This window comes from Drouetiella sp., from assembly GCF_059504425.1.
The window spans coordinates 1-57,671 of sequence record NZ_JCACIN010000088.1 but is presented as its reverse complement, the minus strand read 5'-3'; the positions used below and the strand labels follow the sequence as shown (position 1 = coordinate 57,671).

Sequence of the window (57,671 nt, the reverse complement as noted above, 5' to 3'; positions counted from 1 at the left end):
GTTAACAGTTGAGTTAAAAACAGTTATCGACCTAATTTGTGTTTGCCGATCCTATCCTGTCAGCCAACTCTAAAATGCCCAGATTGAGCAATGCCGTTCAATGCTGTTCAATGCCGTTCAATAATGCTTAACCCCGCTTAGCAAATAGTCCAGTGCTGCGTAGCAAGTCTAAGAACGCGAAGACTGCTGGTGGATGCAGTACGTTTGCTATAACGGCAGCTCCGATCACTCGCTCTAACCTGACGGGAAGCGATCGCACCACCACACCGTTAGGAATGGGTAAAGCAGCTAATCTGGGTAAAATAGCTGCTCCCAAACCCTGAGCCACCATGCTGACGATCGTCGAATCTTCCTTAATTTCATAGGCAACTTTCAGCGATTGCTGCGTCTGCGCCCAGTGATTACGCACTGCTGAAGTGCATTCTGCGTAGTTGTACAAAATAAACGAGTATGCCGACAGCATTTTCCAGGTCAGCGCTTCCGGCGGCTGGTGCGGCTGAGGTAGCAGCACCACAAATTCATCACGGGCAATTTCCCAGGTTTCAAATTCCTCCGACGATCGCGGCAGCGGCACTAGCCCAATATCCACCCTGCCTTCTCGCAACGCCTGCTCAATGCCGATCGGATCATCTTCGGTCAGCGTTACCTCGATACTGGGAAACCGCTGGGAAAATTTGGCAATCATTGGCGGTAGCAAATGCGTCGCCGCACTGCGGAAAGATGCAATGCGCACCCGCCCGCCTTCTAATCCTTTAACCAAATTGATCTCGTATTCGATATTTTCACGAGATTGCAAAATGTCACGAGCATGATGTAGCACCCGCTCACCGACCAATGTAGGATGTGCCCCAAAGCGTCCCCGCGTCAGCAAAGATACGCCAAGCTCATCTTCTAGAGCCGCGATCGCCCGACTCACTGCCGCCTGAGACGTATCTAGCTTCAAAGCCGCCATCGAAAAGCTGCCCTGCTCAACGACCATCAGTAGAATCCGTAAATGGCTAATATTCATTGACACATCGATGCACTTTCTGAATAGATGCCCAACGCCGCTGGTTTTGATCTTGTAAAAATGCTGAGGTTAACTAGAGTTAACAGCAGTTAAATTATCTACACATTTGTGAGTTGAGTTTGCGACTTGCATTTGAACAAGTCTTTAGACTTCTCTCGCAATAGGAGCGATCGCCATGTTTGAACTTATTCCTTACCAAAAATTCCGAGACACGCCCAGCGTCCGTTTTTTTGACATCACCATCTCTGATTCCAACGCCCGCGATTTGGTTTTTCATGAAGGTCCCGCCGTCAGCCCCAACAATAGCCCAGAAGGCTACTGGCAGTTCTATCTTCACCCCAATCAGCAAGACAATCTGCTGGCGCTGTCGGGCGGACGGACATTCTACCTGGTCAACTTTTCCTGGGATTGTCCGTTTCATATCGTTCGGCTAGAAGCCAATGGCGACATTCTGAGACTGCCTCCCGGTACCTTTCACCGATCGGTGTCTGATCCAGAAGGCTCACTGGTGCTAAACCAGGCGGTTCGCACGGCAACAGCCACCGTGGAAAGCGAGTTTCGAGTCTACAACAGTGGCGACATTCCTCGGTTACTGCAAGCCACTTCCAAAGCTGCACAGCCGCCAAAGCTGCATCAGTTTAATTTCAGCAATGCGAGGGCGGCTTAAGTTTACTTGAAGTCCTGCCTTGCGTAAGGTATTTTCTGAAAACTTGGCACAGCGGAGTTTTCAGAAAATACCCTATGGCGACACCTTGTTCTCTTCAGCTCTTGATTCGGCATTGCTTAACCTGGGTATGAAATTAGCAACGCTCTTGATTCTTTTTAGCTCTTTGCTCTCTTCAACTCATAGATATTCCAGAAGGTGCCCTTGAGCAGAGAGGGCTTCACGCCCTGAATATCATTTCGGACTGCCACCATGGATAGAGAGTTGACCAAGTTAATGAAGGGCAGGTTTTCCTGAGCCAAAATTTGGGTTTGGGCATAGATTTCCTTGCGCTTGGTTTCATCTAAGGTCTGTGCCCCCTCTGCGTAAAGCTGAGCCATCCTAGCTTCCCAATCGGCAATGACTCTCCCTTCAATCGGCTCTTTGTCAGGCGAGGGAGATTGGTTGAACATATGCAGCCTGCCGTCTAACTGCCAGACATTTGTGCCGCCATTGGGATCAAAATCGGGATCAGAGAAACCCAGGCGGATACATTCCCAATCTAGCGATTGGCTGGTCTTATCCAAAAGGACGTTAAACGTCACAAGTTGCAGGTCGAGCTGAATACCAATTCGCTCCAGATCTCGCTGAAGCTGTGCCTCTAATTGGTTGTTGCCGCTGCCACCCGCCACAGAGAGTAGCGTAAACCGAACGCGATTGCCATCAGCGTCGAAGAGTTGTCCCTGATTGTCGTATTTGAATCCTGCATCCAAAAGCAGCTTTTTCGATTTCTCAGGGTCAAAATCGTAAACCCTGATTCGACCGCTTTCAGCAGGCAGATGGTAAGGGTTGGGAACCGAAATGCTTGAATTAAGCGGCTCTCCCAAGCCCCGATAGAGATTATTGATCATGGTGCGGCGATCGATCGCGTAGGCAACCGCCTGTCGAAACGCCAGGGTGTTAAACCAGCGAGACTTAACGGGATCAACTAGCGGCTTACCGTTGCGCTTGCCCTGATTTTGGTTAAACGTAATAAACGAGGCTCCTCCTGAAGCGCCAGAGTTAATGATGGTAAACTTCCCGCGCTTTTCCTCTTTCTTCAGCAGCGAAAAAGTTGCTGCGCCCACGCCTGCCACGTCTAAGTCGCCCGATCGAAACTGCATCAGGCTTGCCTCTCCTGAATCGACGATCGACCAAATCAGCCGCTCAATATAGGGAAGCGGGTTGCCCTGAGCATCCTTACGCCAATAGTAAGGATTCCGCTGAAAAATCACACGCTCATTGGGCGTGTAGCTTGACATTACGTAAGGCCCGCTACCCACAATTTTACTTGGGTCGGTGTTGGTGCCCCAGGTTGAGAGAAACTTAAGCTGCCCATCGCTATCCGTCTCACGGACGGTCTTTTCTAGAATATGCTTGGGCAGAATGGCAACACCGCTGTCTGTGCCCCCTGCGATCGCCCTCACCAATGGCGCAAACGGCTCTGGCGAGATGAACTCAATACGGCGATCGTCAATTTTGCGTACCTGCGGCAGCAGCCCCTTCTGTCCGATGCGCAGTGCGTCCCGATTGGAAGTCGGGACTTTCTCATTAAAAACTAAATCGTTAAACGTGAATACCACATCGTCTGCTGTCAGCGGTGCCCCATCCGACCACTTCAGCCCTTCATGCAATGTAAAGGTAATACGGAGTTTATCGGGAGAAACCTCCCAAGACTCTGCTAAACCGGGTGAGAGTTCGCCCGTAATGCCATCTTCCGTCAGAAGCCCTGAGTAAATGCGGTTGAATACGTTAGGCACCTCCTGACTCAGCAGGTAGTTAAACGTTTTGGGATCGACCCCAGCAACAACGAGCTGCGATCCTCTCGCTGAATTTACCCTAATCTGATCGGCACTACAGCCACCCAGGAAAACTGCTACCCCTAGACCGATCGCCAGCAGGGCTGCAAGCCCACGATTCCGCCCCAATTGCTGACCTAACCTCTGACCCTGTCTCCAAAATGTCCAACCGCTAGAAACCATGGAAGCTTGTCTTCACAGAACTTTCTTGGATCATAGTCTTGAATTGCCATCTTGAACCAATTGCCATCCTGAACTCTAGCCTAGAGAATCGTCGTTGGGTTTGGGGATGAACTTTTGTACGAGAGAGGCGCGGAGTGTCCCTCTTGTACAAAATTCATCCCTGATTAAACCTCAACCGATCGCTTTCCCTGACTCTACCTGATAGCCCATGGCTTTCCAAGCGGGTAGACCACCCTGCAGCTCTGAGACATTGCGGAATCCGACCTGACGCAGCTTCTCCGCTGCCGCCACTGTGTCTTCATCCGCATCGCTATAAACATAGAGATCGCGATTTAGCTCAAAGTTGACCAAAGCATGACCAACCAATCCTTCCACGGGCAAGCTTACGGCGCCCATAATGCGGCAAAAATTAAATTCTTGGCGATCGCGTATGTCCACAATCGTCAGCGCTGGCTCACCCCAATCTAGGCGAGTTTTCAAATCATAGACGCGGGATTGAGGCTTGAGCGGCTCTGGAGTGGGAATAATGCCAAAGAGAAGATTCATGCGAGTGCAGGGTGTGAGGATGAGCCTTTCCTGCAATGTAACAACTCCTTTCATGTTGTGCAAATTTTTATTGAGGAAACCTTGACGAAAGGAACCTAAACAGCATCTATTCCTTGAGCGATCGCTCAATCCGATCGCTCAATCCGATCGGATTGAGCGATCGGATCAAGGCTGGCAAGTTCTGATCATCCAAGCTCTTTGCCAAACCGCTAGAAGAGGCTAGAAGAGATCTTGAAAAAAAGTTAAGTATTTCGCAAATTCTGACCGATATCCGTAAACTCTTACAAAAGATAGTGAGCATAAATACTCAACTTGTTCAAGGCTTTTTAGGGTTGAGGGTATGGTCAAGGGTGCAGTGGGCTTTGTGAGGACGATCGCCCTCACAAAGCCTCATACTTCAAAATTTGCGCTTTCAGATTTGCGTTTCAAGGTTCGTATTGTAGGTATGCAAAGAATGACTGTTCAGGCCCTTTTGACCGAATATCAAAACGGCAGACGAGATTTTAGAGAGGTTGATCTGAGTCAAGTGGATTTATTTGAATGCAATTTGCAAGATATCGACCTACGAGGCAGTGACCTCAGCAAGGCTTATTTACCCTATGCCAATCTCAGTCGAGCAAATCTTCAAAATGCTCAACTTCAGGATGCAGAACTCAGCCATGCTCGGCTGCAAATGACTAACTTTGTCAATGCCAAACTTCAGAGAACCCGTCTTTTGCGAGCCGATTTAGCATACGCACAGTTAGAAGAGGCTGACCTTTCCACAGCCAATTTACGTAGCGCTAACCTCCGTAGCGCTAGCCTAAAGCGCTCAAATTTGGTGGGCGCAGACTTGTCTAATACTAATTTGGCAGAGGCTCAGTTCGATGGGGCTGATTTGGGTCAGTGTAATTTGTTTCGCGCCCAGTCAGCCAATCTCGATCGTGCCTTGGTCGATGAGTCCACAATTTATCCAGATGGACATCGGGAGCGCTAAAGAATGAAAACCCGTAAATTACTCACAGTAGGCTTCTCTCAACGAATGGGGGTTGTGGTACCGATACAACTTACTGATACCCATTTAAACTAGTTGTGAGGCAGATATTTTTTGAGAGCCGCGCGAAGTGCGGCTCTCAAAAAATATCTGCCCTGTTTAGAATTTAAATGCTACGGCTGTCGCCAGTTCGCTTAGGACATTTATGGTGAGGCGCGACGCCCCACCATAAATGTCCCTGTCCTAACCGCCTTGGCGGTTGCTACCTGAGGAAATTGAGATGGCTCTGAAACGCCTGATAATTGAGATGGGCATGGGGATCGATCAACATGGTCAGGATCCGACGGTTGCAGCAGCTAGAGCCGTGAGAAACGCGATCGCCCACAATGCCCTACCAGGAGTTTGGGAAGTTGCGGGTCTAGACAACCCAGATCAGATGATTGTTGAAGTGCAAATTGCGGTTCCTTACGCAGAACAAGTCCGTGAAGCCGAAGTTCTGGCGGTTCTACCCTTTGGTCAGAAGATGCTCACGGTCATAGCAGGCGGCATGATTGTGCAAGGACGGGCGATCGCTAGCCTCAACGACAAAAATGATGAGATGCTAGTGGCGATCGCCTCGGTTACTGTACTGGTTGATATTTAGTGGTCGATATTTAGTTTTAGCCAAAATTTGATTACGGCTTGGGCATCACGGAAACGCCCAGAAAGTGAGAGAGCCAAACTTCCAAGTCTCGCAGTAGGTAGCGCTGTTGCAGCTGCTCTGGATTGACCATCGGCTCTACCAAAATCGTAAACATACCTAAACGATTGCCTGCCAGCACATCTGTAAACAGGCGATCGCCCACCATGGCGACCTGTTCGACGGGCAGGTTCATTGCCGTCACCGCTTGCCGCAGCTTACGACGTGAGGGCTTACGCGCACCCAAGATGTAGGGTAGACTCAGCGACTTGGCAATACGGCTGATGCGGGTTTGGCTAAGGTTGTTGCTCACCAACCATAGATCGATCGTGGGGCTAAGTCGCTCAACCCATAGACGCAGTTCGTCTGAGGTTTCAGCCATGCTCATGGGAACCAGGGTTTCATCCACGTCTAGCACAAGCCCTTTCAAATTATGCCGTTGCAAAATTTCAGGCGTAAGATCCAGCACGGAATTTCCTAAAATTAAGTCAGGTTGAAGGAGTTTGCCCCAGGACATGGCGAAGAGTGTTTAGATAGATCGTGATCATTACAGTCGAACAAACATGGGCGATCGCTTGCTCTATATTTATTGTCCCCTGAAATCTGCTGAATCAACCAGAATTCAGAAGGATCAAGGGTGGCAATTCTGAATTCTGGCTCCTGAATTCGAGATTTTAGGTTGGCTTCTGCTTTCAAAGGCTCCGACTTCAGTTTACAGAGGTTGGAGAAGCTGGAGTTGGGGAAACCAGAGTAGGTGAAGCTGGAGACTGAGGTGTAGCAGACCTTTGCTCCGCTTCTACCCCGTCGCGAATGATGTCTTGAGCGGATTCATGCTCTGCCAAAGTTCTGCTAAAGACGTGGGTGCCATCATAGCGTGCTACGAAGTAAAGATACTCAGTATCGGCTGGATTAACAGAAACCTCTAGGCTGGCACGTCCGGGGCTGGCGATCGGCGCGGGAGGTAGCCCAGCATTCAAGTAAGTGTTGTAGGGCGAAGGCGTATTTACCTGGGTTAGCGTTAGCGGTTGCTCTTTAGTTTGCCGGATGCCAAGACCATACTCCACAGTAGGGTCAGAAGCTAAAGGAATGTCTTCCTTCAGACGCTTGGCAAAAACGCTGGCAATCTGAGGGCGCTCTTGGCTTACAGCCGCTTCTTTTTCCACAATGCTAGAGAGCGTCACCCATTCCATCAGCGAGTAGGGGGTTTGCCCCTTTGCCTGTTGATAGAGCGGGAGAGCAACTTGCTCAAATTGAGCCAGCATCTGATCAACAGTGCCTTGAGCGGTGAGCTGCCCCGCAAATAGGTAGGTATCTGGATAGAGGAAGCCCTCCAAGCTCGATAGGTTTTCGGGAAGCCAAGGAAAGCGATCGCGGGGAATAGTCTGAGTTGCCGCCACAAACTCCTCGGCAGAGAAGAAGCCCTGCTCGGCAAAATACTTTGCCATCTGCTGAATCGACCAACCCTCCGGAATCGTAAAGCTGCGTTCTACAACTCTACCCTCCCAGAGCTTTGCGGCAATGTTGGGCAAAGATTCGGAAGGAGAAATCTCGTAGGCTCCGGCTTGAAAACTGCCTGCCTGATTTTGCAGAGATTGCCATTTTGTCCATAGATTCCAGGCATCTAGCGATCGAATCAGACCCGCCGCCTTCAGGTCTTCACCAATTTGCTGTGCAGAAGTACCTTCAGCAATCTTAATCTGCACCGCCTGATTCTGACCCGCATCTTGAGCGCTAGAAGCACCAGCTTCAGAGACGGTACCGGGCTGATCCACTGGAGCGCTTGCCCAACTCCACCATGCCCAACCCTGCCAAGTGCAGATGCCCAAGACGGCAGGAAACAACAGTAGATAGAAGAACCATTTGGAGAAGCTGCCGCCTGTTCTTGTCGTTTTTTCTATTTTTGCCGTTTTTGCCGTTTTCTCTGTTTTCATAGTTGGTAGAAGGCGAGACTCTGGGGCAGGCTGTGGGCATTGGTCGTTTTGAGCGCCCAGATTACAAGTATCTAAATCACCAAACATCTGGCCCGACCCAGGGATGAAATTTTAGACTATTAAATCTCAAAATCTAGGATCTGGCGCTCAATCTAATCTTCTTCGTCATCATCCATAGAATCGGCGTGTTGCTCTAATTCGGATTGGATTGCCTTAAACTCATCTAAAGTTAGCAAGTGCTGAAACTCCTCAGCTGACAGCAGTTCTGGCTGACCGCTGCTGTTCATCCGCGCAAAAAATAGCAGGGGATCGAGAGGGGTGCAGATCACATACTCCTGATCCTCATGGAAGAAGGAGGCCAACTGCTGAAATTGTTCAAAATTAAGCTGACCCTGATCATCTTCAATATCTAATGTGATGATGTCTTCTTCGGCAACTTCAGGTAAGTCACCGCTGGCGGTCATGGTGAGAGCCGTTCTTTGAAGCGCCATATTCTCTTCAGCCAGAACGGCTTTAGCGGTCGCAAAGATTTCGTCTAGCTCACTGTCTTCAATGTCTACTAAAACTTCGTCGTCGTCTTCAGATTCGTCATCTTCTTCCCAGGCAAATATTTCAATCGGGCTATCGACTGGGAGCAGCAGGACGTATTCTGAGCCTTCTATGGGCAGGGAACGTTCTACGTAACACAGCAGCGATCGCCCCTGTTCGTCGGTCAAACTTAATGTTGGCGCATCATCTTCCATTGCTGTTTCGTCCATTCCCAAATTTTTTCTTGTCATAGCTTCAGCTCAGATTTGTTGGAGGGCTAACTTATCCTGAAAGACACTCCCCAAGTATCCCGCAATCGGTGCACAAGCGGTTAGCAGATTGGCAGAGAAGCGACTAAAGTTATGAATTTGCTCAAAGCCATTAATTGAAAGTCATCCTTTGTCAGCTTGACGTTTGGAGCGCCGTTCATCTAGCCATTGCTGCAAAATGATAGCGGCTGCCTTGCGATCGATCAACGCCTTATTTTGGGAGAGGGGGCGATTTTCAGCGTTCAAAAACTGCTCAGCCTGCACCGAAGACAGGCGCTCGTCCATATACTCAACCGGGAGTTGTAGAGACGCTTGGAGGCGATCGGCAAACTTCTGCACCTGCTTTGCCTGAAAGCCGATGGAGCCATCCATGTTATAGGGTAAACCCACGACCAAAACCTCAGCCTGCCGCTGCTGCACCCAGTCCCGAATTTGCGCCACATCCTCTAGGAACGATCGCCGTTCAATTGTGGTCAGTCCAGTCGCGATCAGACCCGTGCCATCACATCCGGCTACGCCAATCCGCTTTCTGCCCACATCTAAGCCCAGTGCCGATAGGCGATCGAAGGAATCAGCCATAGTGTCGCACTCCTATCATTGGCGATATTCAAGTTATGGTTTTTCGTTGTAGGGGCAAAACCTATGCAACACAAAATTACTACCTCTTGAACCCTACCTGAGCCTTGCATCTAGCAGCTCTAGTTAGATAGCTCGGCATTATCCGACTCAGTCAGGGAAAATCCTTTCTCAGGTTTTACCCGATCTGACTTAGCAGGTTCAGATTTGGCTAGATCCACCTTCAAGGGCGGCACAACACCCGTAGAAGGGTCTTGAGGAATTGAATCAACAAAGGAGAATCGACCGGGTACAGGCTTGCGGCTGGGCTGTAGACCCTGAAGCACCTCAGAGAGCTGCAATCCTTCTAAGGCAACAAACCGGGATTCGCGTAGCTTGTGCCAAACCGAGCGAGACATCATCAGCGTGTGCTCACTCCGAGTCGCGCCTATCTGCTCCAGAAACTCTTCGCGTTCCTGCTGATAGTCCGTTGAGGTCAGATGGATCGACTGCGGCGGCAAGTCCTTGACCAAGCGCGCCATCTGCGCCAAAAGCTCTGGATAGAGCCAGGTATAGGCAGGATGTACCGTCAGCTCGGCGTAGTGCGGACGAGAGCCATCTCGGCAAAACTGGAGATTAAAGTAGCCGATCGCTGCCTTGCGCTGAGGTTCAAACACATAGCCGCTAATTGAATCAGTCTTATTGAGCCAATGGCTGACTCGCTTTACGATCGAGCCAAACAAACCGCTCCTGAAATCAATCACATGGCGATCGAATACCTGACGAATGAGAGGCGGCATAGAAACCGTATCTAGCTGATGCAGCAAGACGGCATCTGCGTTGCTTACGGGCAAGAGATTTGGCAAGTCTGGCTCTCGCTCTGCCAAAGCCTGCAATATGTCTGAAGCGATCGCCCAAGAGGTGAGATGAGCTAGAGTCTGAAAGCCATTCTGACGGTAGAGCGCCAGCGTAGATTTGTCGTTGACGTTGACCTCAATCAGCCAGGTACGCGCTTCCCAAATCGCCTGAAAACAGTGGCGCAGGAGCTGAGAGCCAATGTCGCTAGACAGGGAAGTTATGCCGCTTAGAATCGCCGCATCAACCGTGACCTGCTTGACGTACCAGGTGCTGCGGGTTTTATTAAAGGGCGCAACCTGAATCATGCCGCAGACTTGCGAAACCTGCTCGGCAACATAGGTGCAGAAAAAGTATCTTAAGGGGTTAGGGAAAAGGCTAAGGCACTTGAGCAGCCCATACCAACGCCGGACGGTTTGCATTTGCCGCCCCAAATCAACATCTTTGTCACTGGATTCGACCGTGCTGCTGGACTCGACTGCTGTTTCGGAGGTCGCCAAACTGACGATCGCATCTAAGTCGCGATGCTGAAACGGGCGAATCGTAAGCGTTGAGGTTTGGGGAAGCGCTGAAGTCATGGGGATCAAGATTAAGTTAATCAGGTCAGCCCGTCGGACGAATTAAGACCAGTGGAGTCTGCTCGTCGGCATTGCCAGCCGGGTTAGTAATCAGAGCCTGTTCCAGAAATTTGTCAGAAAGTCCAGAGGTTGCTGCCAATATCTTAACCGCTTTCAAGTCATTCGCGTCTACGATCGCCGCCGCCAACCCCGTTTCTTGCTGAATTTGGTCAACGACCTGCTGCGGGTTTTTAGGTCCTAAGACAATGAACTGATCGTAGGGCGGCAAGGTACCCGTCACATCATCAATCAGCCGAGCCTGTTCTCCGGCAAGCTGATAGAAAACGCCGGGTCTATTGAGGAATTTTTTGGCGATCGCCCCCACGGCAAAGGCAAAAAACACGCGCCAAGCCCCCTCAGCATCCACCAAGGTTTGCAGACCACAGGCGGTAGCGAGACTAGAAGTGGGCAGAAAGTAGTAGCAAAGCCGTTTTGCCAGCCAGCCCGGATGGATATCTGAAGGATGCCGAAACCGCCCCTGCATCAACGCCACGGGCGTTTCTCCCAAGGTCACAATATCTCCCGGCTGGGCGTGGGGTAAAACATAGCGCTTGACCACCTCAACCGGATCGTCTAGCTGGCTGAGCAGGTGGGTTCGCACGGGCAAAACGTCCGCAGTGGCGGTAGGTCGCCAGCGCTGCGATTCTTCTGCGACCGGAAATTTTAGGGGTACAACAATATGCCGCATCTTGGGAAGACGACCGCCAGGGCCATAGGTCACATACTTCACCCGCACCCAAGCTGCCTGCAAAGCCGTTAAATCTTCTCCCCGGATATCTAGAACAATCTTCACCTGAGTCGGCTTTTGCTTGACGATGTAGGCAAACCAGTAGCCATCGGGTCGTGCTGCTGCATCCGGGTGACAGGCGATCGCCTTAGTCTGGACTGTAATGCCCTCTAGGCTGCCCTTGGACAGCAGCGTGGCTTCTGCCTCTAGCTGGGGAACCATAATCTCAAAGCGCTGGGTGCGATTGATTAAATCTAAGTCGCCCACCAGTCGGTAGTAGCCCGGTTCATAAACTGCCAAATCCCAGGTTCCAGCCGTAACCTCTAGCAGATTGCCTAGACGGCGGCGGAACTGCATTTCAAACAACAGCAGGCTGAGGGCAGTAAAAATAACTAGCGCTGCTAAGACAATCCCGATAACATTTGCGATCGCCACAATCTTCCGTCAACTCTGTATCGTCAGGTATTCAATAGCCAGTCTATGGGAATCAGTCCCCCTTGCCACGATCTTTGCCGCAATCTTTTAGGACGATTTTGGTGCGTCAGCTGCAATCTTCTAGTTTTTAACCCAGATTTGAGCCTTAATGTTGGATAGGAGGGGGAACAAACTGAGTCCATCTCAAGCTAAGGCTACAAAATTATGCTGATGCTGCAAGATTGGGAGAGTAGTCTAGGAAGTGAATAGTTTGCATTCGCTCAGAGCTATACAGATAAATTCTCGGCTAAGTGGTATCTTAAGCAATCTTTTGCGATCGTCCATCTAAAATGCTAGACGCTGTGTACGGCTCCAGCGGAAAATTTACTCTAATCGACGGTCAAATGGGGACGATGAACAGCGACCCACCCGAAGCCAGCCGGGGAAGTATTTTAATCGTAGATGATGCGCCAAATAATCTGGTGCTGCTTTCTCGTTTGCTAACCCAGAAAGGGTATGCGGTCAGAGCCGTAAAGACGGGGAAGCTGGCATTGGAGGCGATCGCCACCCTGCCGCCTGAGCTGATTTTAATGGACATCTGTATGCCTGAAATGGACGGCTATACCATCTGTCAAAAGCTCAAGAGCAGCGAGCAGACCCGCGATATTCCCATCATTTTTATCAGCGCTTTAGATGAGGTGCTGGACAAGATCAGAGCCTTTGCTGTGGGCGGCGTAGACTACATCACGAAGCCCTTTCAACTTGCAGAAGTATTGGCTCGTGTCGAGACTCACCTGACGTTACAGCGACTCCGCCAAGAGCTTCAGCTCCAAAATGAGCGGCTGCATCACGAGATTACGGAACGTCAGAAGGCAGAGGATAAGTACCGCAGTATTTTTGAAAACTGTCTAGAAGGGCTTTTTCAAGTCACCTCCAGCGGTCGCTACATCAGCGCTAATCCTACCCTAGCCAAAATTTACGGCTATGCCTCGGCAGAAGAGCTGATGATTTCTGTCACCAATATTTGTAGTCTTTACGTCCGTCCGGGTCGCAGAGAAGAGCTAAACGCATATCTGCGGCGCTACGCCAAAGTAGAGGATTTTGAGTCGCAGGTCTACCGCAAAGACGGCGGCATTATTTGGATTTCAGAAAATGTTCGAGCCGTGCGCGGCGAGAGCGGCGAGGTTCTCTATTACGAAGGTACCGTACAAGACACGACCGAGCGTCGCCTTACTGAAGCCGAGCTGCGTCTCCAGCGCCAAGAAGCCGAGCGGCTGCTGCTCAGCATTTTGCCACAGTCGATCGCCGAGCGCCTAAAACGCAAGCCCGAAACGATCGCTGACAGCTTTGCCGACGTGACGGTTATGTTTGCCGATTTGGTTAACTTTACCCCCTTCGCGGCTCAAGTTCCTCCCAAAGAAATGGTGGAGATACTCAACCAAATTTTTTCGGCGTTTGACCAACTTGCCGAGCAGTACGGCTTAGAAAAAATTAAAACCATTGGCGATGAGTATATGGTTGCAGGGGGCTTGCCCAATCCACAGAGCGACCATGTTGAGGCAGTAGCAGACATGGCGTTAGCCATGTTGCAGACAGTAGCAAAATTTCCGACGCGCCAAGGCAAACCCTTTCAGCTCAGAATTGGCATCAATACAGGGCCCGTTGTAGCAGGCGTGATTGGCACAAAAAAGTTTTCCTATGACCTATGGGGCGAAACCGTTAATCTCGCTAGCCGCATGGAAACCCAAGGGCAAGCAGGATACATTCAGATCGCTCCTGCCACCTTCGATCGGCTGAAAAACAAATATTGGCTTGAGCGTCGGGGAGTCATTGAAGTTCGGGGCTTTGGCGAAATCGCAACCCATTGGCTCATAGGCAAGTTATGAAGCGCAAGCCGTGATATCCAGAATTGAGGTTGTCTCTAGAATTTACAAATCTTATAATTTTGCAGTAATCTTGACAGAGACGTGGGATTTGCAATTTACCAAAATTGCGATCGGGTCAAGCGCTTAAATTCAAATATTTAAGATTTAGAGATTCAAGTTTTAAGATTAGGTCTTTAGAGTCTAGGAGTCTGTGATGGGGCGAGTGATGAACGTTGAGCGTTTTTGCCTGATTGGTCATCTGGTATCAATGGCATTTGGGCTGGCTGGCATTTTGCTAGTGGCACCCCACCCTGAGTTTTTGTCGCTGCTGCCGGCTGGACAAATGATGTTTCGTTGGAGTATGGCGGGTGGTGGCGTTGCCTACATTGTGTTAGGGACGATCGCCGTTGCCCTCTATGCTTACCGGACTCTGGGGCTACGCAACTGGCTAATGTTCATGATTCCGGCGATCGGCATCTCCCTAAGCAGCGAACTTTTGGGCACCAGCACAGGCTTTCCGTTTGGGGATTACAGCTACCTAAGCGGCTTAGGCTACAAAATCTCTGGACTCGTGCCTTTCACAATCCCGCTCTCCTGGTTTTATTTAGGTCTTTCGGCTTATCTGCTGGCTCGGACGGGTCTGAGCCGCCGTTTGCCTCAATTTGGCTGGTTAGCGCAGGCGGGAGCGATCGGTTTAGGGGCGCTGCTGCTCACCTCCTGGGACTTTGTACTTGACCCCGCAATGAGCCAAACGACGATGCCTTTTTGGTACTGGCACCATCCTGGGGCGTTTTTTGGAATGCCCTATCAGAATTTTGTGGGCTGGATGGGCACAGGCATTGTATTCATGACGGTGGCTGTGCTGCTGTGGGGCAAGCGATCGCCCGTGCTGCAAGCTGCTGACCTAAACTTGCCCATTGTGGTTTACCTGGGAAATTTCACCTTTGCAATGGTCATGAGTATGGCGGCGGGGTTCTGGATTCCCATTGTCTTGGGTCTGCTGCTAGGGGTGCTTCCGGCGGTTTTGTGCTGGAGATGGGGGCGGTTAGGTCAGATGCCTCAATTTGATAGCGCTGGCGTGGCTGAGATGGCTTCTGATGAAGTGGGCAGTTTGAACGTTGCTCCTGTTCCTAGCAAGTGATTTTTTGTGCAATTTCCTGAGCTTTACGGTACGTTGTCTGGTGTCATAGGTGCGATCGCCCTTCTGCTTTTGTTAGTGCAAGTCCCGGCAGTGGCAATTCTGCTGTCTCGATTGCTGCAAGCCCCTCGCCGCATTCCGCCGATTATTCTCCAGCCTGCAACGCCTGATTTGTTAGGGCAGGTCAGTATTGTGGTGCCAACTCTGAATGAAGTCCACCGGATTGCACCTTGTCTAGAAGGGCTGAGTCGGCAGAGTTACGAAGTGCGAGAGATGATTGTGGTAGACAGCCGATCGCAGGATGGCACAATCGATCGGGTGAAAGCTGCTCAGGTAAGCGATCCCCGACTGCGGCTAATCACGGATGATCCGCTGCCTCCGGGCTGGGTGGGTCGCCCTTGGGCGCTGCATACCGGATTCCTCCACAGCTCAGTTGGGAGCGAATGGATTTTGGGCATTGATGCAGACACCTATCCGCAGCCCGGACTGGTGGCGAGTTTGATCCAAGTGGCTGAGCAACAGGGATACGATCTGGTTTCGCTTGCTCCTCAGTTTATTCTCAAAGATTTGGGAGAATTTTGGCTCCAGCCAGCTTTGCTGATCACCTTGATCTATCGTTTTGGGGCAGCAGGAAGCGAGTCTGAAGCCGATCGCGTCATGGCAAACGGACAGTGCTTCCTGTGTCGGCGATCGCTTCTCAAAACCTTAGATGGCTACACGAGCGCCCGCAGCTCTTTTTGTGATGATGTCACCCTCGCCCGCAACGCTGCCAAACTGGGTGCAAAAGTTGGCTTTTTGGATGGATCTCGGTTGATAAGGGTGCGGATGTATGAAGGAGCCGCCGAGACTTGGCGGGAGTGGGGGCGATCGCTCGATCTTAAAGATGCGGCTTCCCCGGCGCAAACCTGGGGGGATGTGGCGTTCTTAGCAGCCGTGCAGGGGTTGCCGATGATTGCTGTCGTTGGGACGGCTGGAGCGATCGTCCTGGGCTATGGTTCGCTGACAGCCTGGAGCGCACTAGGGCTAAATCTGGGGCTGATAGCGATGCGGGTGGGATTGCTGTGGGCGATCGCGCCTTCCTATGACTTTAGTCAGGCGAGAGCATCCTGGAGCTTCTGGCTGTCGCCTTTAGCCGATCCTCTTGCCGCCTATCGCATATTCCTGTCTGCTCTCCGCACGCCGACTCAATGGCGCGGACGCATCTATGGCTCTACCAAAAGCTGAACGATCGTTCATCAGCACTCTAAAAATACTGATTCATGGCAACCGCCAAGGCGGTTAGAAGAGGGAAATTTTGGGTGGAGAGCGCAGTGCCCCACCCAAAATTTCCCAAACTGGCGACAGCTTTAGTCTGCACAGCAAGGCCGCTAAACCTTGAAAATTGTTGTTCATGGGATAAATCAGGATGTCCATCCCATGAGTAGCTCAGACTCTCTACATCTTGCTGATAATGCGCTGCACAATCTGTACGCCAGTCACAGCCTGCCAGAAAAATATTCCGGTCAAAATTGTATTCAGAGCGATGTGAGCAGAACGCGCCCATTCATTGCCTTTCTGCATATAGGGCGATAGCGATGCCGAAGTGGCAATTAATCCCGCCATGCCTAATCCTGCCAGAAGGTGTGAGCCAACAAACAGCTTGCCGTTGTTGAGGTACGTGACTCCCATACCGCCGATCGTGCCTAGTATCATCAGCGCTAGCAAGATCGAACCCATTTGATAGTGGCGTGTATTGAATTTGCCCTTGAGCAGCTCTTTTTTAGCGTCTCCTTCAGCATTGCGGGCACGTCGCCACTGAACGCCAAGATAGGCTGAGTAGAGCGTCAGCGCCAGCAGCACCCACATAAGAACGGGATGGAAAAACTGACTCCAAACTTTAACTGATTCTGGAATCTCAAAGCTCATAGTGTTCTAACCTGCTAATAATATTTCGACCTGTGTATTTCGACCTGATTATGACAGCCGCCAAAGCGGTTAGAAGAGGGGCATTTGGGGTGGGGCGTGAAGCGCCCCACCCCAAATGCCCTAAGCAAACTGGCAACCGCTTTGGTTAGGGTGGCGATCGCCAAGGATCTTCATAAAAATTAGCATACTTGCCCAGAGCGTTTGGAGGTCAACCTACAAGATTGCCCCCACAAAGCTTGTCTGATCAACTTGAATCTCTCTAGTCAGCCCAACGAGCTAGTAATCTAGCATGGTAATAATTGGCGCGTCAGGCAAATTATTACGACCCTCTAGAAACAGCAGCTCAATAATGAAGGCAAATCCAGCAATCTCACAGCCCGCCTGTTTAACAAGCTTTGCTGCTGCTGCCGCCGTTCCACCTGTCGCAATTAGGTCATCCACGATCAAAGCGCGACTGCCGGGGCGCATGGCATCTTGGTGCATCTCGACGCGATCGGTTCCATATTCCAACGCATACTCAGCCGAATAAACGGCGGCAGGTAGCTTACCCGGCTTGCGTATGGGTACAAAGCCCAGCCCCATTTTGTAGGCTAGCGGCATCCCAAAAATGAAGCCGCGCGATTCAATGCCAATAATGTAGTCGATCGCCAGCGGAGCACATTTTTCAGCCAAAGCGTCAATGGTGTAGCGCAAACCCTCTGGATTATCCAGAAGAGTCGTGATGTCCTTGAACACAATACCGGGCTTGGGAAAATCGGGAACGTCCCGAATCAGAGACTTCAAATCCATGGGTTTTACGCAGGTTGGGCGATCGTAGAAATCCTATCATTCAGCGGCTACAGTCCAGAAGCTAGAAATTAATCCGGCATTGCTTAGCCTGAGTATAATTTTTTTTGAATAAGGTCGCGGAGTGCCCCTTTCAAAAAAAACTCATACCTAAAATCAGCCACGCCATTAATTCTTGATGCCCGAAAAATTGTCGAACCAGCCGCGCCGCTGAAAGAAAAAGATGAGTCCAGCAGCGATCGCAATCATCACTATCCAACAGATGACGTAAGCGTAGGGCTGTCCTAGCTCTGGCATATTTCCTGGCTGGTCGGTATCAAAATTCATGCCGTACACCCCAGCAATAAAAGTTAGCGGAATAAAGATGGTGGAAATGATCGTCAGCACCTTCATAACTTCATTCATTTTGTTACCCACCGAGGAGACATAGATATCCATTAAGCTAGAAGCCAGCTCTCGGTAGGTTTCGATCATGTCTAGCACCTGCACAATGTGGTCATAGCAATCTCGCAGGTAGATCCGCACCTCTGGGCTAATCAGCGGGTTGCCGTCCCGAATCAGAGAATTAATGGCATCTCGCTGCGGCCAAACCGCCCGTCGCAAGTCCAACAGCTCTCGTTTCAAGGCATGAATTTTCTGTAGCGTCTGGCGATTGGGATTCCTGACGACCTCCTCTTCCAAGTCTTCAATAATTTCGCCATAGGCTTCCAGCACTGGAAAGAACCCATCAATCAGGGCATCAATTAGCGCATAGGCGAGGTAATCAACCTTTTGGCAGCGGATGACGCCGCGATTGGTGCGAATGCGATCGCGCACAGGCCCAAAACAGTCATACTCTGGCTCTTCCTGCACGGTCAGCAGATGATTTTTACCTAAAATAAAGCTGACCTGTTCGCTGGTGAAACTCCTGCCGTCTTCTTTCAGGGTCGCCATCCGCACAATGAGCAAAAGCTGATCGGGATATTCTTCCACCTTGGGGCGCTGGGGTACGTTGACTACATCTTCTAGCATCAGTGGATGCAGATCAAACACTTTGCCCAACCGCAGCAACACGTCCTCACTACCCAAGCCCTGCACATCCACCCAAGACACCGACTCTGTATCCAAATGTGGCGCACAGTCTTCAGGCTGGTCAATTTTGATGCGGATGGCATTGTCGTCGCAGTAGTCGATCAGAAAAATCACGGGGTGAGGCGCATTAGATTCGATCGCCAAGGTTCCCGGCATTGTCCCTGGCGCGTCATGAAAATAGTCTACGTAAGACTCCTCTTCATCTTCGTCAAGGGGAGGCATAGCAAATGAGTGTGAACGCATCCCGTTGTGTTGAGGCGATGAAAGCGAAGATTGATGAGTCATAGTGCAGGTTAGTCAGATTCAGAGCAAGATTCAGGGCAGACAAGGCAGACAAGTTATGCCAATCTTAAGCAATTCCCCTCGGTTCTACCATGAATCCTGATTCCTGTTCTGTGTATTCCTCTAACAGATATAGCAACCGCCAAGGCGGTTAGGCCGAGGACATTTTGGGCAGGGCGCAAAATGTCCTAAGCAAACTGGCGACAGCTATACCTGAATTTAGTGCCTAGACTGAGGATAAAGCCATCCTGCAAACAGCTTGGTCAGCCGGGGCATTATCCCGTAGGTCATGATGGCGACCATGAGAAACGTCACAACCAGCGTGCGTAGTAGCGGCGGCAACGGAGCCAGCAGTGGCAGCACCAAGGTATTTATGAGATTGATCAATACATAGATGGTTGTCCCTGTGAGCAGCACCATTTTGTAGCGAGGCGGCGGTGCTAGACCGGGCTGCTGAGGCAGGGTAAACCAAGTTTCCAGCCCAGTCAAAATTGAGGTTTGACCTGGGTTAGCGGTGAGACGATTGGCGCGATCGAGCAGTTTTTGCCGAACGGCAGAGGTTTCCCAACGCTTGAGATTGCTGATGCGATCGAATTTGAAAACAATCCGATATTCTGGATGGGCGCGATCGCCGGGGCGAAAGACATTGACTCCTAGATGCCCTTCAAACATTTTTGCTGCTTCAATCAGATCGGTCAAAACGCTCTCAAATTCCGCTTCGCAACCCGGCTTGACTCGCTGAAGAATGTCCACCGTCGCGGGAGGATCATCGCTCAAATTCTCTGGAGAACTCATGGGGGGTTCGTTCAAGTTAATTTATTCAAATCGGTTATGGCCGTCGCCAGTTTGCTCAGGACATTTAGGGTGGGGCGCTGCCCCACCCTAAATGTCCCCGTCCTAACCGCTTTGGCGGTTGCTATCAATCAATGGATATCCGGCAATTCCGACTTCCAATCGCACCACCTTTGCAGGCTCAATCCCCGTCGGCGGCGGAAACGACATGCCGCCATTGGTGACGACATAAATTCCGGTGCGATCGCCTTCGCCTTGTCCGAAGGCAAGAGCCGTACTTCCCGTCATGCCCTGTTCCGCCTGGGCAATGGTAGTGATGCTGCCATTGGGGGAGATTTTGACCACGCTGTTGTAGATATGGGTGGTGCCGTAAAGATTGCCATCCTGGTCAAAAGCGAAGTCATCCAGGTTGACGGGTTGGAGAAAAATCTCTGGTTCTCCCGGCTGACCATCCGGCTGAATCAAGATTTTAACAATCTGCATTTTTGCGGTGTTAGACGTATACAGCGCATTGCCATAGATCTTGAGTCCATTGACTGCCGGAAACTCTTGATCGAGAGAGCTACGAGCAAGGCAGTCATGTTCTAGCCAGATTTTGACGGTTTTCTCAGCCGCATTCAGTTCCCAAATCGCGCCTCGATAGGAGTCTGCAATCAGATAGCGATCGACCCCTAGAGGCGTTAGCCCATTCAGGAAAATAGCATCTGGCATACTGACCAGTACCGCTGCTTCTCCCTGCGGCGAAATGGTAAATACAGTAGGGACATTCTCAGCATTCCAGGCGCTCAGGAGCAAACTGCCGTCTGCCGCAAATGCAAGTCCTGCGGCTCTGCCTGCGATCGTTGCATAGGTAGTTACTTTCCCCTCTTTTCCTATTCTCAGCACCTTGCCGTCTAAGTGGCTGGTGATGAACAGCGTATTGTCAGGGCTGATGGCGATGCTTTCTAGAAAAGTATTGACTGGAAACTCAGCAATTTGGCGGGCGGGCGCAAGAGCAACAGGGGTTGCCGCAAAGATGGGGGGTAGCTCGGATGAGGCAGCCATTCAAATCCTTTTTTGGATACACGTCATCAAATTGATTAGCAGCAGCCTATCAGATAGCAGCAGTTGCCGTCTTGCCCAATCTTTTGAAATTTTTGCCCAATCTTTTGATTGCAGATCACTCAACCATCGTTCGATAGGCTTTTGGGGTGGTGCCTAAGTGCTGACGAAATAGCCGGGTCAGGTGGCTCTGGCTCGAAAAGCCGCATTGAATGGCAATCTCGGCAATCATCCAATCAGAGTTTTTGAGAAGCTGCTGTGCCCGTGCCAATCGCCGCTGAACAATATATTGATGGGGTGCAACTCCGATCGATTGTTTAAACACCCAGGCAAAATAGCAAGCACTCATCTCCACTAGGGCGGCAAGGTGCGCCAACGTCAGAGCTTGTTCTAAATGAGCGTCAATATAGGCTGTGATCTGCTGTAGCTTTTGCTGAGACAGTCCTCCCTGAAAGGGACGCAGGCTGGCTGGGCTAGCCGAGTATTTTTTGAGCAAATGCATAGCCAGACAATTCACGAGGGAATCAACATACAGCCGATCGCCTTCCCCATTCACTAGCTCTTCCTTGAGCGCCAAGCCGATCTGCTGAATCAGCGGATCAGGCTTGGGTAAGCAGGGCACCAAATCAACGCGATCAGGGGCGATCGCTTCGTAGGCAGCTCGGCTCAATAAATCAGGGCTGAGGCTCAGGATGAGAAATTCTGACGTTTGATCCCACTGCACCCGATGGCTCACAGTCGCTGGAACGACAATTACTTGCTCCTCAGTCACTTGTTCACGCTGAAACCGCCCATCTAGTCGCCGCTCGACCTGCAAGTTTTGAGGAACCTGCGTGTGGATGGCAATTTTATGTTCTGGATAAGAATACTCTGGCGTTTCGTAGGGCGGATAGCGGAAATACTCCAAGGTAATGCCCCGCCAACCCACCTGGGCACTAGAAAGAAGAGGCGTGCTGGGCAAGATAGCGGCAAGCGGAGAAGTTTCAGAATCTGGGGCAACGTTGGTTCGCATAGCATTCACAAAGCGACAACAGCAAGGCGACAACACCGATAATAGTCCCTCACCTCGTGTAACTCTATTAGGTGTTGCTGATCTCTGGGGTGATTTGCTGTTGGAGAAGGGGCGCGGAGCGCTCCTCTCCTCCTTAAACTAGGCAATGCTACTTTTTAGTTCATCTCTGGCGTTGAAGTATAAATTTATCTCCAATTTGGCGATGCCGCTCCTGCTTCCCCCAAGATCCCTAACCGTCCTATAGTGGAGTGGCTGCATTGAAGATATTCGCCCACCGTGAAAGCAATTACCCTCCTCGGCTCCACTGGATCGATCGGCACACAGACCTTGGATATTGCGGCTCAGTATCCCGATCGCTTTCGGATTGTCGGTCTAGCGACGCGGAGCAATGTGGCATTGCTAGCGCAGCAAATTCGTCAGTTTCGTCCCCAGATAGCCGCAATTTGCGACCCGGCGCTGCTGCCCGATTTGCGGGCGGCGATCGCCGATCTTGACCCACAGCCGATGTTGCTGGCGGGTGAAGAGGGCGTGGTGGAAGTTGCAAGATACGGCGATTCTGAGGTGGTGGTAACGGGAATTGTCGGCTGTGCGGGATTATTGCCGACGATCGCTGCCATCCAAGCTGGGAAAGATATTGCCTTGGCCAACAAAGAAACCCTGATTGCCGGAGGTGCGGTGGTGCTGCCCCTGGTCAAGCAGCATGGCGTGAAATTGCTGCCCGCTGACTCCGAGCATTCCGCTATTTTTCAATGTCTTCAGGGCGTGCCAGACAAAGGACTGCGGCGGATTTTGCTGACGGCATCGGGCGGCTCCTTCCGAGACTTGCCCGTCGAGAAACTGGCAGAAGTTACAGTCGCCGATGCCCTGAAGCATCCCAACTGGTCGATGGGGCGCAAAATCACGATCGACTCGGCAACGCTGATGAACAAAGGGCTGGAGGTGATTGAGGCGCATTATCTGTTTGGGATGGATTACGACCACATTGATATCGTTATCCATCCCCAAAGCATTATCCATTCGATGATCGAGCTTGAGGACACTTCGGTACTGGCACAGCTTGGCTGGGCAGATATGCGGCTGCCGCTGCTGTACGCCCTGTCCTATCCCGATCGCCTTGCAACCAACTGGGAGCCACTCGACTTGGTAAAAGTGGGCAGCCTCACCTTCCGAGAGCCAGATCATCAAAAATATCCCTGTATGCAGCTTGCCTATGCCGCCGGACGGGCTGGAGGCTCGATGCCAGCCGTACTGAATGCCGCCAATGAGCAGGTGGTGGAGCTGTTCCTAGAGGAAAAAATTGGCTTCTTGGATATTCCCAAGCTGATCGAAAAGGTGTGCGATCGCCATCGGGCAGACCACAGCACCCAGCCAACGCTAGAAGACATTTTGGCGGCAGATCAGTGGGCAAGGCAGGAGGTTTTGAGCGCCATGGCAAGTCCTGTCGTTTTGGCTTAGCCTCTCTCCAACAAAAAATCATCCCGCTATTAAGCAATACCTCTTCAGGCTTCGATAGACGGCTTTATTAGAATCAAGTAAACTTTTATTACACCTCTTTTAATAAACCCACAAAAATTCCAATGGCAGCAAATCCTGGATTCGGAAAGCCCAAACCTCAGCCCAAAGTCTCGAAGCGATCGCAAGATCGCGCTGTCGCCTCCACGAAATACGACAAGATGAAGGCGGATGGGCTGCCGGAATATGAGGTCTATATTCGCATCCAGGACAAAAAGCAGTGGTTTCCGGTGGGCGTGATCTCGGTGCAGCGATCGAGCCAGATCAACGCCGCCATTTTTGACAGCCAAGAGCAACTGCTGCAAGGCGCATTTCGGATGTTTCCTATCCTCAAGAAAAACCAGACGCAGCTTGAGTATGGCTATCGCCTGAAGGAATTTAAGGATGAGCCGATCCAGCTAGCGGTTAAGCCTGCAACGGGCGCAAAGGGAGCTTGGCAAGGGGCGATCGATGGCATCAAAAACCGCTTTGCCGCTTTGACAAAGCGCGGCTAACGTTGTTGTGCAAGAATTTTTGTGGACTAGACTTCGCCTGCCTCACGAAGAATTTCTCAGTCACCTGTCGCAACTCCACTTATGAACCCGATCGATTCTTCTCAGCCCTCCTTGCCACCCGGTGAATTTGGCCTACCCGTGATTGGCGAAACGCTCAAGTTCTTCCGCGATGCTAAGTTTGCCCAAAAGCGTCATCAGCAGTATGGTGATGTATTCAAAACGCGGTTGCTGGGTAGCCCGACGATTTTTATGCGAGGCGTGGAAGCCAATCAGTTTGTGCTGATGAACAGCGCCTGTTTTGAGGTAACTTGGCCGCCCAGTACCCGTGCTTTGTTGGGGCCTTTATCTCTAGCGTTGCAAACGGGAGATCTCCACCAAAAGCGGCGTAAGCTTCTGGCACAGGCATTTTCACCGCGATCGCTCTCAGGATACATTGCCGCGATCGAGACCATTACCCAACAGTATGCCCAGCGTTGGCAGCAGGCTCCTCAAGGCGAACTGACCTGGTATCCTGAACTGCGGCGCTACACCTTTGACGTTGCCTGCAAGCTGCTAGTTGGGCTGGATGGAGGATCAGATACCCGCTTGGGTCATGCCTTTGAAGTCTGGTGCGAGGGTCTGTTTTCTATCCCGCTCTCACTGCCTTGGACGCGCTTTGGTCGGGCGCAAAGGGAACGCAATCGCTTGCTGCAAGATCTTGAGCACCTGATTCGTCAGCGGCAGCAACACCCCAGTTCTAGTGAGGATGCCTTGGGATTGCTGATTCAGGCTGAAGATGAAGCGGGCGATCGCCTCAGCCTGGAAGAGCTAAAAGATCAAATTTTGCTGCTGCTGTTTGCGGGGCATGAAACTCTGACTTCAGCGATCGCCTCTTTCTGTTTGCTAATGGCGCAGCATCCGGAGGTAATGGCCAAGATCCGAGCAGAACAACGGCTTTTTGCCGATCGGCCGCTGACGCTGGAAAATCTGCGGCAAATGACCTATCTAGAGCAGGTGTTGCGCGAGGTCTTGCGCCTGGTTCCGCCTGTAGGCGTCGGCTTTCGTAAGGTGATTGCCGACTGCGAATTTAACGGCTACCAGATTCCGCAGGGCTGGAACGTGCTCTACCAGATTGCTGCCACCCACAGCGCCACTCAGCTCTATCCGCAGCCTGACGCGTTTGACCCCGATCGCTTCAGTCCAGAAAATCTGCAAAACCAGACGGTCGATCGCCAGAAGTACGGCTACCTGCCCTTTGGCGGCGGCATCCGGGAATGCATCGGCAAGGAGTTTGCCCGCCTGGAAATGAAGATCTTCGCCGTTCACTTGGCGCGCGGCTACAACTGGTCGTTGCTGCCCGATCAAGACCTGACGCTGATCACGGTGCCGACACCGCATCCTAAAGATGGCTTGCGAGTACGGTTCACCTGCGATCATGGCCTCAACTGAGCCTACGCCTCATCCTGCGATTTATCTTGCGATTCTTCATCCCACAGCCGCTCTAGCTGATAGCGCCATGCGCTCAAAACCGTACTGCGATCGCCAGCGCTAGCATCTAGATCCCCCATGACTCCCTCTTCGTAGAAACGCTCTAGAGATTGCAGCGTTGCTGCCAAGCTTTGCCCCTGCATTTTCGCCGCTCGGATAATCTGCCGCACCTGCGCTTCGGCAAAACGGCTGAAGCTGTCGGAAAGTCCCTGCTGATGGAGCGTGACTAACCGGGCGATCGCCGCCTGAAAGTCCTCAGAGGTCAGGGTCGCCATGCTGTGATGGAAAACGCCCCAGAGTAAGTTTTGAAACAGGGCGTAGCGGGTTTCCTGGGTTTCATCGAAGTTAGCTTCTAAAAGTTGCGCTAGGTAGGGAGCGGCTTCTTGAGCGGGGGCAATAGTGATCAGCGATCGCAACCAGCTTTGATCTTCAGACAGCAACACCAGTAGACGCAAATTCTCGCCTTCAATTTGCCAGGATTCAGGTTCGTTTACCCTCACAGCCTCTCCAAATAAGGCAGTCAGGGTTTGAGTAATATCTTGAGGAATCATATTGATGCAAGATGAAATCTATTTATAGATTCATTGTTGCAGTTTCTGAGTTGCAGTTTCCGAGTTGCAGTTTCAGATGCGATTAATTTCTATGCCTTTAAGTTTACTGGAAGGGTAATGATAAACTCTGTGCCTTGACCTAATGCTGAGTTAATGGACAATGTGCCGCTATGCTTTTCGGTAACGATTTGATGAGCGATCGCCAGTCCCAGCCCAGTTCCTTTACCCACTGCTTTTGTCGTAAATAAATGATTAAAGGCTTGTTTCCTGACGGTTTCCGACATACCAATGCCATTGTCTCGAATTGAAATCACGACTTGTGTACCAGATTTATCTAAGTTTGTCCGTATTTCTATACGATTTAGATTGTCCTTTAGCCCGTTAGATTGGCGTTTCTGATTTGCTTCCTCTAGAGCATCGATCGCGTTTGCCAAAATATTCATAAACACCTGATTGAGCTGTCCAGGAAAACATTCAATTAAAGGCAAATCGCCGTACTCTTTAATCACTTCAATGAGGGGATGAGTATCCGTAGCTTTCAGGCGATGTTTCAAGATGAGGATGGTGCTATCGATACCGTCATGTAGGCTAAAGGGCACTTTGTAGTCCTTGTCGGCTCTAGAAAAAGTGCGTAGACTGTTGCTGATGCCGCGAATTCGATCAGCCCCTAGCTTCATGGAATCAATCAATTTGGGCAAATCTTCTCGCACATAATCCAGATCAATGGCTTCGATTTCATGGGCAATTGTTGACACCGGATCGGGATAATGTTGCTGATACAAATCCAGCAGTTTTAGTAAGTCACTAACATAGTCTTTAGCAGGTCGAATGTTCCCAATAATAAAGCCAACCGGATTATTGATTTCGTGCGCCACCCCGGCAACCAAATTGCCTAACGCCGACATTTTTTCATTCTGTACGAGCTGTAGCTGCGTTTGCTGAAGATTTTCCATTGCTCCTTCTAACTGAGCGGACTGTTCGGCGGTCTGGCTTAGCAGCTTTGCTTGTTCTAGCGCCACGCTTAGCTGAACCGCAATTTGCTTGGCAAACTGAATTTCTTCTGCCGACCAGTTCCGAGGTTCTGCACACTGATGTACACAGAGCAATCCCCACAGCTTATCCCGCCATAGAATGGGAGCTACCATGTTTGCTTTAATCAAAAACTGCTCTAAAATCTGCCGATAGCAAGGCTGAATATCAGCTTGCGCGAGATTTGACACGACATGAACTCGCCCTTTCCGGTAGTGCTCTGCGTACCGTTCTCCAAAACAATAATCGCTAACCTTCATTTGCAGCGCTGAGGGAAACCCATCCTGCACGTCTTCGGCAACGATCGCGCCTTCGTTCAAATTAGAGGCTAAATCAAATTGGTAGATGCCGACCCGATCGGCTTTCAAAATCTGGCGCACTCGCTGGGTAACAACCGCAAAGATGGTATCGACATCCAGCGATCGCCGGATATCAGAAACAGCTTCAAACAGCATCTCCTGCCCCTGAAGCGATCGTTCCAAGCTTTGAGCATAGACTTGAGACTGCTCGTAGAGTCTGGCATTTTCGATGGAAATAGCGGCTTGGGCGCAGAGGAGGTTGAGCAGCTCAATGCGATCGTGCGTAAAGGCTCCAACGGTCAAATTATTTTCCAGGTACAGCACGCCCACCAGCTTGCCTTGGTGCAGAATGGGAGTACAGAGTGCGCTCTTGGGCTGTCGCTGCAAGATATAGGGATCAGCTAAGAGCGCAGAATCCAGAGAGGTCTGCACGATTACAGCAGGCTGTAGCGTTCGTCTGACGAGGTTTACCAAACTAATCGGCACCTCTTCGCTGTTTTCAAGCAGCACGGACTGCAACATCACTGCGGGCTGTCCGACCTGAGCCACGGCTTCAACGGTGAGTTGACTGACTTGAAGACCCGTAAGCATTAGCACACACTTGTCGGCACCTGCTGTTGTCGTCAGGATTTCTAAAAGGGTGCTCAGTAATTTTTCAAGCTGAATCTCGCTAGAGAGGGTTTGGGAGGCTTTGAGAATAGCTGCAAAATCAAGAGCGATCGAGATGCTATTGCCTCCGGACAAAGAGGTCTGAGGGAATAAAGTTTCGATCGCAAAAATTGTTTCAGTGGGTGCAAACGTAGTCGCGGCTTGCTCTAAAATAGGGGCGAGGAGCTTTGGGTAGCGCTGCTCCAAATCTATCACCTTGGCTTTTGCGCCCCAGTGAGCATAACCGTAGTAGGCTTCTGTCAGGTACTCCTGCGCAATTTTCTCTTTGCCCCACTCCAGATAAAATTTAGCGGCAAGTTCATTCGCAAGAGCTGCTTCATTGAGATATTCGTGTTTTTTAGCCAGTGCAATGGCGCGATCGTATTGGTCACTTGCCCCAATTTTGTCCCCTAAAACTCGGCACTGTTCTGCGGCAATCAAAGCGCACCGCTGAGCCTGATTGCTCGGTGCATGAACTGCCCACTGACTCAGCTTTTCTTGATGGGCAGCAACCCGTTCCAGCGTGGCAACTTGCTCTAATTCGCTGACTTCTGGGTAAAGCGCTAATCGAGTTAGCGCATCGTAGAAATAGAAAATAGGAATGTGGAGGAGTCCTGCCGCTGCACCTAAATATTGTTCTGCTAAATTGGCGTGCTTGAATGCCCGCTCATGGCGTTGAAACAGGTAGGAAAGGCTCAGTTTATTGAGATAGAGCTGAAACAGCACCAACAATTGGTTGGCTTCGAGATGAAGCTGAATCATCGCATCTTCGTTATAATGTTCGCTATACAGGCGATCGGGTTCAGCCGTCATCTCCAGGAGATTGAGGACTCCCTGATAGTAAAGACTTTGAATGGCGAAACAAGCATCGTGGCGCAATTGCTGAATCACCTGGCGATGATCTTCCATTGCCTGACGCAGGGAAGAGAGTTCCTGTCCGCTGAAATAAGCCGTGTAGTCATAGCACATGAGGCTCAAGGGAACATACTCCATATCACCCGTTTCTAGTCCGCTAGAGTAGGCTTGCAGGTATCCATGCAGGGTATTTTTTGCGGATTCTCGCAAATGTCTGAGGAAAACGGTGAAGCCAAATATGGTTTTAGCCTCGACTTTTGAGGACTGAAGAACCTGCAAGAGGCTTATCCCCAGTTGTCCAAACCGATAGCCCGCGTCCAAATCCCCCGCCATGGAAACAAGCATCAGCCCATACTTGACATAGCCATAGGCAGACTCCGGAGCATTGCCATACTGCACCGACAAATTGACATGGGCGAAGATGACCAGAGGCAATAGGGCTGGAGCCACCTGATAGGTCGTAGACATGATGCTGGATAGAATCACCATTGCGGCTCTTGGCTCTGCTGCGGTCATTTGGGGTAACTCCAGCAAAGATTCGATCGCTCGCTCATCCAGCAGCGCTTGCGTCTGTTGCAATGCCTGGATGATGTCATCTTGCGTCGGGTGCTCTGGCAGAGCCACCCCCAGGTGTGCCACCACTTCTCGAGCTATCCGCAAGGCTTCTAGATGTCGGTTTTGGAGACCATAAGCCTGAATTTTGATCTCATAAATATTGACTCGATCGAGCCAGGAATGAGCATGGGTCAGCACGGATTCTGCCAACTGCTCCATGAGTTCAAAGTCAGTGCTGAGGTAGGCTGCCTCTGTTGCGCCTTCGTAGAGCGAGAGGGCAAGGGCGTACTGGTGCTGCCAGCAATCGCTCCGCAGCAGCGCAATACCTGTGTTGAAATAGCTCAACGCTGCCCCGTAGGCAGTCGCACTTCTGGCTTTTCTCCCAGCCGTCAGATTGAGCTGCACAAGTTCCTGTTGCTCTAGAGTATCAGCGATCAACGATGCGCCTTGGTTGAGATGGTTGACGATCGCAAAGAGTTTTTCCTCTCGCTCTTCTAAAGGAGTGCCCTTAAGGAGCAATCGCCCTATTTTGAGATGCGTCATCTGTTTTTGATCATCCGCAATCAGGCAATAGGCAGCTTGCTGAACGCGATCGTGCAAGAATTTGTAGGGCGCAGATTGGGGCGCAGATTGGGGCGCAGATTGAGCCGATGAGTTATCTAGAGTATCGCTAACCGTAGCGCCGCCAGCAGTAGTATCGCCAACGGCATTTTCAGCAGGTCGATTAAAAAACTTGTAGACTTCGCTTTGTGGTAAGAGCAAGCCTTCCTGCAACGCTTTCCATAGAGCTGATGCCATCTCCATTTCCGGTTGTTCTGCAACGATCGCCAAGGTTGCCAAATCAAACGAGCTGCCAATACAGGCTGCAAGCTTGAGCGCCCTCTGAGTTTCGGCTGGCAACTTCTGTAGCTGCATTGCCATAAATTCCACCACATTGTTCGTGAGGGAAAGCGATCGTACCTGCGCCATATCGCACTGCCAGTGCCCGCTGTTGTAGTCGAATTGAATGAGGCGATCGTCATACAGCGCCTTCAAAAATTGGTTGGTAAAGAACGGATTGCCCTGGGTTTTTTGATAAATCCATTCGGTCAACGGCAGGGCAAGGTCTTCTGTACAATTCAGCGTTGCCGCAACCAGTTGGTTAATATCTTCTAAACTGAGAGCCTTTAGGGTGATGGTGGTAACGGCTTTCGTCCGCTCGATCTCTGCCAATGTCAGCATTAGCGGATGGGACGGAAACACTTCGTTATCGCGGTAGGCTCCCAAAATCAGCAGATAGCCTGTTTTAGCCTCGCTGATCAACAGTTTCAGCAAATGAAGAGAAGCTGAATCTGCCCACTGCAAGTCATCAATAAATAAAACTAGCGGATGTTCTGCTGTGGTGAAGACCTGAATAAATTTCTGAAACAGTAGGTTGAACCGATTTTGTGCTGCACCGCCAGAAAGTTCGGGTACCGGGGGCTGCTTATCTATTACCTGTTCTAGTTCAGGAATCACCTCAATTATGATCTGTCCACTGTCTCCCAAAGCATCTGCAATTCTGGTCTTCCACTGCCTCAATTGAGCATCGCTCTCACTGAGGATCTGCCTTATCAAACTCCTGAGAGCCTGCACAAACGCAGAAAAAGGTATGTTGCGCTGAAACTGATCAAATTTGCCTTGAATGAAATATCCGCGCTGCCGCACGATCGGCTTATGGACTTCACTCACCACTGCGGTCTTACCAATGCCAGAGAAGCCTGCAACCAGCATCAATTCGGTGCTGCCATCGCTAGCTCGATTAAAGGCGCTCAATAGCTCAATGACTTCGGCTTCTCGACCGTAAAGCTGCTCTGGAATCAGGAAGCGATCGCAGATATCGTGCTGACCTAACATAAACCAGGCAAGGTTCCCCCTTGCTCGCCACTGGTTCAAACACCCTTCCAAATCATGTTTGATTCCTAACGCACTCTGGTAGCGATCGTCAGCGTTTTTAGCCATCAACTTTGCCACAATTTCAGACAGCAACGGTGGAATTTCAGCATTGAGGGCATGGGCTAAAGGCGGCTGCACCGCAAGATGGCAATGGATCAGCTCCATCGGGTCGTCGGTTGGAAAAGGAAGCTGACCCGTGAGCAGCTCATAGCAGGTGACTCCTAGCGAGTAAAAATCGCTGCGGTAATCGATCCCCCGGTTCATGCGTCCTGTTTGTTCAGGAGAGAGATAGGCAAGGGTGCCTTCTAGAAGGCTGGGATGCTGAATTTCCTGTGTTTCTCTAGGCAGAAGCGTAGAGATAGAAAAATCGATGAGTTTAATCTGATGAGAATCAGGATGAATTAAGACATTGGAGGGCTTGATGTCTTTATGGATTACTCGCTGCTGATGTAGCTGGTATAAACTCTCTACAAGTTGAAGAGCAATGGGAAAAAACTGGGTGAGCAACAGCGGCTTTGCCTGAGCAAATTGACGGAGCGAAATGCCGTCAAAGTCCTCCATCACTAGAGCGTAGCCGTTGCGATATGACTCCAAAGTGTGGGGTTTGATGACGGCTAAACCGTCTAAATTTTTAGTAATTCTGTACTGATGCCGGAATTGCACTAGCTCACTAAAGCTAGGATGCTCGTGCTTCAGGAGTTTAATGACAACAGGTCGTTGATCGACTGTACGAATCGCCCGATATACCACCGTGCGAGAGCCTGCATAGATTTGCTCGGTAATATGGTAGCCAGGAAGTGTGATGGCGCCACGCGTCAGGTTCATAGAATCACTCGACCTGTTATACAGTTAACTTTCCTCTATCATTGTGCCCATCCCAGAATCAGTGCTAACAGGCTTAAAAACTAGCAAAACCCAGAGTGATCAGTCTTAACAGTGCCTTGCGCTTGAGTCAATTTAGAGGTTTAGCTATGTGGCTTAGGCAATTGAAAGCTGTAGATACCCTGCTTTCAAATATCCTGCTTTCAAGTATCCAGAGTGTTTGATACAGCTTAGCCAGGTGGTACGGCTATTTACGATAAAATCTGCTACGAGGTCGCTAACGATAGATCTAATTTAGCAGAATTAATTTTTAGCAGAATTAATTCATCTACCCTGACGCTGAGCTGAGTTTTTTTAGAGGATTGCAATGCCATACCTATCACTGCCTCCGCTTGCTCAATACTCTGTGGATGTGGGCTGGAATATCATTGGAGACTCAATTCTGTTTCTGTTGCTAGGTTTAGCTCTATCCTCGATCGCATATTACGGCTATGCCATTACTGCCGCTATCCAGTTCTTGTCACGTTCCAGCAATGTTGCTCCGGACTTTCATCCACCCATCAGCATTCTCAAGCCCGTTTGTGGACTGAGCGACCAGCTTTATGAAAACCTTGCATCATTCTGCCAACAAGACTATCCAGATTATCAGCTGATTTTTGGGGTACAGGATCAGCAAGACCCCAGTATCAAAGTCGTGAGGCAGTTAATGGATAATTTTCCAGACCTCGATATGCGGCTGATTGTGAATCATCACACCATTGGCACAAATCGAAAAGTTTGCAATCTCGCAAACGCCTTAATCGCAGCCGAACATGAAGTCTTGTTACTGGCAGATAGCGATGTTCGAGTCGAACCAAACTACTTACGAGAGATAGTTCAGCCTCTGAGCGATGCTAAAGTCGGCGTGGTGACTTGTCTCTATCGCTCTCTTACTCAAGGCTGGGTGACAACCTTAGAAGCCCTCGGCACAGCGACCGATTTTCATCCAGGGGTTTTAGTCAGCACTCAGCTAGAAGGCACTCGCTTTGCAATGGGTCAAACTATCCTGATGCGTCAATCTGTACTGAGAGAGATTGGTGGGTTTGAGGCGATCGCTGATTATTTAGCAGACGATTTTCAATTGGGATATTTACCCACTCAGATAGGCTATCAGGTCGTGCTTTCCACTTACGTTGTTGAGCATGTGCTGCCAACCAGTACATTCGCAGCTTCTTGGCAGCGTCAGTTGCGCTGGATGCTGTGTATTCGTGTCTCCCGCGCTTGGGGCTATGTCGGGTTGATTTTTACCTACGGAACCGTGACGAGTTTAGTGTTCCTATTGGCTACTGGGGGATCACATCTCGGTTGGGGAGTGCTGAGCCTTGCCTGGATCAGCCGACTTGTGGTGGCTTGGCTAGTGGGGGTCAAAATCCTGAAGGATGCTGCTACAAAACGATGGTTATGGCTGGTACCCTTGCGTGATCTGCTTAGCTTTGCGCTGTGGTGCTACAGCTTTGTGGGAAACACGTTTGAGTGGTCTGATCGGCGACTCAAGACTACAAAAGAAGGTAAACTTGTGTCTCTGCCCATCCTAGATGAAAATGTTAAGTCGGTCGGCTAGCCTTTAGAATGAGCGGAGGCTTGCTGCATTTGGCGCTCTTTCAGGTAAGAGAAAAACTCTCCACCTTCGCGCAAGCGACGCACCAAAATTTGCGGATCGCTCAGCATTTCACGAACAATTGGGATGATAGCTTTAGGACGAAAATAGAACCGACGATACATCTGCTCAACGGCATCTTCAATCGCAGCATTCGACAGCCCTGGATATTGTAGAGTCGAAGTCTGAATTCCCGAATTAGCAACCAGCACATTATCTTTGAACCAGCCATTCTCCTGCGCCTGACGGTATAGCTCTGTGCCCGGATAGGGAGCGGCGATCGAAACCTGAATCGTGTGTGGACTGATCTCGCAAGCAAACCGAATCGTTTCCTCGATCGTTTCCTGAGTTTCGATCGGCAAACCAATCATGAAGGTACCATGCACTGTAATACCTAAATCCTTACAGTGTTTCATAAACTGACGAGCAGCCTCTAGCCGAATGCCCTTGCGGATATTATCTAAAATCTGCTGATTGCCCGATTCAAACCCGACTAGCAAGAGGCGTAAGCCATTGTCCCGAAGCTGTTTGAGCGTGTCATAGTCTAGGTTGGCGCGGGCGTTACAACTCCAGGTCAGCTTCAGCCGCTTCATGTGTTCGCTGATGGCGATCGCCCGCTGCTTATCAATGGTAAACGTGTCGTCGTCGAACATATATTCCCGGACGCGATCGCCAAATAAAGCCTTAGCTTGATCCATCTCTCGCCCCACGGCTTCTGGGCTTTTGGTGCGATACTGATGTCCACCAATGGTCTGCGGCCACAGACAAAAGCTACACTTTGCCGGACAGCCGCGCCCTGTGTAGAACGAAACATAGGGATGCAGCAAATAGCCAATGAAGTATTTGCTGATATCTAAATCTCGCGCATAGACAGGCAAAACGCTGGGCATCGCATCCCAATCGTGAATCAAATCGCGATCGGGCGTGTGGTGCAGTTCGCCCTGCGTATCACGGTAGCTTAATCCTCGGATTTGATTCCACGGCTGATCTTCGGCAAGCTCTTTGCAGGTGTAGTCAAATTCATGCCGACAAACAAAATCAATCACCGGATTCTCGCGGAGGGTCTGCTCCGGCAAAATTGCCACATGTGCCCCAATAAAGCCGATTTGCACGGCAGGATTTTGGGCTTTAATGGCTGCTGCACATTTGACATCATTGGCGAGAGATGGCGTACTGGTATGCAAAATCACCAGCTCATAATCTTTGGCAATCTTCAACACATCTTCAACGGTTTTCCCCTGCGGTGGGGCATCGACCAATCGGCTTTCCGGCACCAGAGCAGCAGGTTGCGCTAGCCAAGTAGGATACCAGAAAGACGTGACCTCTCGCTTTGCCTGGTATCTTGCACCTGCGCCGCCGTCAAATCCATCAAATGAGGGCGGACTCAAAAACAGCGTTCTTTTCAAAAGGATTCTCCTCTTACTCTAGATTTGCCCTGCACAAATTAGGCGGTTATTGCTCTGTGAGCGCCAAAACTTGACTCCGGCTAAGCTTCTCGCCTCCGATCGCTATTAGATTGAGCGTTGCGTGAGCCAACGTCAGCGGAATTTTGCAAAAGTCTAGTGCAGCCCCTTTGGGCAAAGCTTTTGTGTAAGCATCCGCCAGGGTTAAATTTCGTCGTGCATACAGCTGCATTTCTTTATTGCCCCAGCCATCCGGGTAGAACTCTACGCCGCGCGACAGGTCATCTCCGTGATTGCGCAGAATGTTAACCGCCTGTAGACCCCGACCAAAGCCGATCGCATCGGTTCGATTTGTCTGGGTGCCGTCATACCAAGCCCACAGATCGGACAACATCAAGCCGACCGCCCCAGCCACACTGAAGGTGTAGCGGTTTAGATCTGCCTCAGTGTGGACTGCCCAATTGTTCTCTGCCCAGTACGCCATCCGGTCTGACATGGCGGCTGTGGCATCCCAGATGCGGGGGGCAATGCTCGCAGGAGCCAATGCCGCCCATTCTCCAATCCGTAGCGAAACTTCAGGTAAAGAGTTTTGGTATCCCAAAAAAACGTTGGCAAAAGCGCTGTGGTTAATCTGCTGATCTGAGGCCTGTAGCGTGAGGCTGATGGCTTGCAGAAGCTTGATCTTTGTAGCGCTGTCCAAATCTGCGTGGTCTTCAATATCATCGATCGCCCGCATACAGAGATAGGCTGAAGCTACCGCTTCTTGCAGTTCCGATGGCAATCGACTAATGGGAATGTAGAACGTGCGGCTAGTCTCCTTCAAAGCTTCCAAGCCATCTTTCAGTAAACCCATGTTGTTACTCCTCACAAGAACTAAATTTTCACAACCGCTAAAACTTTAAGAGATACTTTAAGGGATATAAAAGCTGAGAATTCAGAAAGCCGCATCTCCTTTTGATAGGGGGTGTTTAAGAAAGGTGGAAATTAAACTTAAAATATCTGGGCTGAACCCATGCGAGGCACGAAGTCATTCAGTCTATGACAGCTGAATACGATCTACCTTTCCAGACTCCGCCATGCCCTCGCCAATGGCGTAACGCAGAATCTAGAGTCATTAGCGTGTACAGCAAAGCGATCATAGGCAGACAAAAAGTAAGGATCAATGAACATCGATAAAGTTGAATCGTTGGCAGATAGCTCCATGACATCAGTATCCAGCCCAAAAGTCCAACGATCGCCAAACTCCAATTTTGAGTCAACAGTCCGACAATCATGCTGATCATCGGCACCCCATAGATTAGAATCATTCCTAGCGCTGTTCCTAGCAGTAACCCCAGAGAATAGTTAAGCTGGGTAAAAGCTGTTCTCGCTACCATATTCCAGATTGACATTAAAGAAGGATAGGCTCTGAGGCTTTGAGTAGAATCGCCCAGCCCCAACCAGATACGCCCACCGTTAGTCTTGACCGCTTTTGCCAACGCGCAATCATCAATCAAGGCTTGCCGAATAGCCTGAATTCCGCCAATTTGAGATAACATGGTCGATCGGATCAGGATACAGCCGCCAGCAGCAGCAGCCATAGAATGAGCCGGATCATTTACCCAGCGAAACGGGTAAAGTTTTTGGAAGAAGAAAACGAAAGCCGGGATGAGCAACTGTTCCCAAAAGCTCTGACACCGAAGTTGCACCATTAGTGAAACCAGATCAAGCTTGTCTTGCTCTGCCTTAGTCACCAGGCGCGAGATATTTTGGGGATCATGCTGAATATCGGCATCAGTCAGCAAAAAGTAGTCAGGAGAAGATTGGCTCTGAGCCTGACAGATGCCTTGAGCGATCGCCCAAAGTTTCCCCGTCCAGCCGTTGGGCAATGGCTCCCCTGAAATCACCGAGAGCTGGCGATCGGGCAAGGGCTGCTGCGATTTGGGCTGCGATCGAGCCAATGCCTTAGCGATCGCGGCTGTGCCATCAGTGCTGTGATCATCCACCAAGATAATGCTCATGATTCCCGGATAATCTTGATTGAGCAGAGAAGGCAGCGTTGTCGGCAGCATATCGACCTCGTTTCGAGCGGGAATGACTACACAAACAGCAGGATATTTCTTGAGCTTATGGCTTTTCCATTGCTTTGCCTTCCCTTGAATCTCAGGAGATTCTAACTTTTGATCTGCTTGCCAAAACTGCCCTCGTCCGACCAAAAGGATGATCCAAATCAATGACGATAAGGCGGCTAATGCTAGCCCAAGTTCGCCTGTCATACAGTTCTCACATTGTCACATCAGCCGCATAATACAAATCATGATATGAAGCACAATACAATAACTTTTGCATAATGTCTCCTATTCACTGGAGAAAGCGATCGTTGAATCTTTGTCCTTGCGTTAGCGCCCCCACGATAGCTCTAGGGCGAGAAAGCTAAAGCTACATCTCGGTAAAGCAAATCGGTAAAGCAAACTATGCAAATTCAAGATCGGGAAACAACACCAGCCGTTCAAACCGCGATCGCTGCCAGCCAGGGCTACCTGCTCTCGATTCAAAACTCGGCAGGCTATTGGTGGTCAGAGCTAGAGTCGAATGTGACGATGACGGCTGAGGTGGTGCTGTTGCACAAGATTTGGGGAACTGATGCGTCTAGACCCCTCCATAAGGCTGAAATCTACTTTCGGCAGCAGCAGCGATCCCACGGCGGCTGGGAGCTGTTTTATGGCGATGGAGGCAATCTCAGCACCTCCATTGAGGCATACATGGCGCTCCGGCTCTTGGGAGTCTCTGCCAGCGACCCGGCGCTGCAACAGGCGAAGGCTTTTATTTTGGAACGGGGCGGCATCCGGCGATCGCGCATTTTCACCAAGTTTCACCTAGCGCTAATCGGCTGTTTTGACTGGCGCGGCATCCCTTCACTGCCTCCCTGGATCATGCTGTTGCCCGATCGTTTTTTCTTCAATATTTACGAGCTGTCAAGCTGGGCAAGAGGCAGCACAGTCCCCCTGCTGATTGTGTTCGATCGCCAGCCCATTTTTCCCACAACTCCGGGCTTTAATCTGGATGAACTCTACGTTGAAAATGAGGGATCGGCAAGATATGCGCTGTCTCGTAATCACGACTGGACAGATCTTTTCCTCACGTTAGATGGATTGTTTAAGTTTGCCGAACGCTTCAATCTCATTCCTTTTCGGCAACAGGGCATCAACGCCGCAGAACGCTGGATTTTGGAGCGGCAGGAAGCAACAGGCGACTGGGGTGGCATCATTCCAGCAATGCTTAACTCCTTACTGGCTCTACGCTGTCTAGAGTATGATGCCCACGATCCGATCGTTGAACGAGGATTGCAGGCGGTCGATCGCTTCGCTATTGAAACGTCTGCCACCTATCGGATTCAGCCCTGTGTCTCTCCAGTGTGGGATACGGCGCTGGTGATGCGATCGCTCGCAGCCTCTGGTCTAGCCCCCGATCATCCGGCGCTGGTGCAGGGTGGCGAATGGCTGCTGAGCAAGCAGATTCTGGACTATGGCGATTGGGCGGTGAAGAATCGTCAAGGCAAACCCGGTGCCTGGGCGTTTGAGTTTGAGAATCGCTTTTACCCCGATGTTGATGATTCGGCGGTTGTTGTGATGGCGCTAAAGCAGGTGCAACTGCCCAACGAGGCATTAAAGCAGGCGGCGATCGATCGGGCAGTTGCCTGGATTGCCACGATGCAGTGCCGGGAGGGCGGCTGGGCAGCCTTTGATCTGAATAACAACCAAGATTGGCTCAATGCTTTGCCCTATGCCGATCTTAAGGCAATGATTGATCCCAACACCGCAGATGTGACGGCGCGAGTCCTGGAAATGGCGGGCTGTCTGGGAGAAAGTCGCCGCAGAGACAATCATCTGGAATTCGAGAGGATCGATCGCGCCCTCACTTATTTGATTCAGCAACAGGAGCCAGAAGGCTGCTGGTTTGGGCGTTGGGGGGTCAACTATATCTATGGAACAAGCGGCGTGTTGGCGGCATTGGCGGCGATCGCCTCCCCCAATCAGCCCCTGAGTGCGCCTTGTCGTCAGGCTATGGAGCGCGGTGCGGAATGGTTGGTAAGCTGCCAAAATTCCGATGGCGGCTGGGGAGAAACCTGTCGGAGCTACGACAATCCAGCACTCAAAGGACAGGGCATCAGCACAGCATCCCAAACGGCATGGGCACTGATTGGCTTGATGGCAGCCAGAGAAGCAATGCAAACCTTCCCAGATCAGACTAATACAGCTCAGACCGCTACAGTAGGGGCGATTCGGCAAGGCATCCAATATCTTGTGGATACGCAGCGTCCTGATGGCACCTGGGACGAAGCCGAATTCACGGGGACAGGATTTCCCAGCCATTTTTATCTCAAGTACCATCTCTACCAGCAGCACTTCCCCCTGACGGCGCTAGGGCAATATTGGCACCTATCCGCGAGGCTGTCACCATGAGCCTGGTGACGTTTTTGCTGCAATCTTCTTGGCAGATGATGACGATCGCCGCCCTGACCGGATTCGTGAGCGGCATCAGCTCTGCCGGGTTGATTGCGCTAATCAGTTATGCCATCAGCCACCCCTTGAGTACCTCTACGCCGATGCTGCTGCTGGGGTTTTTAGGATTGGCAGCGATCGCCCTCCTCACCAGCATTGTCTCTCAGGTGGTGTTGGTTCGCCTCTCGCACCATGCCGTGTTTCACTTGCGAATGCGATTAATTCGCCAAATTCTGGCTTCAGAACTTACCGATCTAGAGCGGATTGGCAACCCGCGCCTTCTGGCAGCATTGACAGAGGATGTCCGAGCAATTACTAGCGCCGTGTTTGTCCTGCCGTTGCTGTGCATTGATCTGGCGATCGTTGTAGGTTGCCTGATCTACATTACCTGGCTTTCCTGGACGGCGCTGCTGCTGGTCTTCGCGTTAATGGGGGCGGCGGTTATGAGCTGTATTCGGCTCTTGAGGCAAGGAGAAAAGCTGCTGGCTTTGGCGCGTGAGGAGGAAGATTATTTATTTGATCACTTCCGTTCGACCACTGAAGGGATTAAAGAATTGAAGCTGCATTACCAACGGCGACAAATGTTTCTAGAAAACGCAGTTGAACCCACGGCAATCAATTTCCGGCGCTACAACATTCGAGGACTGACGATGTTTGCAGCCTCCTCTAGCTTGGGCAAGCTGCTGTTCTTTTTCGCGGTGGGGTTCGTTTTATTTGCGCTCCCTAAGCTGATCTCTATCCAACCTGAGGCAATTTCTGGGTATATCCTCGCTTTCATCTATCTGACGATGCCGATGGAGAACATCGTCAATAGCTTTCCAGTGATTAGCCAATCGAATATTGCCCTGCGAAAAATTCAGGACTTGGGGTTGTCCTTAAGCGATCGCTCTTCACTCTCAAGCCCGCCTAAAGCAGAGTCTGACTGGCATAGCCTGGAACTTCGAGACTTGGTGTATCCCTATCAGCGATCGCCTGAAGATACTCCTTTTGTTCTGGGAGCGCTCGATATCACCTTCTATCCCGGCGAAATTACCTTTATCGCCGGGGGAAACGGCAGCGGCAAATCCACCTTTGCTAAGCTGCTGACCGGGCTTTACATTCCTGAGTCGGGCGCAATTTTTTTAGACAAACAGCCGATTACGGATGAAAATCGGGAATGGTATCGTCAGCATTTTGCCGTCGTATTTGCAGATTTTTTCCTGTTCGAGCGGCTTTTAGGATTGGAGCAGGTCAATCTCGATCATTTGGCGCAGAATTATCTCAGTAAGCTCCAGATTGATCACAAAGTCAAAATTGAGCGAGGTAAGCTTTCGACGACCGCGCTTTCGCAAGGACAACGCAAGCGGCTTGCCCTGCTGACGGCATACTTAGAAGACCGCCCGATTTATCTGTTTGATGAGTGGGCCGCCGATCAAGATCCTGTGTTTAAAGAGCTTTTCTACAGACAGTTTCTGCCGAGCTTGAAGCAAAAGGGCAAGACTGTGATTGTGATCAGCCATGATGATCACTATTTTCACTTAGCCGATCGCCTCATCAAACTGGATAACGGACAGGTCGAGTTCGATCGCTAAGCATTAAGCAATCACACGAACCTAAACCTCTCCTGCCAAAAAAGAGAGTCTGATCAGAAATTCCTCTCCCGAAACGGGAGAGGAATTTCTGATCAGGGCAACTGCTTTCTTTCAAGCTGACTAATCAGTCTCTCAGCTTAAACGATTCAAGTTGGCGATCATCACCTGCTGGACGGTCAAACCCTCTTCCAGAAGCTTAGCCCGCTTGCCATCTTCAAACTGACGAAGTAAGCCTTCATCAAAAGGTTCGATCGTATGTACGATCTGCCTGCCGCGTGAAATCACGTGACCCAGGCCATCGTACGCTTCCCACTGTGCAAAATACATGTGCATTAAAGTCAACCTCAAAGCATATTGTCTGCTGCATCCGCTAGCTTCTTAGCTGCCAATGCAGATTATTGATACAAAAGCAACCCCACGAACCAGCAATTATAGCGTACGGTTCATAGAGTCGTATTAGGGAGACTACTGAGGGTAAAGAGTGGGCAAACTGAGCGGATTTTGGATTTCGCCTCCTTCAGATTGATAGGTTCAGCAAGATCTAAGAGAGGAGTTGCGATCGCCGCTTCTTTGCCCTGATCCTTTGCCTCTAACCTTTTCGGAGATTCTGTAAAGGATTCTGGAGCAATGGGGCTACGCTCTCTTGAACCTCTATCCTCTGCCTCTTGATGTAAAGCTCATGTAAGGATGGGCGATCGACACTTCATCAACGCCTCCGTAGACCCACTGATGCAGCTAATGCATGAGCTTAGCCTTTATCAATTCGTTATCTTCCTACTCTATCTTCATCGTGGAGGTGAGTTTAGTCACTGTCTCAAATAAGCCTTCAAACCAGCCCGCAAACAAGCCTTTAAAGCAAGTCAAGTTAGCTCCTTGCCTCTGGTCGAAGTTTTGGCTTTTTGTGACCTGAGACGTAGTCCCTCCGAAGTCTAGCCTTCTCTGAGATCTAGCCCCTTCTGAGATATTGAAATGCGCTTTCTTGACAAGCTGAGTATTCAATCGAAGCTGCTGCTCATACTGCTGCTGATCAGCATTGCCTCCATTTTAACTATTGGCTATATTGGCTACAGCAGCGGCAAAACGGCTTTGACCAGCAGTATTCTTAACCAACTGGTTAGCCTCCGAACTGAAAGAGCAGAGGCGATTTCTTCCTACTTTCAAGTTACTGAAAACCACGTTCTGACTCTCAGCGAATCGCCTGCCATTATTGACGCAATGAAAGGGTTTAAGGCGGCTTATCAGAAGCTCAACACGGTAAATTTGACCTCAAGACAGCAGCAGTCCGTTGAGAAATTTTACCGAGAAGACTTTATCCCTGGACTGTCGAGCAACTTGTCTGACGGCAGTACGCCTCTAGCCGAAACCTATCTACCTCAGACTCCTGCGCAAAGCTATCTTCAGTATCACTACATTGTTAGCAATCCTAATCCCTTAGACAAAAAGATTGCTCTAGTTGATGCGTTGGATGGTAGCGACTATAGCCGTGTTCATCAACGCTTTCATCCTCTAGTTGAGAGCATCGTTGAAAAGTTTGGTTACTATGATTTCTACCTCGTTGATGTAGATACAGGAAACATTGTTTACTCAGCGTTGAAAGAGGCGGATTTTGGCAGCAATCTTAATCTAGGGCCTTACGCCAGCAGCAATCTGGCAAACGCAGTGGAGACAGTTCGTAAATCAAGAGATCCCAACTTTGTTACCAGCGCAGATTTTGACTTCTATCGAGCTTCGCGCAATCGACCTAGCTCTTTTATCGCTACAACCATCTTCGATAAAACTGACTTTATTGGAGCGCTGCTGATCCAGATTCCAGACAGTCGCATCAACCAGATCATGACCTCCAGAGGCGAGTGGCAGCAAACAGGACTGGGCAAAACGGGAGAAACGTTTTTGGTTGGGCCCGACACCTCGGTTCGCTCAGTGCCACGCCTGTTCGCTGAGAACCCAGATCAGTATTACGAAGCGCTTCAAGCGAGAGGTGTTGCCAAAGACATCATTGAACAGATTAAGCGCCTAGGCACGCCAATTTTGACCCAGAAGGTGCAGACAACGGCTCCACAAAGGGCGATCGCAGGTGAAACAGGCACTATCTCCTACGTGGACTATCGCGGCGAGTCGGTTCTCTCTGCTTTTCAACCGATCAAGTTAGGAGACTTCAACTGGGGTTTGGTGGCCAAGATGGATCAGTCAGAAGCCTTTGCTCCAGTCGATCGCTTCACCCGTAGGCTGCTGGTTGCCTCTGCCATTCTGGTGCCGTTGGTGACGCTGCTCTCGATCTGGCTGTCTCGTCTGTTTGTGCGTCCTATCAAGCGCTTGATTTCCGGAACTCGCCAAATTGAGGCGGGTGAAACCGATGTAGCAGTAAATATTCGATCGCAGGATGAATTTGGTGAACTCGCCCACTCCTTTAATCAGATGGCGCATAGCCTGCATGAAAAGGATCAGACGATTCAGACAGCGCTGCATGAAAATGAAAGGCTATTGCTGAACGTTTTGCCGCCGCCGATCGTCGCCCGACTCAAGAGTGGCGAACAGCAAATCTCCGATGTTTTTCCTAACGTTGCCGTTTTATATGCCGAAATAGAAGGCTTTAATGAGCTATCTGCTCAACTGCAACCTGACCAAACCATTACCTTGCTGAATGATATCGTTACTGCTTTTGATGAAGCGGCTGAACCCTTTGGGGTTGAGAAAATGAGAAGTGTGGGTAACGTTTATATCGCAGTTTGTGGACTATCCATATCGCGAGTCGATCACATTAAGCGAACGATGGACTTTGCCTTTGAGATTCTCAAGGTGATACGACGTTTTAATCAACAGCAGAAGACTGATCTAAGCCTTGACATTGGCATTCACTCAGGATCTGTAGTGGGTGGGATTGTTGGCAAAACTCGCTTTATCTATGCCCTAACAGGAGAAACCATGAAAATTGCTCACGATATTCACTCTTCGCCTGGGCAAAATACCATTCAGGTGACTCAGCCTATCTACGACAATTTGCATGACCTGTACTCCTTTGAGCGGATTGCCAATGTAGAGGTTAAAGGTCTGGCGAGTGTGCCTGTTTGGTCTGTCAAAGGGCAGAACTTTGTGCCCGATCTTCCGGCTCAAGATGCTCCAGAACATCCTGTCCCGGCACAGGATGTTCTGGCACAGGATGTCCCGGCGATCGCTCTGTCTGGGTCATCCGCTCATGCCAAGGAGTAACCATGCCAGACTTTATTGTTAAGCCCGATTGGTTGACCTGGATTGGAGCGCTGGTCATTGCATTTCCCCTGCTCATGTTTTTGCTGGGTGAAGTGATTGCTCGACTAGAGCGCAAGAAGCGATCGCTAGTGGCTCCCATTCTCATTTTACGGAACTTGGTGCTGCCCACCCTGGCTCTATTTTTGCTGCTGCACAAAGTATTGAATCTGACGCGGGACTCTAGCCTGGTTCGCGTTGTGGAATCGGTGCTGTGGGTGTTCATTATCTATGCCGTTCTGACGCTAATCAACATTGTGCTGTTTGAGGAGGCAGGCGCTGGCAGCTGGCAAGCCCAAACTCCCAAACTATTTCTTGACTTGAGCCGATTTTTCCTAATTTTAGTGGGAATTGCGATCGTCCTTTCCAGCGTTTGGGGAGCCGATCTGGGCGGTTTGCTCACGGCTCTGGGTGTAGGATCGCTAGTGATTGGTTTGGCTTTACAGGACAGCTTAGGCAACCTTTTCTCAGGGATTGCGCTGCTGTTTGAGCGTCCGCTCACCGCCGGAGACTGGGTGCGCATCGGTGATGATGAAGGCAAGGTGATCGAAGTAACCTGGCGATCGGTGCATCTGCAAACCTGGAGTCGAGATCTGCTGGTGGTTCCCAATTCAGAGTTAGCCAAAGGCAGCTTCAAAAATCTCAGCCGCCCAACGCGTCTACATGTAGAAACCTTTGAGATTGGGTTTTCCTATGATGATCCGCCCAACCGAGTTAAGCAAATTCTGAAGCAAGCCGCCCTCGAAACCGAAGGAGTTTTGCTAGATCCTCCCCCCTGGGTTGTGACGACAGCCTATGCCGACTTCTACATCAGCTACAAAATTGGTTTATTTGCAGAGAGCTATGAAAAAGCGTTGGGGGTTCGCAACGATTTCTCGACGCGCCTTTGGTATGTTGCCAAGCGCCACGGGCTAAGTATTCCCTACCCAATTTCAACAGAATATGAAGCTCAAATTTCTCTGCCTACCGTGGAAAATCCGTCAGTGCGGATTGCCAAAACGCTGAACTCTATTCCAAGCCTGAGCGCAGTCGCTCCGACGCTGATAGACCAGCTCAATGGCAACGCCGTTACCCAAGACTATGGCAGCAATGAGATTGTGGTGGCAGAGGGCGATCGCTTGCCAGGTCTATATATTGTTCTAAAGGGACATGCGGAAATGTCGGTTTCAGGGCGATCGGGCAGGCAGCAGGTGGCTCGGCTCTCGCAGGGCGATATCTTTGGCGAGAAGGCATCGCTTTTGTCTGAGCAGGTCAGCGATGTTTCGGTCGTTGCGTTGGATGACTTAGAACTGATGATCTTAGATGCTGACACGCTGCAAATGCTGTTGACTCGCAATCCCCGCTTTGCCAGCACGCTCGGAGACATTATGGAGATGCGTCGTAAGGTTCTCCAGGTTGCTAAGGTTGCCTAGGAGAGCGCCGAAAATCTGCAAAAAAAGTTGCCTGACCCTATAAGCCCCCAAGGTCAGGCAACGTTACCTGTAAGTACGCTTTGTTACTGGAAACCCAAACAACTAAATTGCCCCCTAGTTGTTCAGCTTCCAGTCGATCGCGTTCTCCAGAAGTGAGTTCATTTTGTCTTTTGGCACCCCCACTCAGCCTAGAGACAAGTACTGAACTTTAAACACTAAACCTCTTGGGGCAAGGAGAAGAATCCGTAAATTTACTTTTGTCCTTCCTTTTTTTGGGAGTCTTTACCTCTTAAGAACTCCCCTTTTTTAAGAGAGTCAGAGCTTTTTTGAGAGAGCCAGAGCGACAGAGGGCAGAGGGTAATGTTAGGCTCGGAGTGTTGTGCGATCGGTTCTGCGATCGGCTCTCCAATTCAATTCGCTACTGCCAGACCCATGCTCATTTCTCTTAACCGCAAAAAATTTGAGGAACTTATTCCTAGAGTCGCTACAAGTGAGCAGTACAAATACACTTGGGGCAAGCTGCCCGATTTTTTGCGGCGGCTGCTGATCTCACTGGTGGGTCTTGTAGTGGCACTGCTCATGAATCTCGTCTTGGGAGAGGATTTGTGGGCGCTGACCTTCACGGTCGGTCTGGCATCGGGCTTCTATTGGCTCTGGAGTCCCGTGTATTGGGCAAGCTTGAAGAATTTTGAGTGTCGCCGCTACCCCTACAGCGGACTGTGGCGAGGTGAGGTTCTAGACGTGTTTGTCACCGAAGAACTGATCGGCAAAGAAGAAACCGTCAATAAGCTAGGCGAGTTGGTGATCGTAGAGAACCGCGAGCGGCGGCTCAACTTGGAAATCGGCGATGAAGTTGGATTTGTTACAGAAATTCAGGTGCCGCTGAAGCGCGACCACCGGATTATCCGTTCTGGCGATCGGGCGGAGATGGTGGTCATGTCCGATGTGCCCGATTTGAGCCGGATTGGCAAAGTCTCAGATATTTACCTGCCTGACTACAGCCTCTGGGTGTCCGCTTATCCCTATCTGCGCCGCGATACCTTTGTCGAGGTGAGCAAGCAAATGGGACGACGGCAGGAGGGCAGCAGACGAGAGGGCGGACGAGAGGGCGGACGAGAGGGCAGAAAGCGGCGATCGCTCAACGAACGGCGTTTCCGAGATGAATTCCGGGACGAATTCCGGGACGAGCGCTAGGCTAAACCTTGGCTCGATTAAACCTTTGATCGATCGGTCAAAATCTCATAGCCTGTCTCTGTTACTAGAACCGTATGTTCAAACTGGGCTGAGAGGGCGCGATCGACCGTCACTACCGTCCATTGGTCGCCCAAAGTCCGCGTAATTTTTGAGCCTGCGTTCAGAATCGGCTCGATCGCTAAAGTCATGCCTGCCTTCAGCTTGACGTTAGGCATCTGGCGCGTGCGGAAGTTGAACACAGAAGGCTCTTCATGCAGGTTGCGTCCTACGCCGTGCCCGGTGTAGTCTTCCACGATCTTAAAGCCGTTGGCTTCGGCGTGGTCTTGTACGGCTCCGGCGATGTCTAGCAGGAAATTTCCGGCTTTCACCTGCTCAATACCTTTGTAGAGCGTTTCTTCGGCAACACGAATTAGCTTGGCGGCTGCCGGAGTGACGGTGAGGACGGCGATCGTAATGCAGGAATCTCCGTGAAATCCTGCAAAATATGCGCCCGTATCGACCTTCAGCACATCCCCTTTGCGGATTTTCTTCTTAGCGTTAGGAATGCCATGCACCACCTCATCGTTGATACTGGCACAGATGGAAGCCGGGAACCCGTGATAGCCCTTGAAGCTGGGCGTTGCCCCCATCTCGCGGATGCGCTTTTCGGCATGGGCATCCAGGTCGGCAGTGGTCATGCCGGGTTCGACTAATTCTGAAATTTCTTTCAAGACGATAGCAACAATCTTGCTCGCCTCTCGCATGATTTCAATTTCTGCCGGAGTTTTCAGCGCAATTCCACGGCTGCGTTTATGAATCCGGGGAGGCTGGTCAGGGCGAGGCTGGTGAGGGCGAGATAATAGATCAGTCAAGATGTTCATGGGTCGGACTGGGCTTTTAAATATCCAGGATTGGATGTGGCGATGTCTAAACCATAGCGCTTTTGCTCTTATAGCTGTCGCCAGTTTACTGAGGACATTTTTGGTGGGGCGCGGAGCACCCCACCAAAAATGTCCCCGTCCTAACCGCCAAGGCGGTTAGGACGGGGATTGCTGCCACAAAAAATTGGGGATTGAATCAGGGAAATCTGTGTTCCCAATATTCAATCCCCGATCGATTTTCATCTCTTTTGCCTTTAACGCTGCGGTGCAACCTCAAACTTGTGCGCATTGCTTTTCAGCAACGAGCTAAGCTGACTCTGCATCTCATCTCCTATGACCTTGCTGATTGCCTGTCGTTCTGGGTAGAAATCTGGGCGATCGAGGCTACGGGCGATCGCTTCATTCACCTGTTGCGCAATCAGCACCTGCATTTCTTCTTTGGCGCGACCTCGTTGATATTCAGCTCCTTCTTCGGTTGTGGCGTAGAGAGGCGGCAGACGATTGAGTGCGTAGGCGGCAATGTCACCCAGATCTAAAGTACAGTCGCTAGTCGCCTCAATTTCGGCAACCCTGGCGATCGCTTCGGTCAGCACCAGTTCTTCCATGACGTTAATGAACTGTTTGCGAGGTACCGCAACCACTTCACCCGTCAGCAACGAACCCATGAGGCGATCGAGCGCCATATATTCTTCAATAGACAGTTCGGAAGCCGTGTCACAGATGCGCCCTACTTCTGCTTCCATGGCGGGGGTCAGATAGCCATCTTGTAGAGCCTGTTCAACAATTTTTTCGATACTCATAAGGTTTTTCTATGCTCCACAGCACTGTGGATCTGGCGAACGTGGATCTGGCGAATGTGGACTTGGCGAACGTGGACTTGGGCGAACGTGGACTTGGCAAAACGTAGGCATGGCAAATACGCCCGCTTCTTGTCTTAGAGTGCCCCGGATTTAGAAAAGATCACGGTGAGCTAACGCAATTAGCCGTGAGAATTTTGTCAAGTCTCAGATTTGCCCGTTCACTCAAACCCGTTCACTCAAAACTGCCGTAGCGCCAAGGCACCGGATCGATCGATTTCCCGTTCACGTATAGCCCCCAGTGCAAATGAGGCCCTGTCACGCCTCCGGTTGCTCCTACTGCGCCCAACCGTTGACCCGCCTGCACAACATCTCCTTCTTTGACATCAATGCGGCTGAGATGCAGAAAAATACTGACAACGCCCTGCCCGTGATCTACACCGATTGTGTTGCCATGCAGCTCGAAGCCGTCTGCCTCACGCCCCACTAAGGCAACCTTTCCAGCAGCCGGAGCAACAATGGGCGCACCTGTGTCAGCGCCATAATCTACGCCGCGATGGTAGTAGTCTTGGGCAAACTCACCGTTGTAGTAGCGCCGTACGCCGTAGATGGTTGTAATTTCACCTTCAGTAGGACGCTGAAACTTGCCATTCCAAAGCTTGTTGGGCGTGACCAATGCCTTAAAAGCATCAACTTTGTTGAACTCATGATCAGTGCCGTCTGAGCCGCCGCCGCTGAGCCAAATGCTCTGAGTTGGAAAATCTCGATCGCGCAACTGCAAGGCTAGGGTCTGTGGATCTCCAACGCCATTGACCTGAATATTGAGCTGTCCGGGGCGATCGAGCGGCGTAGTAGGCAGGAGCGCACGGAAACGGTTGGGGGCGATCGCAAAGGCGGGATAGGTCTTCTGGTTCATCACCACAGTGGGGCTGGCTCCAGTCTCGGCCTGAATCAACACCGTTACCGTGTCGCCTAGCTGAGGATTAGTAGGGCTAGCTTGAACCGATATCGTACCGCTGATCGCAGCGCTGTTCAGCACAGATAGCAGCGCCACCAAAGCCAGAAAGCCGCTGACCCAAAGTCGCTTTGTCCAAAACTGATGCCGTAGTGACAGCCATAACTTTGTCAAGTAATTTTCCATCGAATGATTCTTGATTAATAAGGTGTGAGGACTCTTTGCTCATAATTTATAGCAACCGCCAAGGCGGTTAGAACGGGAACATTTAGGGTGGGGCGCGAAGCGCCCCACCCTAAATGTCCTATCAGTTCATTTAGCTTAGGATCATGTACAAATTAAAACCCAATAGTTTTTTGAAAGTGTCGCGCGGAGTGCGACACTTCCAAAAAACTATTACAGCTTAATTAGCCTGTGATCCTTACGGAAAAGCGACTATACAAAATCTCGCACAATTTTCTGCAACCTGTACCCAGCAAGCCCCAAAAACTCGGTATCCTGGAAATTATAAAGACTTTAGATTTCTTATCATTAGAGTTAGAGCTAAAAATCCGTGCAAGAAGACTTTCGCCTAATTGTTGACCTGGTTGTGGTGCTGGCGGCAGCGGCTGGGGGAGGATTACTGGCAGCATTGCTGCGGCAGCCTGTGATCTTGGGATATTTGGTGGGAGGGGCGATCGTTGGGCCAGCCGGACTGGGTTTGGTCAAAGAGCTGATTCAGGTAGAGACTCTGGCTCAGTTTGGGGCAGCCTTTCTGCTGTTTGCGCTAGGGGTAGAGTTTTCTTTCTCGGAGCTGAAGAAAGTTCAAGGCATCAGTTTGGGGGGAGGAACGCTGCAAATCCTCTCGACGATTCTGATTACGACGTTAATCTCAGTCGGCGTAGGCTGGGTGACTTCGCCGACGCAGGGCGTATTTCTGGGCGCAATTTTATCGCTCTCTTCAACGGCGGTGGTGTTGAAATGCTTGATGGAGCGCAACGAAACTGAGACGGCTCACGGGCGCGTCATGCTGGGCATTCTGGTGGTGCAGGATCTAGCACTGGGGTTGATGCTAGCGGTGCTACCCGCCCTCAATCGCCCTTCTGAGGAGATTGGCGTGGCGGTGGGTATTGCCCTGCTGAAGACAAGCCTTCTGGCGGGAGGAGCGGTGGTGGTCGGTATCTGGGTGATTCCGCCATTTTTGCGGCTGCTGGCACGGACTGAGAGCCGAGAGCTTTTTTTGCTGGGCACCGTGGCGCTGTGTCTGGGGATTGCGCTGCTCACGGAATATATGGGTTTGTCGATCGAAATGGGGGCATTCATTGCCGGACTGATGATCTCGGAAGTGGAATATGCCGATCAGACTTTGACCTACGTGGAGCCAATTCGAGATATTTTTGCCAGCCTGTTTTTTGCGGCGATCGGGATGCTGATCGACCCTACGTTTATTTGGAATAACCTGGAGTTAATTTTGGGGTTAGTGGGGCTAGTGCTGCTGGGCAAATTCCTGATCGTCACGCCGCTAGTGCGCGCCTTTGGCTATCCGCTCAAGACTTCTCTGATTGTGGGCTTGGGACTGGCGCAAATCGGAGAGTTTTCCTTTGTCTTGGCGAGTAAAGGTCAGGTGTTGGGGCTGGTGTCTCGACGCATCTATTTGCTGATCTTGGGCACAACGGCCGTGACGCTGATGATTACCCCCTTTCTGATGCGTCTGGTGCCTATGCTGTTGAATTGGGCAGATACCGTGCCCTGGATGAAGTCAATTTTGGAGGGCAGTGACGCGCCGCTAGAAGTGCCTGAAGGCTTGCCCAATCAGGATCATGTAGTGGTTTGTGGCTATGGGCGCGTGGGGCAAAATATTGTCAAGATGCTGCAAGCCCACAGCCAGCCTGTGGTGGTGATTGATCAGTCAGAGCAGGCGATTCAACAGTTGCGCGATGCCAATATTCCCTATGTTTATGGCAATGGGGCGAGTCTGCATGTGCTGAAATCGGCAAATGTGGGACAGGCGAAGGGCATGGCGATCGCTCTCCCTGACCCCATGAATACCCGTCTGTCTTTGAAACGTGCTCTAGAGGTAGCTCCTGAGCTAGATGTAATCGTTCGGGCGACGCAAGACAAAGACATTGAGCTGCTCTATCAGTTGGGTGCAAAAGAGGTGGTGCAGCCTGAAATTGAGGCGAGTCTGGAGCTTTCGGCACATTTGCTTACCGGGATTGGCGTGCCCTTGCCGATTATCCAACGCGAAATTCAGCAAATTCGCAGCTCTCACTATGCCGACTTGCAGCCCGAACGCCCTGCATACCAAGTTTCTCGTGATTTGAAGGTTGCCGCACAGGACATGAACAACAAGTGGCTGACCCTGCCGGAGGAGTCACCCTTAGTGGGCATGACGATCGAAGAAACTGACCTGCGGCGTTTGACGGGCGTGAGTCTGATGGCAATTCAGCGATCGGCAGGTGAAGAAATCGACTATCCCGATGCTCAAGTGATGTTGGAAGAGAGCGATCGCCTTTTGGTCGTCGGTGAACCCGATGAGCTAATTGCCTTTGGTGAGCTAATGAAGGGCAGTACGGCGATTCCTAGCGAAAAAGCCTCCTGTCAATGGCTGCTGGTGCCGGAGACGAGTATTGTCGTAGGCAAGACTTTAGCAGAGCTACACATTCGCCGTCAGTTTGGGGTATTGATCCAGGCAATTCGGCGAGAGGGCAAGTTCATTCGCTTCCCGAACGGACAGAGCGATCTGCAAGTAGGCGATCGCCTTTTGCTCTGCGGCAGCTTCCACTCGATCGAGCAAGCTAGCTACTGGATTTCACCCACTTCGCCTGAGCCGCAGTCGTTGCTGCAAATCCCTCTGGGTGCTCTGAATGAGCCTATGGACGAATCTATGGCTGAGCCTGTGCTGGAAGCCGTCACGGGTGAAGACTAACCGCGCTCAGCCCCCTTGCAATCCAGAGTTTCAAGCCTTGGGCTTGAGGAAGACGATCGCCTGCCGCCAAACGATGGTCGGCTGGTCATAGTGGTCAAAAATACAGACGCAGTCGGGGTCTTGCCAGCGAATCTTGCCCGTCAGCAGATCGTTGGTGGTGAGTTTCAGCTCCACTTCCTGCTCTTCTCGAATCAGGGTTTGAATTTGACGGATGCTGGGCAATCCGGTTTCGAGTTCAGCCGTCATGGGGGTGATCCTGTGCTATTGCTAAGTTTTGAGTGATGTCTTGAGTATGGCATCTGTCTCTCTTTCTATAAAACCCAACAGGGCATAAAGCCCAACAAAAGATCTAAAATTCCTATTTTCGACCCTCGCAACGGAGTTATTTATGACGATCGCATTTGTGAAGTATCACGGTTTGGGCAACGACTTTATTTTGATCGACAATCGACAGTCTTCAGAGCCTTGCCTCACGCCCGAACAGGCGGTAATTTGGTGCGATCGCCATTTTGGTATTGGTGCTGATGGCGTGATCTTTGCTCTGCCCGGTCAGCCCGTACCTGGAGAACCTGACAGCGATTACACCATGCGGATCTTCAACTCCGACGGCTCGGAACCTGAAATGTGCGGCAACGGCATTCGCTGCATGGCAAGATTTGTCGCTGATCTGGAGGAAGAGGCTGGTTTGATAGCAGAGAAGGCTGAAGGACGGGCTTACCGCATTCAGACTTTGGCAGGTGTCATCGTGCCTAAGCTGGAAGCAGGGGGCAAAGTTACGGTAGACATGGGCTTACCACGACTGCTAGCAGCCGAGATTCCGACGACGCTGGCTTCGCCGGATGAGAAAGTCATTAATCAACCGCTTCAGGCAGCCGGGAAAAGCTGGGATGTCACCTGTGTCAGTATGGGCAATCCTCACTGCATTACTTTTGTAGAGGATGTAGCGACTATTCCCCTAGAGACGATCGGCACTCAGTTTGAGCATCATCCGGCTTTCCCGCAGCGGATCAACACCGAGTTTATTCAAGTGATTCGCTCTGACTATCTGAAAATGAGAGTCTGGGAACGGGGCGCTGGAATTACGCTGGCTTGCGGCACGGGAGCCTGTGCTTCACTGGTGGCAGGTGTGCTGACGGGACGGTGCGATCGCCGTGCCACGGTTGAGCTTCCGGGCGGCTGTCTCGAAATTGAGTGGTCGGGCGATCGGATTTATATGACGGGAGATGCACAACGCGTGTTTGAAGGCGTGATGAGCTTATAGGTCTTAAAAAAAGAATCCCCATCTCTCTTTACGGAGATAGGGATTCTTTTTAGTTCTGCCAACTAACTTGGTGGCGGGGAGCGGATTTGAACCACTGACCTTCGGGTTATGAGCCCGACGAGCTACCAGGCTGCTCTACCCCGCGTCGCTTTAACCAGCATAGCAAGAGAAAGATAGATATGACAACTTCAGAGCTTTCATATTTTTGTCAGGTCGCATTTTTTGGGTACTGTTTCACATGTGTTGTTGGAATAAGCACAAAATAATGGCTCTGACGAGGTTCAAATCCTCTAGCGTCAGAGCCATAGACTCTATGAATTCAAATAAACCCTGTGAATCCCAATAAACCCTGTGAATCCAATAAGGCTATCGGACTGAGCCTTCTAGGGTTGCCGTGTCAATTGGCTTCATTAGATAGAGGCGCAAAAGCTGGCTAGCTGTAGAGGCATAGAGAGGCAGCTTTTGGAAAAGCTGGAGAAACTTGGGCGTGCCAGAGGAAGCGATCGCCCCTAGCTTTTCATTGTTCTTGGTACAGCGATCGAGCCGTTCAAAGAACTCCGGATGATCGACGTTGAGAACGACTGGAAAGACTCTACCCGTCGCCTCATTGGTTTTGCGGATGACGTGAATGTCGTATTCCCGCGCATCTAGACCCAGAAGAGCGTAGAAGCCCGATCGCTGGATGTCATTCAGATACATGGTGGCAAAGACTGACAGCAAGAAGAAGCGGCACCAGAGCCTAGCCCGCCAGTCGTTGAGGTACTGAGGCTGAGCCTTCATAATGGCATCGAAGAAGTCGCCGTGGCGGTTCTCATCCTGACACCAGTTCTCGAAGAAGTTGAAAATCGGATAGACGCGATTTTCGGGATGGGCTTCTAGATGGCGGAAGATCGTAATGTAGCGCCAGTAACCAATTTTTTCTGAGAGATAGGTTGCGTAGAAGATGAATTTGGGCTTGAAGTAGGTGTAACTACGGCTCTTGGTTAAAAATCCCAAATCGAGCGACAGACCAAAGTCTGAGAGGGCTTTGTTTAAAAACCCGGCATGACGGGCTTCATCCCGTGACATAAGGGAGAAACATTCTGCCAAAACGGGGCTTCGATCCTTCAGCTTGCGCGCCAGCTCTTTGTAGAGCAAGAATCCAGAGAATTCTGCCGTGCAAGACCGCTCCAGAAATTCTACAAAGAGCTGACGGGTTTCACCGTCAATGTGATCCCAGGACTGCTGAAATACGTCTGTGCGGACAAAGTGATGGCGGTTGTAATCCACCCGAAACTCTTCCAGGATGGCTTTTAGCTCATCTTCGTTGACCGAGATGTCCATGTTTGCCATCTCTTCAAAGTCGGTGGTATAAAACCGGGGAGTGAGGATGGTCTCCTTGGCTGGAACTTTTACTCCAGGTCGAAGCTCTTGGAGGTCAGGTTTTTTTAAAGAATCTACCATGTGTGTACTTGCTCTCCCTTCGGTCTTGCGTTCAAAATCTAGCCGCCCAAGCTCCGATCTTGCCAGGTGAACTCGTACTGGAGAGATCTGAAGACTTGGAGGTGTAACAAGAGCTTAACAAAGCTGCTCGACATGCTCTACTTGCATCTTTCAGTAGTCTACCAAGCTTGTAAGGTCGGCTGGATCGCCAAAACGTTAAGAGTTGCAACAAAGAACGACTGTCCCTGAGCCGATTAGAATGCCCTTACAGCAGTTTTCAATTGCATAAACCACAGCTATTTTTTTAGAAGCCGCGCGGAGCGCGGCTTCTAAAAAAATAACCCACACTCAACTAAGCACAAAGCGCTGTAAGGTGATGCGAGCAGAGCGATCGCCCTATCGAATCTCAGAATCCTACACAATCGCTTTAGAAAACGGATGACAAAGAGTGCTAAATGTGGCAACTTACAGCAAAAGCTGCATGATTAACGCTATTAGTAGCGTCGAAAATCATGTTTAGCGTTAAAGTTACAGGTCAGCAGTTGGTTATTGCGGGAAGGTACGAAGGTGGCTTTGAAAATTCATTGGCTGCTACCCAGCTTTTTAGGGATTTGTTGCTTGGCGGCTCCGGTAGAAGCGGGACAGCTATCCTCTTGGCGGTTTGACCCTACCCAAAACCGTTTAGACTTCAACACAGATGAGGGCGTGCAGCCTCGTGCCCAGTTGGTGAGCAATCCTACAAGACTGGTCATTGATCTACCAGGGACGATCGCCCCATCCTCGCTCCAGCAGCCTATGAGCCAAGCAGGGCGAGAAATTCAGCAAATTCGGGTAGAACAGTTCGATGCTAGCACCACGAGAATTGTCGTGGAACTCTCCCCAGGCTACACGTTAGACCCGCAGCAGATTCTATTTCGCGGTGCTTCGCCGACCCAGTGGACAGTACAGATTCCTCCGCCCCAGGTCGTGCCCACGGCAGCGATCGCCCCTTCCCTCTCCAATCCACCGACAGGTTCTGCTCGTTCGACGCTTCCGGCAAACGATCGCTCTAGTCGCCCTACGTCCACCAATCTTTCGCCGAGCAACCTTGCAGCGGGGGTCACACAAATTGAGGGAGTACAGGTGACCGCAGATGGTGTATTTGTGAAAACGAGGGGGGCTAGACCTGAAGTTGAGGTGAGCCGTAGCCGACGCAATCGCCAAACCATCAAGGTGACGGTCAACAGCGCGGAGCTGTCGCCGCAGTTGGCGCGAGATGTCGCTATTAACCGCTACGGCATTAGCCATTTGGAACTTCAACCCAGCGGCTCTAAGGTACAAATGACCCTGCACGTCGCCGAAGAGAGTCCTGACTGGCTGGCTTCTGCTAGCGGTGCGGGGGGCATCGTGATGCTGCCTCAGGGAGGAATTGCGGCTGTGGCTGACCTAGCAGTCCCAGTTCCCCAAGCAGCGGCTCGTTCTGCCTCTACCAGCCCATCGGCAATTTCAGCTACGCCCCAGCGATCGCCTCAATTGCCGCCTCCAATTGCGCGCACCGCACCACGGTCGCCCGAAGCACTCCCATCATCTGAACCATCGCCTGAACTAGCTGCGCCTTTAGCAAACTCTCAAACGGCAATCATTCAGGGAATTGAGGTGAATCCCACTAGCAATCAGCTTTTGATTCGTGCCGATCGCCCCGTCACCTACAGCGGTCGATGGCAAAGCGGACTTTACCAGATCACGCTATCTCCAGCTCAGCTGGCGGCTAATGTGTCTGGATCTGATGTGGGCGGAGCAAGCAGTCCTGTCCTGCGAGCGCGACTGCGCCAACAGACCGATCAAACCGTGGTGATTTCGCTCCAGCCCGCATCAGGCATTCGGTTTGGTACCCTAAATATGGTTAGTCCGCAGCTGCTGGCGCTGGAAATGCAGCGATCGCCTGTGTCTAGCGCCCCTAACGACTCTACGGGTGTAGATAGATCATCTGTAGCTCGATCAAATGGGTCGCGATCGAATAATGCAGCTAGCCTGATTTCACCCGCTCAATCGGCTGGACTGCCTAGTCTCCAGAGCGGCAGACTGCTAATAGTTCTCGATCCAGGACATGGCGGCTCAGATCCAGGCGCAGTTGGCATTGGCGGACTGCAAGAAAAGCAAATTGTGTTGCCGATCGCCCGACAAGTCGCAGCCTATCTAGAGCAGCAGGGCATCCAGGTGATCTTGACCCGCACCGACGACAGCGATGTTGAGCTAGAGCCACGTGTCCAGATCGCCGAACAGTCCAATGCCAGCCTGTTTGTCAGCATTCATGCCAATGCCATCAGCATGGATCGCCCTGAGGTAAATGGAGTCGAGACGTACTATTTTTCTAGTGGCGAACGACTGGCTCAGGTAATTCAAGACAGCATCGTGCAAGACACAAAGATGAATGACAAAGGCGTTCGTCAGGCGCGCTTCTATGTACTGAGGCGCACTTCTATGCCAGCAGTGCTGATTGAAACAGGCTTTGTGACGGGGCGTGAAGATGCGCCGCTTCTAGCAGATGAGGGCTTTAGAAATCGCATGGCAAGGGCGATCGCTCAAGGGATTTTGCAATATGTTCAGCAAAATTCGATAGGAAGCGATCGGTGATTCATAGCTGTCGCCAGTTTGCTGAGGACATCTAGGGTGGGGCGCGAAGCGCCCAGGCGGGGCTCTTCCCAACTTTTGGTGATCTTACGGCATGATCAAGATATCCCTCG

44 protein-coding genes and 1 tRNA gene are annotated in these 57,671 nt (G+C 50.9%); 18 read left to right on the top strand and 27 right to left on the bottom strand.

The window, feature by feature from the left end; translation table 11 throughout:
- Positions 1 to 127: 127 nt before the first annotated feature.
- Positions 128 to 1,009 carry a LysR family transcriptional regulator gene (locus AC5JMP_RS20135; protein ID WP_495853273.1) on the bottom strand — a complete coding sequence of 294 codons (882 nt, stop codon included), beginning with the start codon at positions 1,007 to 1,009 and terminating at the stop codon, positions 128 to 130.
- A 175-nt stretch (positions 1,010 to 1,184) separates the two neighbouring features.
- Between AC5JMP_RS20135 and AC5JMP_RS20130 the strand changes: the two genes are divergently transcribed.
- Positions 1,185 to 1,676 (top strand): redox protein, encoded by a 492-nt coding sequence (locus AC5JMP_RS20130; RefSeq protein ID WP_495853272.1) that lies wholly within the window; start codon positions 1,185 to 1,187, stop codon positions 1,674 to 1,676.
- Positions 1,677 to 1,831: 155 nt separating this feature from the next.
- Here AC5JMP_RS20130 and AC5JMP_RS20125 read toward each other — a convergent pair whose 3' ends face one another.
- Complete coding sequence (locus AC5JMP_RS20125) at positions 1,832 to 3,673, bottom strand: ABC transporter substrate-binding protein (RefSeq protein ID WP_495853271.1); 1,842 nt, start codon at positions 3,671 to 3,673, stop codon at positions 1,832 to 1,834.
- Between the two features lie 171 nt (positions 3,674 to 3,844).
- The gene (locus AC5JMP_RS20120) at positions 3,845 to 4,219 is read right to left on the bottom strand and encodes a rhodanese-like domain-containing protein (RefSeq protein WP_495853270.1); all 375 of its coding nucleotides are present in this window, start codon (positions 4,217 to 4,219) and stop codon (positions 3,845 to 3,847) included.
- Positions 4,220 to 4,673: 454 nt separating this feature from the next.
- Between AC5JMP_RS20120 and AC5JMP_RS20115 the strand changes: the two genes are divergently transcribed.
- Positions 4,674 to 5,195, top strand: coding sequence for a pentapeptide repeat-containing protein (locus AC5JMP_RS20115; protein ID WP_495853269.1), 522 nt, complete (start codon positions 4,674 to 4,676; stop codon positions 5,193 to 5,195).
- 277 nt (positions 5,196 to 5,472) lie between these two features.
- Positions 5,473 to 5,835 carry a Lin0512 family protein gene (locus tag AC5JMP_RS20110; protein ID WP_495853268.1) on the top strand — a complete coding sequence of 121 codons (363 nt, stop codon included), beginning with the start codon at positions 5,473 to 5,475 and terminating at the stop codon, positions 5,833 to 5,835.
- A 31-nt stretch (positions 5,836 to 5,866) separates the two neighbouring features.
- Here the strand turns inward: AC5JMP_RS20110 and AC5JMP_RS20105 are convergent, their stop codons facing one another.
- The 6 genes from AC5JMP_RS20105 to AC5JMP_RS20080 all read right to left on the bottom strand — a co-directional run bounded on the left by AC5JMP_RS20105 (position 5,867) and on the right by AC5JMP_RS20080 (position 11,782).
- Positions 5,867 to 6,388 carry a YqeG family HAD IIIA-type phosphatase gene (locus AC5JMP_RS20105; protein ID WP_495853267.1) on the bottom strand — a complete coding sequence of 174 codons (522 nt, stop codon included), beginning with the start codon at positions 6,386 to 6,388 and terminating at the stop codon, positions 5,867 to 5,869.
- Between the two features lie 190 nt (positions 6,389 to 6,578).
- The gene (mltG, locus tag AC5JMP_RS20100; RefSeq protein ID WP_495853266.1) at positions 6,579 to 7,802 is read right to left on the bottom strand and encodes an endolytic transglycosylase MltG; all 1,224 of its coding nucleotides are present in this window, start codon (positions 7,800 to 7,802) and stop codon (positions 6,579 to 6,581) included.
- A 152-nt stretch (positions 7,803 to 7,954) separates the two neighbouring features.
- On the bottom strand, positions 7,955 to 8,581 hold the full coding sequence (locus tag AC5JMP_RS20095; protein ID WP_495853265.1) for a DUF3727 domain-containing protein: 627 nt from the start codon (positions 8,579 to 8,581) through the stop codon (positions 7,955 to 7,957).
- A 141-nt stretch (positions 8,582 to 8,722) separates the two neighbouring features.
- Positions 8,723 to 9,178, bottom strand: a complete 456-nt coding sequence (ruvX, locus tag AC5JMP_RS20090; protein WP_495853264.1) for a Holliday junction resolvase RuvX — start codon at positions 9,176 to 9,178, stop codon at positions 8,723 to 8,725.
- 119 nt (positions 9,179 to 9,297) lie between these two features.
- Positions 9,298 to 10,587: a GNAT family N-acetyltransferase gene (locus AC5JMP_RS20085; protein ID WP_495853263.1), complete on the bottom strand. Its 1,290-nt coding sequence runs from the start codon at positions 10,585 to 10,587 to the stop codon at positions 9,298 to 9,300.
- A gap of 25 nt (positions 10,588 to 10,612) precedes the next feature.
- Positions 10,613 to 11,782 carry a F420-0:Gamma-glutamyl ligase gene (locus AC5JMP_RS20080; RefSeq protein WP_495853361.1) on the bottom strand — a complete coding sequence of 390 codons (1,170 nt, stop codon included), beginning with the start codon at positions 11,780 to 11,782 and terminating at the stop codon, positions 10,613 to 10,615.
- 335 nt (positions 11,783 to 12,117) lie between these two features.
- On the opposite strand from AC5JMP_RS20080, the gene AC5JMP_RS20075 reads away from it, so the two are divergent.
- The 3 genes from AC5JMP_RS20075 to cruG all read left to right on the top strand — a co-directional run bounded on the left by AC5JMP_RS20075 (position 12,118) and on the right by cruG (position 15,994).
- Positions 12,118 to 13,653 carry an adenylate/guanylate cyclase domain-containing protein gene (locus tag AC5JMP_RS20075; protein ID WP_495853262.1) on the top strand — a complete coding sequence of 512 codons (1,536 nt, stop codon included), beginning with the start codon at positions 12,118 to 12,120 and terminating at the stop codon, positions 13,651 to 13,653.
- Between the two features lie 193 nt (positions 13,654 to 13,846).
- A complete protein-coding gene (cruF, locus tag AC5JMP_RS20070; RefSeq protein WP_495853261.1) occupies positions 13,847 to 14,773 on the top strand; it encodes a gamma-carotene 1'-hydroxylase CruF in 927 nt (308 codons plus the stop codon).
- 6 nt (positions 14,774 to 14,779) lie between these two features.
- Complete coding sequence (gene cruG, locus AC5JMP_RS20065; RefSeq protein ID WP_495853260.1) at positions 14,780 to 15,994, top strand: 2'-O-glycosyltransferase CruG; 1,215 nt, start codon at positions 14,780 to 14,782, stop codon at positions 15,992 to 15,994.
- Positions 15,995 to 16,204: 210 nt separating this feature from the next.
- Here the strand turns inward: cruG and AC5JMP_RS20060 are convergent, their stop codons facing one another.
- From AC5JMP_RS20060 to AC5JMP_RS20035, 6 genes are all read right to left on the bottom strand, one after another.
- Entirely contained in the window at positions 16,205 to 16,675 is a 471-nt protein-coding gene (locus tag AC5JMP_RS20060) for a DUF4079 domain-containing protein (RefSeq protein ID WP_495853259.1), read from the bottom strand.
- 276 nt (positions 16,676 to 16,951) lie between these two features.
- The gene (locus AC5JMP_RS20055) at positions 16,952 to 17,464 is read right to left on the bottom strand and encodes an adenine phosphoribosyltransferase (RefSeq protein WP_495853258.1); all 513 of its coding nucleotides are present in this window, start codon (positions 17,462 to 17,464) and stop codon (positions 16,952 to 16,954) included.
- 165 nt (positions 17,465 to 17,629) lie between these two features.
- Positions 17,630 to 18,754, bottom strand: a complete 1,125-nt coding sequence (corA, locus tag AC5JMP_RS20050; protein ID WP_495853257.1) for a magnesium/cobalt transporter CorA — start codon at positions 18,752 to 18,754, stop codon at positions 17,630 to 17,632.
- A gap of 279 nt (positions 18,755 to 19,033) precedes the next feature.
- Complete coding sequence (locus AC5JMP_RS20045; RefSeq protein ID WP_495853256.1) at positions 19,034 to 19,609, bottom strand: antibiotic biosynthesis monooxygenase; 576 nt, start codon at positions 19,607 to 19,609, stop codon at positions 19,034 to 19,036.
- Between the two features lie 102 nt (positions 19,610 to 19,711).
- On the bottom strand, positions 19,712 to 20,650 hold the full coding sequence (locus AC5JMP_RS20040) for an SMP-30/gluconolactonase/LRE family protein (protein WP_495853255.1): 939 nt from the start codon (positions 20,648 to 20,650) through the stop codon (positions 19,712 to 19,714).
- A 115-nt stretch (positions 20,651 to 20,765) separates the two neighbouring features.
- The gene (locus tag AC5JMP_RS20035; protein ID WP_495853254.1) at positions 20,766 to 21,659 is read right to left on the bottom strand and encodes an AraC family transcriptional regulator; all 894 of its coding nucleotides are present in this window, start codon (positions 21,657 to 21,659) and stop codon (positions 20,766 to 20,768) included.
- A 276-nt stretch (positions 21,660 to 21,935) separates the two neighbouring features.
- On the opposite strand from AC5JMP_RS20035, the gene dxr reads away from it, so the two are divergent.
- From dxr to AC5JMP_RS20020, 3 genes are all read left to right on the top strand, one after another.
- Positions 21,936 to 23,114 (top strand): 1-deoxy-D-xylulose-5-phosphate reductoisomerase, encoded by a 1,179-nt coding sequence (gene dxr / locus AC5JMP_RS20030; protein WP_495853253.1) that lies wholly within the window; start codon positions 21,936 to 21,938, stop codon positions 23,112 to 23,114.
- Positions 23,115 to 23,236: 122 nt separating this feature from the next.
- The gene (locus AC5JMP_RS20025; protein ID WP_495853252.1) at positions 23,237 to 23,665 is read left to right on the top strand and encodes an HHL1-like protein; all 429 of its coding nucleotides are present in this window, start codon (positions 23,237 to 23,239) and stop codon (positions 23,663 to 23,665) included.
- Positions 23,666 to 23,746: 81 nt separating this feature from the next.
- Positions 23,747 to 25,093, top strand: a complete 1,347-nt coding sequence (locus tag AC5JMP_RS20020; protein ID WP_495853251.1) for a cytochrome P450 — start codon at positions 23,747 to 23,749, stop codon at positions 25,091 to 25,093.
- A gap of 2 nt (positions 25,094 to 25,095) precedes the next feature.
- Here the strand turns inward: AC5JMP_RS20020 and AC5JMP_RS20015 are convergent, their stop codons facing one another.
- Both AC5JMP_RS20015 and AC5JMP_RS20010 read right to left on the bottom strand, forming a co-directional pair.
- The gene (locus AC5JMP_RS20015; protein WP_495853250.1) at positions 25,096 to 25,683 is read right to left on the bottom strand and encodes a hypothetical protein; all 588 of its coding nucleotides are present in this window, start codon (positions 25,681 to 25,683) and stop codon (positions 25,096 to 25,098) included.
- Between the two features lie 89 nt (positions 25,684 to 25,772).
- Positions 25,773 to 31,808 (bottom strand): trifunctional serine/threonine-protein kinase/ATP-binding protein/sensor histidine kinase, encoded by a 6,036-nt coding sequence (locus AC5JMP_RS20010; RefSeq protein ID WP_495853249.1) that lies wholly within the window; start codon positions 31,806 to 31,808, stop codon positions 25,773 to 25,775.
- A 364-nt stretch (positions 31,809 to 32,172) separates the two neighbouring features.
- Between AC5JMP_RS20010 and hpnI the strand changes: the two genes are divergently transcribed.
- Positions 32,173 to 33,405, top strand: a complete 1,233-nt coding sequence (gene hpnI / locus AC5JMP_RS20005; RefSeq protein ID WP_495853248.1) for a bacteriohopanetetrol glucosamine biosynthesis glycosyltransferase HpnI — start codon at positions 32,173 to 32,175, stop codon at positions 33,403 to 33,405.
- On the opposite strand, the gene hpnJ is transcribed toward hpnI, so the two are convergent.
- From hpnJ to AC5JMP_RS19990, 3 genes are all read right to left on the bottom strand, one after another.
- A complete protein-coding gene (gene hpnJ / locus AC5JMP_RS20000; RefSeq protein WP_495853247.1) occupies positions 33,402 to 34,847 on the bottom strand; it encodes a hopanoid biosynthesis associated radical SAM protein HpnJ in 1,446 nt (481 codons plus the stop codon). The genes hpnI and hpnJ overlap by 4 nt on opposite strands.
- Before the next feature lie 46 nt (positions 34,848 to 34,893).
- Positions 34,894 to 35,697, bottom strand: a complete 804-nt coding sequence (locus AC5JMP_RS19995; protein WP_495853246.1) for a squalene/phytoene synthase family protein — start codon at positions 35,695 to 35,697, stop codon at positions 34,894 to 34,896.
- 178 nt (positions 35,698 to 35,875) lie between these two features.
- Positions 35,876 to 37,099 carry a glycosyltransferase gene (locus AC5JMP_RS19990; protein ID WP_495853245.1) on the bottom strand — a complete coding sequence of 408 codons (1,224 nt, stop codon included), beginning with the start codon at positions 37,097 to 37,099 and terminating at the stop codon, positions 35,876 to 35,878.
- A gap of 198 nt (positions 37,100 to 37,297) precedes the next feature.
- On the opposite strand from AC5JMP_RS19990, the gene shc reads away from it, so the two are divergent.
- On the top strand, positions 37,298 to 39,286 hold the full coding sequence (gene shc, locus AC5JMP_RS19985) for a squalene--hopene cyclase (protein ID WP_495853244.1): 1,989 nt from the start codon (positions 37,298 to 37,300) through the stop codon (positions 39,284 to 39,286).
- The gene (locus AC5JMP_RS19980; RefSeq protein WP_495853243.1) at positions 39,283 to 40,896 is read left to right on the top strand and encodes a cyclic peptide export ABC transporter; all 1,614 of its coding nucleotides are present in this window, start codon (positions 39,283 to 39,285) and stop codon (positions 40,894 to 40,896) included. Before shc ends, AC5JMP_RS19980 begins: the two co-directional genes overlap by 4 nt.
- Positions 40,897 to 41,028: 132 nt before the next feature.
- Here AC5JMP_RS19980 and AC5JMP_RS19975 read toward each other — a convergent pair whose 3' ends face one another.
- The gene (locus tag AC5JMP_RS19975; protein WP_495853242.1) at positions 41,029 to 41,223 is read right to left on the bottom strand and encodes a hypothetical protein; all 195 of its coding nucleotides are present in this window, start codon (positions 41,221 to 41,223) and stop codon (positions 41,029 to 41,031) included.
- Positions 41,224 to 41,865: 642 nt separating this feature from the next.
- Here AC5JMP_RS19975 and AC5JMP_RS19970 point away from each other — a divergent pair.
- The 3 genes from AC5JMP_RS19970 to AC5JMP_RS19960 all read left to right on the top strand — a co-directional run bounded on the left by AC5JMP_RS19970 (position 41,866) and on the right by AC5JMP_RS19960 (position 46,745).
- A complete protein-coding gene (locus AC5JMP_RS19970) occupies positions 41,866 to 44,103 on the top strand; it encodes an adenylate/guanylate cyclase domain-containing protein (RefSeq protein WP_495853241.1) in 2,238 nt (745 codons plus the stop codon).
- Positions 44,104 to 44,105: 2 nt separating this feature from the next.
- Complete coding sequence (locus AC5JMP_RS19965) at positions 44,106 to 45,551, top strand: mechanosensitive ion channel domain-containing protein (protein WP_495853240.1); 1,446 nt, start codon at positions 44,106 to 44,108, stop codon at positions 45,549 to 45,551.
- A gap of 360 nt (positions 45,552 to 45,911) precedes the next feature.
- Complete coding sequence (locus AC5JMP_RS19960; protein WP_495853239.1) at positions 45,912 to 46,745, top strand: DUF8619 family protein; 834 nt, start codon at positions 45,912 to 45,914, stop codon at positions 46,743 to 46,745.
- A 17-nt stretch (positions 46,746 to 46,762) separates the two neighbouring features.
- Here AC5JMP_RS19960 and map read toward each other — a convergent pair whose 3' ends face one another.
- From map to AC5JMP_RS19945, 3 genes are all read right to left on the bottom strand, one after another.
- Positions 46,763 to 47,605, bottom strand: coding sequence for a type I methionyl aminopeptidase (map, locus tag AC5JMP_RS19955; protein ID WP_495853238.1), 843 nt, complete (start codon positions 47,603 to 47,605; stop codon positions 46,763 to 46,765).
- Positions 47,606 to 47,859: 254 nt separating this feature from the next.
- On the bottom strand, positions 47,860 to 48,405 hold the full coding sequence (locus AC5JMP_RS19950) for a late competence development ComFB family protein (RefSeq protein ID WP_495853237.1): 546 nt from the start codon (positions 48,403 to 48,405) through the stop codon (positions 47,860 to 47,862).
- A 232-nt stretch (positions 48,406 to 48,637) separates the two neighbouring features.
- The gene (locus tag AC5JMP_RS19945) at positions 48,638 to 49,543 is read right to left on the bottom strand and encodes a M23 family metallopeptidase (protein ID WP_495853236.1); all 906 of its coding nucleotides are present in this window, start codon (positions 49,541 to 49,543) and stop codon (positions 48,638 to 48,640) included.
- Between the two features lie 367 nt (positions 49,544 to 49,910).
- Here AC5JMP_RS19945 and AC5JMP_RS19940 point away from each other — a divergent pair, with 367 nt between their 5' ends.
- On the top strand, positions 49,911 to 52,265 hold the full coding sequence (locus AC5JMP_RS19940; RefSeq protein WP_495853235.1) for a cation:proton antiporter domain-containing protein: 2,355 nt from the start codon (positions 49,911 to 49,913) through the stop codon (positions 52,263 to 52,265).
- 30 nt (positions 52,266 to 52,295) lie between these two features.
- Here the strand turns inward: AC5JMP_RS19940 and AC5JMP_RS19935 are convergent, their stop codons facing one another.
- Complete coding sequence (locus AC5JMP_RS19935) at positions 52,296 to 52,511, bottom strand: Hfq-related RNA-binding protein (RefSeq protein ID WP_495853234.1); 216 nt, start codon at positions 52,509 to 52,511, stop codon at positions 52,296 to 52,298.
- Positions 52,512 to 52,653: 142 nt separating this feature from the next.
- Here AC5JMP_RS19935 and dapF point away from each other — a divergent pair, with 142 nt between their 5' ends.
- Positions 52,654 to 53,526: a diaminopimelate epimerase gene (gene dapF / locus AC5JMP_RS19930; RefSeq protein WP_495853233.1), complete on the top strand. Its 873-nt coding sequence runs from the start codon at positions 52,654 to 52,656 to the stop codon at positions 53,524 to 53,526.
- Positions 53,527 to 53,594: 68 nt separating this feature from the next.
- Here the strand turns inward: dapF and AC5JMP_RS19925 are convergent.
- Both AC5JMP_RS19925 and acsF read right to left on the bottom strand, forming a co-directional pair.
- Positions 53,595 to 53,671: transfer RNA gene (locus AC5JMP_RS19925), tRNA-Met, on the bottom strand.
- Between the two features lie 221 nt (positions 53,672 to 53,892).
- The gene (acsF, locus tag AC5JMP_RS19920; protein ID WP_495853232.1) at positions 53,893 to 54,969 is read right to left on the bottom strand and encodes a magnesium-protoporphyrin IX monomethyl ester (oxidative) cyclase; all 1,077 of its coding nucleotides are present in this window, start codon (positions 54,967 to 54,969) and stop codon (positions 53,893 to 53,895) included.
- Positions 54,970 to 55,515: 546 nt separating this feature from the next.
- Between acsF and AC5JMP_RS19915 the strand changes: the two genes are divergently transcribed.
- Positions 55,516 to 57,561: an N-acetylmuramoyl-L-alanine amidase gene (locus AC5JMP_RS19915; protein ID WP_495853231.1), complete on the top strand. Its 2,046-nt coding sequence runs from the start codon at positions 55,516 to 55,518 to the stop codon at positions 57,559 to 57,561.
- The last annotated feature ends 110 nt before the right edge of the window (positions 57,562 to 57,671 follow it).

Excerpts from the sequence above, each read along its gene's own strand:
- AC5JMP_RS20135 (WP_495853273.1), bottom strand. The coding sequence starts at position 1,009 with ATGAATATTAGCCATTTACGGATTCTACTGATGGTCGTTGAGCAGGGC.
- AC5JMP_RS20130 (WP_495853272.1), top strand. The coding sequence starts at position 1,185 with ATGTTTGAACTTATTCCTTACCAAAAATTCCGAGACACGCCCAGCGTC.
- AC5JMP_RS20125 (WP_495853271.1), bottom strand. The coding sequence starts at position 3,673 with ATGGTTTCTAGCGGTTGGACATTTTGGAGACAGGGTCAGAGGTTAGGT.
- AC5JMP_RS20120 (WP_495853270.1), bottom strand. The coding sequence starts at position 4,219 with ATGAATCTTCTCTTTGGCATTATTCCCACTCCAGAGCCGCTCAAGCCT.
- AC5JMP_RS20115 (WP_495853269.1), top strand. The coding sequence starts at position 4,674 with ATGACTGTTCAGGCCCTTTTGACCGAATATCAAAACGGCAGACGAGAT.
- AC5JMP_RS20110 (WP_495853268.1), top strand. The coding sequence starts at position 5,473 with ATGGCTCTGAAACGCCTGATAATTGAGATGGGCATGGGGATCGATCAA.
- AC5JMP_RS20105 (WP_495853267.1), bottom strand. The coding sequence starts at position 6,388 with ATGTCCTGGGGCAAACTCCTTCAACCTGACTTAATTTTAGGAAATTCC.
- mltG (WP_495853266.1), bottom strand. The coding sequence starts at position 7,802 with ATGAAAACAGAGAAAACGGCAAAAACGGCAAAAATAGAAAAAACGACA.
- AC5JMP_RS20095 (WP_495853265.1), bottom strand. The coding sequence starts at position 8,581 with ATGACAAGAAAAAATTTGGGAATGGACGAAACAGCAATGGAAGATGAT.
- ruvX (WP_495853264.1), bottom strand. The coding sequence starts at position 9,178 with ATGGCTGATTCCTTCGATCGCCTATCGGCACTGGGCTTAGATGTGGGC.
- AC5JMP_RS20085 (WP_495853263.1), bottom strand. The coding sequence starts at position 10,587 with ATGACTTCAGCGCTTCCCCAAACCTCAACGCTTACGATTCGCCCGTTT.
- AC5JMP_RS20075 (WP_495853262.1), top strand. The coding sequence starts at position 12,118 with ATGCTAGACGCTGTGTACGGCTCCAGCGGAAAATTTACTCTAATCGAC.
- cruF (WP_495853261.1), top strand. The coding sequence starts at position 13,847 with ATGGGGCGAGTGATGAACGTTGAGCGTTTTTGCCTGATTGGTCATCTG.
- AC5JMP_RS20060 (WP_495853259.1), bottom strand. The coding sequence starts at position 16,675 with ATGAGCTTTGAGATTCCAGAATCAGTTAAAGTTTGGAGTCAGTTTTTC.
- AC5JMP_RS20055 (WP_495853258.1), bottom strand. The coding sequence starts at position 17,464 with ATGGATTTGAAGTCTCTGATTCGGGACGTTCCCGATTTTCCCAAGCCC.
- corA (WP_495853257.1), bottom strand. The coding sequence starts at position 18,754 with ATGCCTCCCCTTGACGAAGATGAAGAGGAGTCTTACGTAGACTATTTT.
- AC5JMP_RS20045 (WP_495853256.1), bottom strand. The coding sequence starts at position 19,609 with ATGAGTTCTCCAGAGAATTTGAGCGATGATCCTCCCGCGACGGTGGAC.
- AC5JMP_RS20040 (WP_495853255.1), bottom strand. The coding sequence starts at position 20,650 with ATGGCTGCCTCATCCGAGCTACCCCCCATCTTTGCGGCAACCCCTGTT.
- AC5JMP_RS20035 (WP_495853254.1), bottom strand. The coding sequence starts at position 21,659 with ATGCGAACCAACGTTGCCCCAGATTCTGAAACTTCTCCGCTTGCCGCT.
- AC5JMP_RS20025 (WP_495853252.1), top strand. The coding sequence starts at position 23,237 with ATGGCAGCAAATCCTGGATTCGGAAAGCCCAAACCTCAGCCCAAAGTC.
- AC5JMP_RS20020 (WP_495853251.1), top strand. The coding sequence starts at position 23,747 with ATGAACCCGATCGATTCTTCTCAGCCCTCCTTGCCACCCGGTGAATTT.
- AC5JMP_RS20015 (WP_495853250.1), bottom strand. The coding sequence starts at position 25,683 with ATGATTCCTCAAGATATTACTCAAACCCTGACTGCCTTATTTGGAGAG.
- AC5JMP_RS20010 (WP_495853249.1), bottom strand. The coding sequence starts at position 31,808 with ATGAACCTGACGCGTGGCGCCATCACACTTCCTGGCTACCATATTACC.
- hpnI (WP_495853248.1), top strand. The coding sequence starts at position 32,173 with ATGCCATACCTATCACTGCCTCCGCTTGCTCAATACTCTGTGGATGTG.
- AC5JMP_RS19995 (WP_495853246.1), bottom strand. The coding sequence starts at position 35,697 with ATGGGTTTACTGAAAGATGGCTTGGAAGCTTTGAAGGAGACTAGCCGC.
- AC5JMP_RS19990 (WP_495853245.1), bottom strand. The coding sequence starts at position 37,099 with ATGACAGGCGAACTTGGGCTAGCATTAGCCGCCTTATCGTCATTGATT.
- shc (WP_495853244.1), top strand. The coding sequence starts at position 37,298 with ATGCAAATTCAAGATCGGGAAACAACACCAGCCGTTCAAACCGCGATC.
- AC5JMP_RS19980 (WP_495853243.1), top strand. The coding sequence starts at position 39,283 with ATGAGCCTGGTGACGTTTTTGCTGCAATCTTCTTGGCAGATGATGACG.
- AC5JMP_RS19975 (WP_495853242.1), bottom strand. The coding sequence starts at position 41,223 with ATGTATTTTGCACAGTGGGAAGCGTACGATGGCCTGGGTCACGTGATT.
- AC5JMP_RS19970 (WP_495853241.1), top strand. The coding sequence starts at position 41,866 with ATGCGCTTTCTTGACAAGCTGAGTATTCAATCGAAGCTGCTGCTCATA.
- AC5JMP_RS19965 (WP_495853240.1), top strand. The coding sequence starts at position 44,106 with ATGCCAGACTTTATTGTTAAGCCCGATTGGTTGACCTGGATTGGAGCG.
- AC5JMP_RS19960 (WP_495853239.1), top strand. The coding sequence starts at position 45,912 with ATGTTAGGCTCGGAGTGTTGTGCGATCGGTTCTGCGATCGGCTCTCCA.
- map (WP_495853238.1), bottom strand. The coding sequence starts at position 47,605 with ATGAACATCTTGACTGATCTATTATCTCGCCCTCACCAGCCTCGCCCT.
- AC5JMP_RS19950 (WP_495853237.1), bottom strand. The coding sequence starts at position 48,405 with ATGAGTATCGAAAAAATTGTTGAACAGGCTCTACAAGATGGCTATCTG.
- AC5JMP_RS19945 (WP_495853236.1), bottom strand. The coding sequence starts at position 49,543 with ATGGAAAATTACTTGACAAAGTTATGGCTGTCACTACGGCATCAGTTT.
- AC5JMP_RS19935 (WP_495853234.1), bottom strand. The coding sequence starts at position 52,511 with ATGACGGCTGAACTCGAAACCGGATTGCCCAGCATCCGTCAAATTCAA.
- dapF (WP_495853233.1), top strand. The coding sequence starts at position 52,654 with ATGACGATCGCATTTGTGAAGTATCACGGTTTGGGCAACGACTTTATT.
- acsF (WP_495853232.1), bottom strand. The coding sequence starts at position 54,969 with ATGGTAGATTCTTTAAAAAAACCTGACCTCCAAGAGCTTCGACCTGGA.